Source organism: Acidimicrobiales bacterium, assembly GCA_035531755.1.
Taxonomy (GTDB): domain Bacteria; phylum Actinomycetota; class Acidimicrobiia; order Acidimicrobiales; family UBA8190; genus DATKSK01.
The window spans coordinates 1-52771 of sequence record DATKSK010000035.1; the positions used below are offsets into that span (position 1 = coordinate 1).

Here is a 52771-nt window from a genome sequence, read left to right on the forward strand (position 1 = left end):
CGAGATGCCGAGCGCCCGGGCCACGTCACTGAGGGACGACCCCTGCTCCTTGGCCAGGTCGAACATGGCCAGACGGACCTGATGACGCACCGCCTCGAACTCCTCGATGGCTTCGGTCACCTCGCTGCGCCGCACCCGCCCGTCGAGGTTGTCCAGCGCGGTCACGAGGTTGGCACCCTCGTCGACCTTCGACGCGAGCCTGACGCTGGCCGTGTCGAAGCGCTCGAGGACGGCGCGGAGGCGTTCGACGATCCCGCTGAGCTCCCGCAGGTGATGTGACAGCTGGTCGCTCTTGACCGACATCGCGCGTGGCCCCCTTCACTCGTCGACAGGGCAAGCGGGCGTGGACCGAGGCTAGTTCTCGGCGCGCACCCGGACGTGGACGCGAAAACGCCCCCGAACGGGGGCGATCTCGCGGGTACATGCGTCGCTCGAGGTCCTTGAGCGGGGGGCCGGCCAAGGACCTCGGACCCAGCTTGGCCCAAGCATCCGGTGTTGTCAAGAGGTGTTGACAGGCGGCGTCGGGGCCGCAGGGGGCGCCGGAGGCCCGTCCCCGCCCGGTGTCGCCGGGCCCGGGTCCTCTCCTCGTCCCAGCTCGCCGGCCCGGCTGCGGATGCAGTTCGTTGTGCTCGCGCTTCGGCGCCTCGCGCAGAGGCAGCTCGAGGTCCATGTTGGCGCGGGCGTGAAGGGCGGCGAGCGTCGGTGAGCGGTCTCGTCGGGCGGCACGGCCCGGGTGACGAGACCGCGCACCGCCTGCCGACACGTCCATGTGCATCAGCGCCTCGGCTGCCACGCCGTCGTTCTCGACGATCAGCCGAGGCGGATGCGTTCGGTGCCGATGTGGTCGCGGCCGAGCGCCGTCGACTCCTCCTGGGCCAGCACGAGGATACGACGAGCCCGGTCGGTGAAGCGCTCGAACACCTCCACGGGATCCCCCCGGCGTCGTCGCCTGCCCGGGTCGGCAGCGCCCGGGACCCGGTCGTAAGCTCCGACGGTCTGCGTGGCCTCTGCACGACGGTGGAGAGGGGGAGGGCTCGGAAGGTGCGTCGGCGGTGGGTCGGGTTCGTGTCCACGCCCCTGCCCGCTTCCTGGCGCTACCTGTTCCTCGCCGGCACGTGCGTGGGCTTCCTGGCGGTCATCTTCGTGCGAGGAGGCCCCAACCCGGCGGAGACCGACGCCCACGCCGTGACGTACCCGGCGACGGCGATCTCCCACGGCGATCTTCGTCTCGCCGAGCAGCAGACCTACGTCCCCAACCCGCCGGGCTACCCGCTGCTGACAGCCCCCTTCGTGGTGGCCCTGCGGCCGTGGTTCGGATCGCCCCGGTGGTGCGACGACAAGCCGATCCCGGCACCGCTGCGCGGGTCGGGCGCGGCGTTCTACCGGACGATCCTGATGCCGTGTACCGCGCAACACCCGCGCGCCCAGGGGCCCGCGCTCCCGCACTGGTACCGCTCGCAGGCCATCTTCGTCGTCCTGGCGTGGGTGGTGCTGCTCGTGGGGGCCATCATGCTCTTGCGTTCGGCGGGAGCGGGCGGCGGTGCCGGGGAGCTCGTACTGGCCGTCGCACTTCTCGCCCTGCCCGCCACGACCGACGCCGTGGCGCAGACCTTCCACCCCCAGGACCTCGTGAGCGTCGGCTGCACGTGTGCGGCCCTCTCGCTGACGTTGCGGCGGCGCTGGGTCCCCGCCGGTGTGCTCCTCGGCGCCGCCTTCATGGGCAAGCAGTTCGCCGTGCTGGCGTTGCCGGCGCTCGTGGCCGCCGCCCCCGGATGGCGGCCACGAGCCCGGATCGTCCTGGCGGCGGCCGCCGTGGTGGCACTGGGGGTGATCCCGTTCTACCTCGCCGACCGGGTCGACACCGTGCACGCGCTGACGGCCTCGTACGTTGTCGGTGTGGGCGTGCTCAAGACGGCGACGGTGGTCGGGCTCCTCGACATCCAGGAGCAGACGAAGATCGAGCTGGCGCGCACCCTGCCGATCGTCGCCGCCGTCGTGCTCGCCGCCCTGGCGTGGTGGCGCGCCCGGGGCCGGCTGCTGGCGCCGGCGCCGCTCGTCGGGCTCGTCCTCGCCAGCCTCGCCCTTCGGCTCGTCTTCGAACTGGGGTTCTTCGACTACTACTTTCTGGCGGTGGGGGCGTTCCTCCTGGTGTTCGACCTCGTCAGGATGCGACCGCCGCTGTGGGCGATCGCCTGGATCGTGGCGACCCGTTTCGGCCTGACGGCGCTCGTTCCGTCGATCCCGATCGGGCTGACGGCCGCCCTGTTCCTGGCGGCCGCGGTCCTGCCTGTCGTGCTGGGCTCGGCGCCCGCTCTGACGGCTCGTCCGTCACGATCCGTGCTCGTGGAGTGACTCCGGGGGAGTATCGATCGTCGTTAGGGACTTTCGGCCCTTACGGCGTGTCAACCCCCGTGGCACCCTCGCAGAGACGACCACCAAGTGCAGATGCCCCCCATTTACCTTGGTCGCGTGTCTCTCGGTGAGGAGTGTGCAGCCCGACTCACCGAGGGCACGGTCGTCACCTCTCTTCTCTCCGGGTAACCCCGGCGCGCGTCACCCTTCGATGCGTGGCCGCCACATCGCTCCGGGGCGGACCGGTCCTGGAGCGGCAAGGCTCTCCGGCGGCGCCCGCCGGGGTGTTGCGGGGCCCCCGATTGCCCGCGCTGGGGGCAGTCCTACCTGTCGGCGGTGGGCCCGAAGGGCTCGCGCACGTCGCCGAAGGCGATGACCTCGCCGAAGACGGCGCCGTCCGACGCCCGCCTGATCCGGTAGCCGTCACGGTGCAGGGCGGCCACCTCGAACCCGGGGCTCCAGGTCCCGAGGTAGCGGTTGCGGACGGCGACCTTCGCACCGACCCGGTGGGCGCGTCCGCCGTCCGCGAGGGCCCGATCCGTGTGGCGTGCGTCGAAGCGCCTCGGGCTCGCGTGCGTCTTGCCGCCACGCGACACGTCCAACTGTTCCGGAATGTTCACGTCGACGATGCTCACGGGACAACCTCCTCGTGCACATGGCGCCGGCGGGCATGGCCGGCGGCTGGGGGAGACCTCGTGGCGTTTCGTCGTCGCGTCGCCGTAGGAACTTGACCCCTGTCACCGTCCGTGGCGGGACACCGTCACTGATGGCAGCGGTCAGGCACGAGCCGTCCCGGGCCCGCCCTTCGATGTCATGCGACGCAGGACGGGGCGGTGCCGGCAGCCGCGGCGGTGCGGGCCGAGCCGAGCGGGCCGGCGCATCGTTGCAGCGTGATGCGCAACGAGCCGGCGCCGTGTGCCGTCATGCTGCCGGCGAACCCGAAGCCCGAGAACTCGGTCGGCGCCCCCCCGGTCGTCCATCCCTGCAACGACAGGGCCAGCAGCACGGCCGTCTCGGCGACACCCGCGGCCATTGCAGCCGGGTACGAGTAGACGAGGTCGACGTCGTCCACCCCTCCGGCCGCGCCGCGCGCCGCGTCACGCTCCTGCAGCAACGTGAACCTGGGGGGAAGCACGAGGGACGCAGGGACGGCCGCGGGGCGCGGGACGTCGCGGACAGGCGACGCACCGGCCACGGACACGAGCACCGTGACCACGCCCACGATCACCGGAATCACCACCCGTCGCCACAGGCGTCCACGAGCGCGGGCGGCACCATCGCCGGCCCGGGCAGCGGCCCGCGCGTTGTCGTGCGGGTCGGGCGACGGCGAGATGTGCGGCTCGCCCGGCGTTCGCGGTGGAGGCGCCGGGGTGCCACCGGTGGTGCGGCAGAACTGTGTCCCCGGCGGCACTTCCCGCCCGCACACGGCGCAGAAGCCGAACCGGGCTTCGATGTCGGGCACGGGTGTGAGCAATCGCGCCGCCGCCTGCTGCTTCGCCGCTACTCGCCCCATGCGCAGTGCCCCCGTTGACGCATCAGTGTCCCGGCTGATCGTCCACGGGAGGATTCGCCGACCCGCCCGGGCGGTTGCACCTCTCGCGGCCCGGATGCTACCGGCTGGGCGTTGGGAACGGACGGAACAGAATTTCGCCGGCACGGGCCCCGGCGCCTCCGACCGCCCTTCGTGACATGACGTCGCCCTCGGCGCCCGGCGTGTCGCCGCGACAGGCCGATGGAACCCCCGAGGTCGAACGTAAGCGGGACGCCACGCCGAGGCGCCCCCGGGTTGCCGGCCGTCGCACTCGAGCGCGGCCGCCTCGGCGCCGTCCCCGTGCCCGTGGCGGCTCGCGAGGTGCGCAACGGCGTCGACGTCCGCGCGCCGCGTCCCCGCTGTGGCGCGCCCAGGGCGGACGCGGCGACCGGCCGGCGCCTGCTCCTGACCATGAGCGACTCCACCGCGGAGGTGTCGAAGGTGATGCCGGACCCTTCGAGGACCTCGGGTGTGACGAGCCCCTGGCCCGGAGCCGCCGTGCTCAGCACCCGGGTGGCGAGGTTCGCGGTGTCGCCCGTGGAGCCTCACACGGGCGCCACCTCCGTCCAGGCGCCCCCGGCCCGGGCCGAATGGCGCACGGCGTCGAGGACCGCCATCTGGGCGACGCCGTCCGCGAAGGTCGCGGGCTGGGGCCCCGCCGCCGGCCGGCCCAGGATGCGGTCGCGGAAGGCGGCCGCCAACCGGGTATAGGGGCCGTACTCGACGCCGAAGGTGATCATCTGTTCGTAGGTGGTCGTGACGGCCCCGTCGGGCAGGGGCGGGGCGGGGTCGCCGCGCAGGTCGTCGGGCACCGGGAGGCGGCGCACGCCCGAGGCGTCGGCGACCCGGACGGTGTCGCCCACGCCTTCGATCCAGGCCGAGCCGGTGGAGCCCGTGACCCTGGTCTCCACGATGATGCCCCGGTCCGAGGCCGTGCTCTGGAGCACGCCCACACACCCGGTGCGCATGCGGAAGTGGATGACGAAGCCGTCGTCGGCGGTCATGGGCCGTTCGACGACGTGGATGACCGACGCGCTCACGCCCTCGAACTCCCCGAGGGTGACGCGGATCTGGTCGATGAGCTGTGAGCCGTGGGCGCCCAGCCATCCGCCGCCGGCGTCGGCGTCGGCCCACCACTCGGGGAGCTGCGCCCCCGGGTCGGCGAGCATCGGGACGTGCATGAGCCACGTGGCGATCCGGGGCGCCCCGACGAGGCCGGCGCGCACGGCGTCGGCGAGCAGCGCCTGCCCGGCGTCGTAGCGGAACTCCGTCCCCAGCAGGTGAACGATCCCCTCCTGTTGCGCCGCCGCCAGCACGGCCCGCCCCTCGGCCGTGTTGCGGGCGAAGGGCTTCTCGCACAGCACGTGCTTCCCCGCGGCGATGGCTTCCAGGGCCAGCGGGGCGTGCGTGTGCGGGGGAGTCGCGATGGTGACAGCGTCCACGTCGACCGCCCCGAGCGCCTCGGCCAGCGTCGCGCAGGCGCGTGGCACCTCGAACAGGCGGGCGCGCTCGGCCGTCTTCGCCGGGTCGCGCCCCACCAGGGCGCGTACCTCCACCCCGGCGTGGTGCAGGGCGCGCACGTGCGAGTAGCACCCGAAGCCGGTCCCGACGACGACCGCGCCGAGCGCGCCGCCACCACCACCACCACCGACCGCGCCGCCGGTGTCGGGGCGGTCCGGGGCGCTCATGAGCGTCCCGGACCGGCGGCCCTGAGCACGGACCGGGCGGCGTCGGCGGCGGGGTGTGCAGCGGGCACGGCCCCCGACGTGTGCAGCGTGGCGTGGACCAGGTCCTCCTCGGGCTTGCCGGCGCACGGGGCGGTGTGGAGTCGGCCCGCAACGTCGGCGAACGTCCCTGTCTCGAGATCGTGGTGGAGCTCGAGGACTGATCGGTCGGGCGGCCACATGGTCACGTCTTCACGACGACGGTGTTGGTGACCTTGTCGTGAAGGGTCTGGCGGCGCTGGTCCCAGAGGGGGAACAGCATGTCCACGATCCACGGGAGGAACAGGACGACGGCGAGGAGGTACTCGAACACGACGCGGCCCAGCGCCCGCCCGTACCCGATCCCTCCACCGCCGGCGGCGTCGACCGCCCGTGCCCGCACCGCCATCATGCCCGGCGTCTGGCCGCGCCATCCGATGAACACCGTGGCGTAGATGACGACGATGAGCGCCGAGATGGCGACCCCCCGACCGGAGACGTTGAACCGCGACCCGTTGACGACCACGCTCTGGCGCACGGCGTGCAGAGGGAGGAGCACGACCGCGCCGATCACGCTGGTGATCAGCCAGTCGATCAGCCACCCGCCCACGCGCGCCCCGTAGCTGGCGAAGGGTGATACGGGGACCGTGTACCCGGGGCTCCACTGCGGCGCGCCCTGGGGTGCGCCGTAGGGCCCGCCGTACGCCGCACCGTATCCGGGTGGCGGTGGGGGGGGCGGGAAGCCGCCCGGCGGGGGCTGCGCCCAACCGCCGGCGGCGGGTGGCGGGTAGCCGGGCGCCTGCGGTGCCGGCGGCGGGTGGCCGTTCGGGTAGAGGGGAGGGGGCGGGTAGCCGGGTGGTGGGGATGGCGGGTACCCCGGCGGCGGGTAGTCCGGTGGCGCCGGGGGCGGGTAGTCCGGTGGAGACGGGGGTGCAGGCGCCGGTTCGGGGGAGGTGCCGGGCCCCTCCCCGTCGGGTCGCTCGCCGGGGATCGGGGACACAGGATCGTCGGTAGGGGGGGTGTCAGGCATCGCGCGTCATTGTGCCAGTCCCCAGGTCCGTCGCCCGGATCCGTTGCTGCCTCGAGGAAGCGCCGACGCCGGGTCGCGGTGTTGTGCGAACGCCAGGTCGCGGTGTCATGCCGACGCCAGGTCGCGGCGCCAGAATGCGATGCCGCCTGCAACGGCGGCGACGGCTCCCAACGCCGTGAGCACTGCCGAGCTGGTCCAGTCGGGGCTGGTGGCCGGCGCCGGGGCCATGTGGAACAGCAACGACGTGTCGAGGAACCAGTGATCGGCCCGCACGACCGTGCCCACGAGCTCGACGAGGAACGACCACGCGATCACCCCGTAGGTGACGATGGAAGCCGCCCGCGGTCGCACGCCGAGGACGAGCACGCCCACGCCCAGGACGAAGAGTGCGGGGGGCACCGTGTTCACGCCCGCCTCGAGGAGGCTGGTGATGCCGACGTCGGCGTGCTGGCTGAGGGCCCCCGCCCAAGCGAGGAGGGCCGTGACCATCGCACTCGCCACCACGAGGCCCACGGCCACCACGACGCGCCCGGTCAGCCACGCCACGCGCCCGACCCGACGGACGAGGAGATTGTCGAGGCGCCCGCCGGCCTCGTCGTCGCGCGCTGCGCTGACCTGCCCGCAGGCGACCACCGCCACCATGGCGGTCACGAAGAGAAAGGCGAAGCCGAGATAGGCGCCGGCGCCGGTGCCGTGGCCGCCGAGACGCGCCAGCGCGTCCGACACCGCCGTGGAGCCCGAGACCGACGACGTCGCCGATTGCGCGACGAGGCCCAGGACCAGTCCGGTCGCGCCCAGCGCCACCAGCCAGGCGATGCCCACGGGCCGGGCCAACCGGAGGGCGAGCCCGGTCGGGCCCGTCAGCAGCCTGGTGTGCGGTTCCCCGCGGTCGCGATCGGGCAGGACGCTGGCGCCGAGGTCGCGGGCTCCGGCGATCCGCGCGCTGGCGACGCAGAGCACCACCACCAGGAGGGCGATGGGAACGAAGGGCCCCGCGTGCGAGCCCGTCAACGGATGGAGCTCCTCGACCCAGCCGAGCGGGCTGACCCATGCCAACCAGTGCAGCCCCGTCCCGGCGTCGGCCACCATCCTGATCAGGTACGCCACGCCGAGGACCCCGCCGGCGAGGCCGGCGGCCTGACGACGGGTGGCGGCCACGTTGCCGGCGAGCGCCCCGAGCGCCAGGAACACGGCTGCGCTCGAGACCAGCGCGACGGAAAAGAACAGTGCGGCCTGGACCGAGATGCGGGGGTGGGCCGTGGAGGCGACCCCGACGGTGATGACGGCGGTGGTGGACCACAGCGCCCCGAGCCCGGCCCCGAGCCCGGCGAGGCCCTGGACCGCGGCCCGGCGCCTGGTGGTCTGTCCGCCCAGGAGGAGCTCCCACCGCCCGGCGTCCTCCTCGCCGCGCAGGAGCCGGGTCCCCGTGAGCAGTCCCCAGACGGCACCCACGATGCTCAGGATTCCGAGGCTCCGCCACGCCGTGAAGCCCGCCACGGTCTCGAGATGGCGGCCCGGCCCGATGATCGCCTCGATGCCGATGTTGGCGCCGAACGTGCGTGCGAACGCGGTCCGGGCCGCCACCGTCGGGTATGCCGAGGCGTACCCCTTCATCGAGGCGGCGACGTAGACACCGAACACGAGTCCCCAGATCGCCGCCGAGGTGCTCGCCCGCCGGGCCACCAGCCGTGCCACCACCGTCGAGGGAGACCTGCCCTCGGGACGCGCCCTCGGGCATGCCGTGGCGGTCACCATCGGTCAGTCCCCGTCGTCGGGCGCTCGTCGCAGCGGCCCGTCGTTGCCGTAGTGGGCCAGGAAGAGCTCCTCCAGCGACGGCTCGCGGCTGAGCAGCTCGCGGACACCCGTGTCGCCGAGTGCCGCCAGGAGGGGGTCGACGGGTCCCTGGACGTGGCATCGGAGCCGGTGCCCGTGCACCTCCACCGCCGACACTCCGAGGACCCCCGTCACGTCGGGCACCGGGCCGTCGAAGACCGCCTCCACCGAGAGCGCCGACAGATGGCGCATCTCCGCCAAGGTTCCCATCTCGACGAGCACCCCCTCCCGGAGGATGCCGATGCGGTCACAGAGGGCCTCGACCTCGCTCAGGATATGGGACGACAGGAAGACCGTCTGGCCCTGTGCCCGGGCCTCCTGGATGCATCGCCGGAAGGCCTGCTCCATGATGGGGTCGAGGCCGCTCGACGGCTCGTCGAGGACTAGCAGGTCCGGCCGGGTCATGAAGGCGGCGATCAGGATCAGCTTCTGGCGGTTGCCCTTCGAGTAGGCGCGCACCTTCTTCGACGGGTCGAAGGCGAAGCGCTCGATGAGCTCGTCGCGGTACGCGTCGTCGACCGCGCCCTGGAGACGACCGAGGAGATGCAGTGTCTCCGCACCGGTGAGCGAGGGCCACAGGTTGGTCTCCCCGGGCACGTAGGCGAGCCGGCGATGCGCCTCCACGGTCTGGCGCTGGCTGTCGAGGCCGAAGATCTCCGCGCTCCCCGACGTCGGACGGACGAGCCCCAGGAGGAGACGGATGGTGGTGGTCTTCCCCGCGCCGTTGGGGCCCAGGTAGCCCATGACCTCACCCGGCGCGATCTCGAGGTCCAGGTCCGTCAGCGCCGCGATCCGGCCGAAGTGCTTGGTCAGCCCGACAGTCCGGACGGCGGGTGTCCCCGTAGTCATGCGGCCTCCCTCTCGGTCTCGGGGCAGTCCTGAGGCTAAGAGGAGGAGTCGTGCCCGTCGAACATGGGGGGTTCTGTGCCTCGACCCGCCGGTGGCTGACCGCGTCGGGTTGTCGCTCCGGCACGGGGCAACGCGCCGGCCGAGCCGTGTTGAGCCTCGGTGCCCGCTCCGATAGACCCTGTCCATGTCGTTGCCCGCCGCCCTGGCCGTCGTCGGCGCGGGCCTGCTGGCGGGAACGATCAACACCATCGTCGGTTCCGGTTCGCTCATCACGTTCCCGACCCTGCTCGCCCTCGGGTTCACGCCTGTCGTGGCCAACGTGAGCAACACCGTGGGGCTCGTTCCCGGCTCCTTCAGTGGGGCTGTCGCCTACCGGGCCGAGCTGCGCGGCCAACGGCCCCGGCTGATCGTCCTGGGGACGGCGTCGGTCATCGGCGGCGCCACAGGAGCGCTCCTGCTCCTGAACCTGCCGGGCAGTGTGTTCCGGCACGTGGTGCCGGCGCTCATCCTGGTGGCCTGCGCCCTGGTGGCGCTCCAGCCGTGGCTGTCGGCGCGCTTGGCCCACCGGCGCGAGCGCCACGCCCACGGCGGCCCTGCGCTGTTTCTCTCGGTGTTCGCCACCGGGGTGTACGGGGGGTACTTCGGGGCCGCCCAAGGAGTGATCCTGGTGTCGCTCCTGGGCATCTTCTTCGTCGACCATCTCCAGCGGCTGAACGCCGCCAAGAACGTCCTGGCGCTGTTGGTGAACGGAATGGCCGCGGCGCTGTTCATCGCCTCGACCCACGTGTCGTGGGAGGCCGCGGGGCTCATCGCGGCGGGATCCGTCGCCGGCGGCCAGATCGGCGGTGTCGTGGGTCGCCGGCTCCCGACCCCGTTGCTGCGGGTCGTCATCATCCTCGTGGGCGTGACCGCCGCGGTGGCCCTCCTCGTCTGAGTCGCGTTCCCGGATCCCGTCGACCTGCGGTCGGGTGCAACGGCGTCCCGGGGCCCGGTCGGGGCGCCGGGGCCGGAGCGGGCCGGCCGCGACGAAACCCGCCATGATGTGCGCCGGCCGCCGACGGCTCGGACGGCCCCCGGCGATCGGCGACGCGTCGAACGTGACGCAGTGAGGAGGGCAGCGGTGCGGCTGGGCATCGTGACCCCGGTGGTCAACCTGAACCCCCGGTTCGACCCTCCGCCGTGGGAAGTGGACGGGGGGATCGACGACATCGTGGCGGTGGCCCGGGCCGCCGAACGTCTCGGGTACGACTGGGTGTCGTGCCCCGAGCACATCGCCATTCCCGAGGAGGTGGCGGGCGCCCGGGGTGCGCGGTACTGGGACCCCCTGACGACGCTGAGCTTCGTGGCCGCCACGACGAGCACCATCGGCCTGCTGTCCCACGTCCTCGTCCTCGGCTACCACCACCCCCTCGACGTGGTCAAGCGCTTCGGGACGCTCGACGTCGCCAGTGGCGGCCGGGTGATCCTCGGCGTCGGCGTCGGTTCGCTCGAGGCGGAGTTCGACCTGCTCGGCGCGCCGTTCGCCGATCGCGGTGCCCGCGCCGACGACGCCCTGCGGGCCATCCGGGCGTCGTTCGCCCGGGCGCGGCCGAGCTACTCGGGCACCCACTACCGCTACGAGGGGTTCGTCGTGGAGCCCAGCGGCGCCCAGGAGGGTGTGCGCATCTGGGTGGGTGGTCGCACGCGGCGGTCGCTGCGGCGCGCCCTCGAGCTCGGGGACGGGTGGATACCCTTCGGCCTCGGGCTCGACGACCTCGGGGCCCTGCTGTCCGCCCCCGACGTCACCGCCGCCCTCGCCGCCCGCGCCGGCCGGTTCGACATGGTGCTCGCCCCCGAGCCTCCGCTCGACCCGCTGGGCGATCCCGATGCCGCCGTCGCCGCGGTGCGCGCCTATGGCGACATCGGGGCCACCGGCCTGTCCCTTCGCTTCCGGCACCGGTCGCGCGCCCACTACGTCGAACAGCTCGAGGCCATGCGGTCCGCCGCGGCCGCCGCCTCGGACGGTCGCTGAGGACCCGCCGGGTCGGTACGCTCGGCGGCCGACGCCGGGCCCGCCGTCGACCGAGAGAGCACGGGCCCACCCGAGGAGAGCCGCACGCCGATGCCCAGCCCAGTCGACCCCGTCGCCGCGATCACCGAGCACGCCGCCGCGCTCCTCGGACTCGGGGCGGCCACGGTGGGCGAGTCCGGCGGCCTGCCCATGCGTGCCCGGGTACGCGCCGCCTGGCCCGGTGCCCGCCTGGCGGCACCGGCGTTCCCGGTCCGGTGCACGCCCGGCGACAATCTCGCCGTCCACGTGGCGGTGGCGCGTGCCCCTCGCGGCTGCGTGCTGGCCGTCGACGTGGGGGACGCCGAGGAATTCGGCTACTGGGGCGAGGTGCTGACGACCGGGGCGGAGGCCCGGGGCCTGGTCGGGCTCGTGATCGACGGCGGCGTCCGTGACACCGCGGCCTTGGCGGCCCACGGCTTCCCCGTGTTCTCCACGACGGTGGCGCTGACGGGCGCCTCCAAGGTGTCGCCGGGCGTCGTGGGCACGCCCGTCGACGTCGGGGGGGTGACGGTGGCGGCCGGGGACTGGCTGGTGGGCGACGGCGACGGTGTCGCCGTCGTGCCCGCCGCCGCCCTCCACGAGGTGTTGGCGGCGGGGCGGGCCCGCGACGAGAAGGAGCGCGCCCTGTTCGTCGCCCTGCGCGCCGGCGCCACGACGCTGGAGCTGCTCGGGCTCGACCCGTCGCCTGTGTCCGGGAGCTGAACGCCGGGTCGCCCGCGTGGCGGCGATGCGAGGGGCGTTCGCCTACGGCCCGACGAGGTTGGCCGGCATCCGGCCGGCCAACACGTCGCACACTCCCTGGCCGGCCACGCGTGCCATCTGCGTCCGGGTCGCCCGGCTGGCGCTGCCGATGTGGGGGAGCAGCACGGCGCGCGGGGCGCTCAGCAGGCGCGGGTGCACGAGCGGCTCCCGCTCGAAGACGTCGATGCCCGCGGCGAGGATGGCACCGCTGTGCAGTGCTTCGGCCAGCGCCTCCTCGTCGACGACCGGACCGCGGGCGGTGTTCACCAGCACGGCATGGGAGCGCATCAGCGACAGCTCCCGGCCACCGATGAGATGCCGAGTGGCGTCGTTCAGGGGGACATGCAGGCTCACGATGTCCGCTTCGGCCAGGAGCTGGTCGAGCACCGGGACGTACCCGGGCATCCCCGTGTCGCTGCGGCTGTGGTGGAGGACCTGCATGCCGAACCCCGAGGCGCGGCGGGCGACGGCCCGGCCGATGCGCCCGTAGCCGACGAGCCCCAGGGTCGCCCCGTGCACGTCGTGGCCCAGGTACTGGTTGATGCCCCAGCCGGGCCAGTCGCCCGCTCGGAGGTCACGCTCCGCCTCCGACGCCAGCCGACACGCCGCCAGCACGAGAAGGAACGCCAGGTCCGCGGTGGTCTCGTCGAGGACCCCGGGTGTGTTGCATACGGCCACGCCCAAGGCCCGGGCCGTCTCGACGTCGATGTTGTCGTAGCCCACGGCCACGTTGGCCACGACCCGGAGGCCCCGCGCCGCCCCGGCGCGCAGGACCTCCTCGTCGATCCGATCGGTGAGCAGGCACACCAGGGCGTCGACGGTCCCCGCCACGGCCACCAGCTCCTCGTGGGAGTAGGGCGTGTCGTCACGTCGCTGGACGACGTCGTGCCCGGCGTCCACGAGGGGGTCGAGCCCACCGTCGGGCAGGTGGCGGGTGACGAGGACTCGGGCCACGACGCGGTGACGGCGCGGTCAGGCGGCCGTCGACGACGACACCGACAGCGTCGCCATCCGGCCGGCGCGAACCGGCGTGCGGCCATCCACGGTCAGTGGTTCGTGTAGTCGATCGCGCCGGCGCCCTTGACGCCGATCGCGAAGCAGAAACAGTGGATGGGGGCGTGGTCGCTCACGGGACGCAGGCTGTGCACCTTGTCGGGTGGGATGTACACCAGGTCCCCCTGCACGATGGGGCGGTCCTCGCCGTCGATGGTCATGATGCCCCGACCGGAGGTGACGTAATAGAACTCGTGGGTCGGGTGCGAGTGCGGGTCCACGTAACCGCCGCCGGCGACCTCGAACTCGTTGGCGAGCTCGAGGAAGCCCCCGTCGGTGATCTGCTTCATCTCGCCCGCCTTGACCAACCACCACACGGGGACGGTGCCGTTGTGCTCCACCTTGGGCTCGACGTCCTCGATGCTCCGAACGTCCATGACGTCCCCTCCTCGCTCCCGGTCGACGGCTCGTAGACTGACGGCGTCGTCAGCGTAGATCAGGGGGACGCCGCATGGCCGAGGGCACGAGGCGCGTCGACGCCGAGGGCGTCACCGGGGAGACGTGGGCGCCGTTCGGCTGGATACCCCTCCCCGACACCGACCCGGACGACGGGGCCCACCGCCTGGAATTCGAGTGGGGTGATCCCCACGTCAACGTGATCAGCCACGCCCCGGACGAGGTGGTGCGGGAGGGGGACGGGCTCGTCTGTGACCGGATGTACCGCCACGACACCCACACCCAGGTGTTGATGACGCTGAACGGCCCGTCGGTGATCGCCGTGGCCCCGGCCGACACCGACCTGTCCACCCCTGCCGGCCTCGCCGCGGTGCGGGCCTTCCGGCTGGAGACCCAGGATGCGGTGGTCCTGCACCGCGGCACCTGGCACTGGGGCCCCTTCCCCCTGGGAGCCGACCCGGTCCTCCTGTTCAACGTCCAAGGGCTCGGCTACGTCCGCGACAACGCGTCGGCCGACCTCGGCGGTCTCGGCGAGAAGCTCCTCGTCGTGGCGGGGGACTGAGCCGGGCGGCCGCCGGGCGCCGCCTTCGGGGCCCGGTCCCGCCACCGGCTCCGCCCAGCGGGCGAACGCCATCACCCGCCGCAGTCGGCGACAATGACCGCGTCATGGGCCATCGGACGCGTCACCGGACTTCGCCGTCCGGCGACGCGGTCTCGGTGGGACCGTGAGGATCTCCCGGCGGCGACTGCTCGCCGCCGCCCCGCTGGCGGCGGCGGCGGTCGGGCTCGCCTCGTGCGGTGGCGCCGGGGACGACGAAGACCACCCGCTCGGGCTCCTCTCCCACGGGCCCCAGCTGTGGGACATCCCCGATGCCGCCTGGCGCCGGTCCCTGGGCAGCCATCCGCCCGGGGCGACCGGGTCGTTCTCGCCCATCGGGACGTCGGCGCGGCCCGTCAGCCGGACCAAGCGGGGGATCCCCGTCGGCGGCATCGGGACGGGGGCCTTCATGGTGAACCTGTCAGGGTCGTTCGGGCCCTGGCACCTCGACATCGGCGGTGACGACTCGGTGGGCTCCCACTGGGGTTCCCCGGTGAACAGCGGGTTCGAACAACGGTTCCTGGCCGAGGCGGCCTTCCACGTCCGCCTGTCCACGGGCCCGTCGCCCACCGTCGTGGCTCTCGCCACGGAGGACCTCCTCCCGGCCTGGCAACTGCTCGAGCCGGGCGCCGGGCTCTACGCCGCGCTCTTCCCCAAGGCCTGGTTCGTCTACGACGACCTGCCCCTCCCGGTGGCCCTCAAGCAGTTGACCCCGTTCGTGGCGCGCGACGAGCGCCGGTCGTCGTTGCCGGGGGGGCTGTTCCAATTGGCGGTCGCCAATCCGACCAACGCGCCGGTCGACGTGGCCTGCATGCTCAGCTTCCCGAACGCGCCGTACCGCATGCCCACGACCGAGTACGAGTACACGCGCAAGGGACTGCGTTCCGCAGCGGTGCGGGCACCGGGCATCGCCGGCGTCCGCCTGCAGGCCCAGCACCCCGAGAACGTGGCCGAGACGCAGCGCACCGAGTGGGTGATCGCCGCCAAGGGACCGCGAGGGTCGTCGCTCACCACGACCGAGGACTGGGCGACCGACGGCGACGGGTCGGACCTGCTGGCCGCGTTCAACGCAGGCTCGCTCCCCGACCGGCCGCTCGATCCACGAGGGTTGGGCCTCGGCGGCGCGGTCTGCGTGTCGTTCTCGTTGGCACCCGGCGAGCGCCGGGCAGCCACGTTCGCGCTGACATGGGACTTCCCCGTGGTGCAATTCCGCAACCCCATCGACGGGACCAAATGGTGGAAGCGCTATACCGAGTGGTACCGGGGGCCGTACCGGGGATGGGCGATCGCACGCGACCTCCTCGACGGCGCATCGCGGCTCGAGCGTGGCATCGACGCGTGGTGGTCCCCGGTCGCGCAGGACCCGACGTATCCCCTCTGGCTCCGCAGCGCGGCGCTCAACGAGCTCTACTACGACGTGTTCGGCGGGGTCTTCTGGGAGAACGGCTGCATCTCGAAGCCCAAACGCGCCGGGGCCCGCCCGGGCCAGCACCTCTATTTCGCCCTTGAGACCGACGTCTTCCGGGACTGCGAGTCGATGGACGTGCGCCACTACGAGACCCGTCACCTGCTCCAGCTGTTCCCGACGATCGAGCGCGACGTGCTGCTCGGGTGGGCGGACCTCGTCGCCGCCGACCCCAAGGGCCGGACGCCGCACGACGCCGGCAGCCCCGTGGACGACCCGTGGTTCGTCGTCAACCAGTACTCGGCCACGCGGCCGGGGGAGTCGCCGGTCGGCATCGACTGGCTCGACCTCCCGGCGAAGTTCGTCCAGCAGGCCCACGCCTACTGGACCTACACCGACGACGACACGTTCGCGGCGGACGTCTACCCGTCGTTGCGCCGGGCCATGGCCCACCTGATGGCGCGGGACCACGACGGCGACGGGATACCCGACGCCCTCGGCCTGTGCACGACCTACGACGCCATCGACATGGTGGGGGCGGCCATCTACGTCGCCGCCCTCACCATCGGCGCCTGTGAGGCCATGGCCGACTTCGCCCTCGTGCTGGACTCGTCTGCGGTGCAGGAGCAGTGGGCCGACGCCGCCGCCAAGGCGAGGGCGTCGGCGGAGGCCTCGCTGTGGGTCGACGCGGAGGGCTATTACAAGCTCGACACGGACGGGCCCTACAGCACCGCCTTGCTGGCGGACGCGCTGTGCGGCCAGCGCTATGCGGCGGGCGACGGCCTGGCCGACGTGCTCGACACCCAGCGCATGGCGTCGCATCTGTGGAGGGTCTACCAGCGCAACGTGCTGGGCGTCTCGAACGGGCAGTTCGGCGCCGTGAACGCCGTGGACACGTCGGGCGAGCCCGTGGCCACCGCGCAGGGAGAAGCGGTGTGGCCCGGGGGGACGTACTACACGGCCTCGCTCATGCACACCATCGGGACGGCCGCCGGCCGCGACGACCTGGTGGCGGCCGCGCTCACGACCGGATACGGCGTGTACCGCACGACGTACGCCGACGACCGGACGGCGTTCTGGTTCGACACGCCCGCGCTGTGGCTCCCCGGGGAGGCGCCCGGTGACCCGATCCGGTACCGCGGCGCCCAGTACCAGCGGAGCCGGGCCGCCTGGGAGCTGCTCGTCGCCATCAAGGACCCGTTCCCACCGGGTTGGAGCCCGTCGGCCTGACCGGCCCGGTCCACCGGCCACCGGACCGGCCCGGTCCACCGGCGACCGGACCGGCCGGGGGTGCCAGACGGACGGCACCGTGGCGGGCCATGATCGGACGATGGTGCGACACCCATCGCAGTGGGGTGCCGGGCGTCCCGCCGCCGACCTCACCGGCCGACTGCTGGTGGCGTCCACGCGGCTCGGTGACTCGAACTTCGAGGGGACGGTCACGCTCCTGCTCGACCACGGGCCCGAAGGGGCACTGGGGGTCGTCCTCAATCAACCCACGCCCGTCCCCGTCGGGGAGATCCTGGCGCCGTGGCAGGAGGAGGCCGAGCGGGTCCCCCCCGGTGTCGTCTTCCGGGGAGGGCCGGTGTCGCCCGACGCCGTGATCGGCCTGGCACGCGCCGCCGCCCCCGTCGAGGATGCCCTGGGATGGCGATCGGTCATGGCGTCGGTCGGCACCGTCGACCTGGCCGTCGGGCCCGAGGCCCAGCCCGTGGTGCTCGCCGGCGCCCGGCTCTTCTCGGGGTACGCGGGCTGGGCGCCCGACCAGCTCGAGTCCGAGCTCGGCGAGCGGGCGTGGTTCGTGCTCGAGGCGCTGGAGTCCGACGTGTTCTGCACCGACGCCGACCGGCTCTGGCACGACGTGTTGCGCCGCCAGGGCGGCGAGCTGTCGTTGCTCGCCGCCTACCCGAAGCACCCGACGCTCAACTGAGCGGGAGGGGCCCCGGCGGGCCGGCGTCAGGCCCGGTTCCAGGCCCGGTTCCAGGCCCGGTGCCAGGTGCGGTGTCAGGGGCCGGTGCAGGGGTCGGTGCCAGGGGTCGGTGTCATGGGCGGTGCCATGGGCGGTGCCATGGGCGGTGCCATGGGCGGTGCAGGGCCGGCGGTACCATGCGCCCGGTGACGACCGGCCGCGGCGCGCCTCATGCTGTGCGACGAGCCGTCCCGTCCGATGTCGACGCGTTGGTGGAGGTCCTGGCGCGCGCCTTCGACGACGACCCCGTGCCGCGATGGATGTTCCGCGGCGACCGGCGCCGCCATCGTGGCCTGCGCGCCTTCTTCAGGATCCAGATCCGCCACACCTACCTCGAGCGCGGCGAGGTGTGGACGACCGACGAGTTGGCCGGCGCGGCGATGTGGGCTCCGCCCGGCAAGGCGCGCGCCGGGTGGCGCGACGTCGCCAACCTGGTGCCCGTCCTGCCGTATCTGGTGGGACTGGGGCGCGACACCCCCGACGCCGCCCGCATGCTGGCGGCGGTGGACGCCGCCCGGCCCCGCGAGCACCACTGGTACTTGGCGACTCTCGGCACCGATCCCGATCACCAGGGGAGCGGTGTCGGTTCCGCGCTCCTGCGGGCCGTGCTCGGACGCGTGGACGCCGAGGGGTTGCCCGCGTACCTGGAATCGTCCAAGGAGAGCAACGTGCCGTTCTACGCGCGGCACGGCTTCGGGGTCACCGGCGAGATCCACACGCCTCGCGGCGGGCCGACGCTGTGGTTGATGTGGCGCCATCCCCGTCCGCCGAACGCCTGACCGGTGGCAATCAGCCGTTGGGCATTCCCACGGCGCGCAGTGACCCCTCGGCGCGCGTGCGTTGCTCGGGGTGGATGGCATGCAGCCCGGGGGGGAGGCGGTCGGGCATCGCCATCAGCTGGCGCACGGTGTCGAGCACCACGCGGGCGGGCGCGGACGGCAGACCCCGACTGCGCTGGGCGATGCCGACGCGCCGGGGCAAGAGCCCGTCCACCGCCACCAACCGGAAGCGGGGGCGCAGGTGCGGCGGGACGGCGGTGGCGGGGAGCACGGCGGGGCCGTAGCCCTCGAAGGTGAGCGAGGCCAGGAGGCGCACCCCGTCGAGCTCGGCCCGGGGCCGGAGCCGCACGCCGACCGGCTTCACCGCGGCGTCGATCTCCGACCGGAAGGGGGTGCCCGGAGCGGGCAGGAGGAGCTCGAAGCGCTCCAGGTCGGCGAGGTCGATGCGCTCGGCGCCCGACAGCGGGTCGCCGTCGACCGGGACGACCAGGACGATGTCCTCGTCGAACAGCGGTTCGAAGACCAGGTCGCGCCCGGGCACGGGGAACGTCAGCACGGCGAGGTCGAAGCGCCCGGCGGCCAGTTGGGGCTCCAGCCCGAGGGTGGTGCCGTCCGCCACCGTGAGGTGGAGGCGGGGATGGTTCTCGGCGAGCTCGGCGAGCAGCATGGGCACGAGCCAGCGGGCCGTCGTGCCGATCATGCCCATGCGCACGTTCCCGGCCACGGCCTCGCGCAGGGCGCCCACGTCGGCCCGCAGGGCGTCGAGCTCGCCCAGCACCCGGTAGGCCCGGGCCACCACGACCTCTCCCTCGGCGGTCAAGCGCCCGGCCGAGCGGTCGACGAGGGTGCTGGCCAGCTCCCGCTCGAGACGGGCCACGTGGGCCGAGATGTTCGACTGGACGGTGCCCAGGTGATCGGCTGCCGATGAGAACGAACCCTGTTCGGCCACCGCCACCAGCGCCTGGAGGTGCCTGATCTCCATCGCTATTTACGATACCACCAATCTGTAATAGCTGTTTGACTGATCGAGAGCGATCCTCCACAATGGTCCCCAGAGACCCCAGGATCCGGACACCCCCCCTCCGTTCCTGTCGAGTCGGTGCGAAGGGACCGGTCCCCCTCCGGTCCCTTCGCCGCGTCCGGGCCGGGTTCGTCCGGGTCGCCGTGCCGTCGGGGTCGCCGTGCCGTCGGGCGCCGACGGTCCGGCGGCTCGACGGGCGGGTGGCGGTATCGTCTCGGCCATGGTGACGGACCGCTCGCCGCAGACCCATCACCACAACGGCTCGGCCGACCCCGAGGACCCCTCGGTGGCCCGGGCTGCGGTGTTCGTCGACCTCGACAGGACATTGCTGCGGGGTGCGAGCGGCCTCGTCCTCAGCGCGGCGATGCACGCCGAGGGCCTCTTCGAGGGCCGCCGGTCGGTCCCCGGCGAGCGCCTCGCCTACGGCCTGTACGACCTCATGGGGGAGAGCCTGGCCTTCATGGCGATGGTGCGCGCCGCGCCCCGCTTCGTGCGTGGCTGGCCCGTCGAGTCGGTGTGCCGGGCGGGGGAGCTTGCCGCCCCGGAGCTCGCCGAGCTGGTGCAGCCGTATGCGCCCGGCGTGCTGGCCGAGCACCGCGAGGCCGGGCGCCTGCTGGTGCTCACCACGACGACTCCGGTCGACCTCATCACCCCGTTCGCCACGCTGTTCGGGTTCGACCACGTGCTCGCCACCCGGTACGCCCGCGCCGAGGGCCGCTACACCGGGGGGATCGACGGCGGTTTCGTGTGGTCGACCGGGAAGCTCGCGGCCGTGCGTCGGTGGGCCGAGCGGTCCTCGGTGGACATGGCGCAGAGCCACGCCTACTCCGACAGCGTCTTCGATCTTCCGCTCCTGAGCGCCGTGGGCAGACCCCATGCCGTCAATCCCGATCGACGCCTGCACGCCGTCGCCCTGGTGCGGCGCTGGCCGGTCGAGCGTTGGGACCGTCCTCCCGGTGTTCCCAAGGTCGGGGGCCTCGAGCCCTACGACATTCTGCGACCCTGGGTCCGCCCCGCCCTCATCCCCTACGCCCGCTTCGACATCGACGGGGTCACCCGCATCCCCACCCGCGGGCCGGTCATCCTGGCCGCCAACCACCGCAGCTACTTCGACGTCGTCGCCCTGGCGATCGTGGCCGCGCGCCTCGGCCGCCCGGTGCGCTTCCTGGCCAAGCGCGAGCTGTTCGACGCCCCGGTGGTGGGGCAGATCGCCCGGGCGCTCGGTGGCATCCCCGTGGACAGGGGGAGCCGATCCGACGCGCCGCTGCGCGAGGCCCGGCGCGCCCTGGAGGCCGGGGAGGTCGTCGTCATCCTTCCCCAGGGGACCATCCCCCGCGGCAGGAAATTCTTCGACACGGTGCTGCACGGCAAGTCGGGCACAGCGCGCCTGGCGGCGATGACCGGCGCCCCCGTGATCCCGATCGGCGTGTGGGGGACCGAAGCCGTGTGGCCCCGTTCGGCGCGCGTCCCCGACGTGGGCAACCTGCTGCATCCCCCTCCGGTGCGCGTCCGGGTGGGCAAGCCCGTCCCCCTGGGACTGTGCGATGCCGCCGCCGACACCGAGGCGATCATGTCCGCCATCGCGGCGCAGCTCCCGGCCGAGGCGCAGCGACCGCACCAGCCCACGGCCGAGGAGCTGGCCCGCACCTACCCACCCGATCACGCCGAGAAGTGACGGGGCGGCCCGTCGACGGCGTGCTGCCCCTGCGGTCCCGACTCGCCGGCCGGGCGTCGGTGGCGGTGAGCGCGGCGTCACGTCGGTTGCGTCTGGGCGGCGGGTCGGTCATCGGCGGCCGCGTGGGGCTCTTGATCGCCCCCGACCTCCTGGCCGGGCTGACCGTCGGGCGCCAGGTGGCGCTGGTCACCGGGACGAACGGCAAGACGACCACGACGCGGCTGCTGGCCGCGGCCCTGGGAGGGCCGGACGCGGTGGCCACGTCGGTGGCGGGTGCGAACCTCCCGCCGGGCCTGGCGGCCGCGCTGGCGGCGGCGCCGCTCGGGGTGCCGGCGGTGCTGGAGGTGGACGAGGGGTACCTCGGCCGGGTGGCGGCGGCCGTGCACCCCGCCGTCGTGGCCCTGCTCAACCTGTCGCGCGACCAGCTCGACCGGGTGAGCGAGGTGCGCATGGTGGCGGCACGCTGGCGCGCCGGGCTCTCCTCGGCATCCGGCACGGTCGTCGTGGCCAACGCCGACGACCCGCTCGTCGTCTGGGGCGCCCAGGGTGCGTCACGCGTGGTGTGGGTGGCGGCCGGACAGCTGTGGCATCAGGACGCCGTGGGCTGCCCGTCGTGCGAGGGCCACATCGTCTTCGGCGCCGGCGGCGACTGGTGGTGCACGTGCGGGTTCCGCCGCCCGCGTCCCGACGCCGAGCTGCGCGGGGAGACGCTCGTGGCCGGCGACGGCCGGCACCTCCCGGTCCGGCTGGCGCTCCCGGGCCGGTGCAACCGCGCCAACGCCGCCGTGGCCGCCGTGGCCGCCGGCCTGCTCGGAGTGGACGAGGCCGACGCGTTGCAGGCCATGGAGTCCGTCGGCGACGTCGAGGGTCGTTTCGCCCGCCTGGTGCATCGCGGCACGACGGTGCGGCTCCTCCTGGCCAAGAACCCCGCGGGGTGGACGGAGCTGCTCGACCTCCTGGAGGGCGGCACTGACCCGGTGGTGATCGGGATCAACGCCCGCATCGCCGACGGGCACGACCCGTCGTGGTTGTGGGACGTTCCCTTCGAACGGTTGGCCGGCCGCCTGGCGGTGGCGACCGGTGAGCGCCGGCTCGACCTGGCGGTTCGCCTCCGCCACGCCGGCGTGGCCCACGTCACGGTCGCCGACGAGCTCGCCGCCGTCACGGCGACGGGTGCGCCGGAGGTGGAGTACGTCGGCAACTACACGGCGTTCCAGTCGCTGCGTCGGCGGCTCGCCCCCACCGGGCCCCGACCTGGCGGGCCGCCGAGCGCCGGAGTGGCGCCAGGTCCGGCCGTGCCGCCGGGTGGCGCACCTGCCGGTGGCGTTCCGACCGTGTGGCCGGCCGCGACGGTGGCGGCGCCCGGCATGCCGGTGCGCGTCTCGGTCGCGACCGGTGACGAGCCGGACGCGCCGGCCGCACCCGCGGCCCGGCGCGCGCGCCCCCGAGCGGGGGGAACCTCGGCGCTCCGGGTCGTGGTGGTCCATCCCGACCTGCTCGGGACGTACGGCGACGGGGGCAACGGGCGAGTCCTCGCGGGCCGCGCCGTCTGGCGCGACATACCCGTCGAGCTCGTCCACGCCCTCTCCGACGCGCCGCTTCCCGCAAGTGCCGACGTCTACCTGCTCGGCGGGGGCGAGGACGGTCCGCAGGTGCAGTCGGCCCAGCGGCTGCGCGACGGGGCGCTCGCCACAGCGGTCGGTGCCGGCGCCGTGGTCCTGGCCGTGTGTGCCGGGTACCAGGTCGTCGGCACCGCCTTCCCGGGTGCCGACGGGCGCCCGCACCCCGGTGTCGGCCTCCTCGACGTCGTCACCGTGAAGGGCACGGGTCGTCGCGCTGTCGGCGAGCTGGCCACCGAGCCCATGCCCGGCGCAGCCGACGACGCCCCCGATCCCGTGCCTCTCGAGACGTTGACCGGCTTCGAGAACCACGGGGCGGTCACCCGCCTCGGTCCGGGCGTGCGTCCGCTGGCGCGTGTCCTCGTGGGTGTGGGCAACGGGGCGGGCGACGGGGCCGACGACACGGACAGCACCGACGGGGCGCGGGCCGGCAGGGTGATCGGCACCTACCTCCACGGTCCTGCGCTGGCGCGCAACCCCGCGCTCGCCGACCTCCTGTTGGCATGGGCCGTGGGGGAGGCCCCGGCGCCGCTCGCCGACGACGAAGAGCGGGCGCTTCGGGCCCAGCGCCTGGAGGCCGTCGGCGTGCGCGGCGGCCACCGCGCCGGCAGCGCCGGTGACGGGCTGCGCAGGATACGCGGCCTTCTGCGGACGCGACGGACGTAGGGCACCCGTCACCCGTCACCCGTCACCCGTCGTGTCGGCCTGATCGTGGCTGTGCGATGCTTCGCGCCGCCAAGGGGGATCGATGGAGAAGCTCCAGTACCTGGTGTGGCTGCCCGAGGGGACGCCGCGCCGCGCCGTGAAGCCGATGATGATCGACGAGGTCGCGCCGAGACTGCTGGCCGAGGGCCTCCACGGCCTCACCATGGACCTCGACGACGACGATGCCGACGTCGCCTCGCCGGTGCCCCCGCCCGATGGTGAGCACACGCCACAGGCACTCGTCTCGGTCTGGGTCGACTGCTACGACCGCCGGTCCCGTATCGAGAACGTTCTCGGCGACGTGTCGGTCCGCCTCGACGGCTACCAGGTGCTCGAGTCGCTCTACACGGACTACGGCGCGAGCCCGTGGGCGGCTCGGCGCCACTGGCCCGATGGGGCGCGCTCGCCCGGGATCCTCACCGTGGCGACCTTCGAGCAACTGCCGGGCACCGACTTCGAGGAGTGGCTGGCCTTCTGGCACGGCCACCAGTCGCCGATGTCGGAGGCCATCCAGCCGCGCTGTCGGTACGTGCGCAATCTCGTGGTGCGGGCCCTCGAACCGGGGAAGCCGGCGTGGCGGGGCATCGTCGAGGAGGCGTGGCCGAGCGCCGAGCACGTTACCGACCCCATGCTCTTCTATTGCGCCGACGGGGACCCGGCCGTGATGTCGGCGAACATCACGACCATGCTCGACCACGTCACCAAGCTCATGGACCTGACGACCATGCGGAGCATGACCATGAGCGAGTGGATCGTGAAGACACTTGGTGCCTGACCCGCACGGCTCGGGCTCACCGGACGGAGGTGTCGAGCACGGCGTGTCGTCCCAGGGTCACGTCGGATGATTCGTAGATCGGTCTTTGTTGCCATGTCTCGACGTCGCGGTCATCACCGAGGACCCCACCCATCGATATCGTGCCATCGGCAATCTGACCGGGTTGACGGCTGCCTTCATGCTCGGTGCACTGGTCGTGATGGGAGGTCAGAACCATCAAGCGGTGGGAACCGAGGTGCTGATTGTTTCGAGCATCGCAGGAGCGGTTCTGGTCTGCGGATACATCCAGGCCCGGAGGTTTGGCGGGAGCGGGCAGAGCCTCAGCAACTCTCGCATGATCGGCGGCAGCATCTGTCACCTGCTCGAAATGGTGGGGCGGTAGTCCTCATCGTCGGCCACATCACTGGGCTCCACGTGGTTGCTGTAGGAATCGTCGTTGACTTCTACTTCATGATGTCTGGAGCATGGCCCGTGACTGTTCGCGTCGGTTCAGATCAAACGACGCCGGTAGCCCCACATCAGTAGCGTTGACGCCTGGCACCACTCGGTACTGCCGTACAGGTTGCGCACTCCCCGTCGGCTGCCCTGATGGCCGCCAACCAGGGCGACCGCTCGGAGAACACGGATTGGAGACTTCGCGGCGAGCTCGTGAGCACGCAATTAAGGGTCCATCGCGCCCATTCGGCGTTCGGGCCCTGGGCGCGTGCGGCTCGATGATGCCGCCCAATTCTGCAGATCGCGGGTCCAAGTAGACCGCTTGGCAATGCCGGGAGGAGTTCACCCTCCAGGGCGCCCAGGCGATCGGGACCCAGTGCACCCACACTCACTGGAATTGCCCTCGACCGCGGATACTGCGCGGGTCAGCCTTGGGCCGGGTGCGAACGACAGGCACTTTGCGGATGCCACTCCTGCGGAGAACCCAGGTTCTAATTCGGTCTGTTGAACGAGTAGACGAAAGGCTTACCGCAGGCGCCATTGTCCGTGCCGATGGTGATTCCCAAGTTCTCTGGCCTGTCCGTGATCACGATACCCAACGATCCGATTGAGCCGAACTTGTGTGGAACGTTGTCGATCCGGAACTCGCGATGTACTCGTCGTAGGACAACTGACCAATTGTGCTCCACGACCTGACATGACATTGCGCTGACGTATTGGCGGCTGACTTCTCTGTACGTCGCAGTCGTGAATCCAGGCCCGTCCTCGACACTCCGGCTTTCACGGACAAACGTGACCCCCTTCGGCACCGGTACTGCGGAGGCGTCCGCGGCTAACTCGGCGAACGTCCGAGATTGAGCAAAGCTGCTGCATCCAGCCATGGCGGTCGGTACGAGGCCGCAAAGGAGCATCGGAACGATCTTCCGAGTCGTTCGAGTCACAGCGCGGCTCGGCTTCCCGCTGGGCGAGGACGGGCATGACGTTCGCAAATGCAGCCCAGACAGGGCGCTCGGAGCGACGCAGCCGTTGCCACATGCATGGCATCGACACCGGGCAGGACCACCTTGAAGGCCGGGCGCAGGGGCCCGTCGATACAGTGCGGTCCGCCTTCGCTGCCAACCGCACGCGGTGCACGCGCCGCGGGATGATTTGGCTCGTGCATTGAGCTCGTCAGGGGTGCCCCCCGCCGTTACCGCCGGGGAGCGCCTCGTTCCTCGTGACGGCGAGTTCGATGACGGACCCGGCGCCGGCGCCGTGCACTGCCACTGGCGCGAGGCCCGCCCTGGCTGCGAGCGCCGTGAGCTCGCCGAGGTCCCGCTCGCGCCCACCGAAGTAGGCGAGCATGAGCAGGCCCCGGGCGGTGTCGACGGCGTCGCCGTCAGAGGGGACCCGCTCCACGACGAGCACCCTGCCGTCCGGACGAGCGGCCTCGGCGCAACGCCGGAGGATGGCGGTGGCGGCGGCGTCGTCCCAGTTGTGGAGGACCTCGCACAGCAGGTACCCGTCGGCACCCGGGGGCAGCGGGTCGAAGAAGCTCCCGGCGACGGCGCCGGCCCGGCCGGACAGACCTGCCTCCTCCAGCACGACACCGGCGGCGCGTGCTGCCCCGGGGAGGTCGAGGACCGTGCCGTGCAGCGCGGGAAAGGCCCGCAACAGGGCGACCACGAGGGTGCCGTTCCCACCTCCGACGTCGACGATGTGGCCGAGCGTCCCCCAGTCGAGGGCGGCCACGACGGCCGGGGCGTGGGCAGCGACGTCGGCGCCCATCATGGCGTCGAAGGCCTCGGTGCGGGTCGCGTCGGCGGACAGGTCCTCCCAGAAGGTGCGCCCGAACTGCGCCGGGAACCCCGCCCGCCCCGTGCGCACGGCGTGGAGCAGCTGCACGAAGGATTGGTCGGCACGACCCAGCGGACCGTCGATGTCCAGCCTGGCCCGCACGCTGTGGGGATGGTCGGAGCGAAGCGGACCGCCCACCGTCGTCAGCGCGTAGCCGCCCGCCCCGTCGGAGCCGAGCACCCCGACGGTGACCAGGTGGCGCAGCACCCGGTCGAGGGCGTCCGCGTCGGCGTGCACGGCGTCGGCCAATGCCGGTGCGGTCCGCGCCCCGCCGGCCACCTGGTCGGCGATGCGCAGCGTGGCCGCCACCCGGAGCGCCATCGGTGTCGCCAGGTCGGCCAGGGCCAGCACCCGGGCAGGGTCGTCGGTGGGGCCGTCCTCGCGCACGGCGCCCCGGTCGAATCAGTCGTCGGCGAGCGCCCAGCGCCCGGGGTCGTCGGTGTCGCCGCCCGGTGCGGGCCCGAGCGCCCAGGCCCGGCGCCAGGGCGACGCCTCGGGCCCTCGCGGCGAGGGGGTGCGTCCTGTGCCGGCGTGGCGGCGCGCCGTCCACCAGTCCGTGCGAGCCTCGTCGGCCAGCGTGGCCATGGCGGCGTCGATGCGCGCCTCGAGGCGACGGGCGTCCTCACCCTCGGCGGCGACGATGGGCGAGCCGACGGTGATGCGGGTCGGGCTCCGGCGCAGGCGTTCGCCGCCGCGGGGCAGGATCCGGTAGGTGCCGTCGATGTGCACCGGGACGACGGGGCGCCCGGTGCGGGTGGCGAGGTAGGCGGCACCGCCGCGCATGGCCTGGAACCACCCGTCGTGGGTCCGGCCCCCCTCGGGGTAGATGACGAGGTTCCAGCCGTCGCGCAGGAGGGCGGCCGCGCTCTCGGCCGAGCGGCGGTTCACGCGGTGGCGCTCGATGGGGATGGCGGCGAGGAACAAGGCCCACAGGTGGGCCTTCCAGCGGCGGTCGAAGAAGTGGTCGGCGGCGGCCGCGACCACGGTGCGGTGGCGCACGCTCGTCGGGAGCACCGACAACAGCAGGGGTGTGTCGACGTGGCTGGCGTGGTTGGCCACGTAGATGGCGGGCGCCTCCACGTGCTCGAGGATCTCGTTGCCGCGCACCGCCGGGGAGGCCATGACGTGGGCGAGCGGGCGCGTGACGTTGTCGAGGACGACGGCCCGCAGCAGGCGGGCGGGGTAGCGCCGACTCCATTCCGTGTCGTACTCCACGCCGAGGTGGCGCTCGGGACGCGGGCGGTCGACGGTGACGGGCCACGTGGGCGCCGACCACGGGAACCCCTCGGGGCGCAACCGGCGTGCGCGCCTCATCAGGCGCTCCACCGCGCTCACCTCGTCCCCCGTCCGCCCCTGGCGGATGACGACTTCGGTCCGGGACGCGGCCGCGCCGGGCGTCGTTCCGGGTCCCGAGGGGTCAGCGCACCGGGGGTCACCGCACCGGAGGTCAGCGCACCGGAGGTCAGCGCACCGGAGGTCACCGGACGTCGGCCATGAGTAGCGGGGGCGAATGCAGGTGCGTGATGGTCGGGTCCGGCCCCACCACGTCACTCGCCATCTCGAGCGCGTCGGCCATCGACGACGCCGGCTTGAACCCGAGACGGCGCACGGCGGCCCGGTCGCCGCCGACGATGATCACGGCCCCGACGTGCTCGAGGGCATGCGCGCACCAGTACCACATGTAGAAGGGGTGTACCCCGTGGTACGCGTTGCCGGTGCGGTAGAGGTGCACGTACCAGGGGTCGGTGGCGAAGGACTCCTCGTACTTGCCGATCTCGTTCGGGTCGGTGGTCTCGGCCAGGACCTGCTCGAAGAAGTCGATGTAGCTCGGGTGGTGTCCCGGGTGGAAGGCCCACGGCGTGGGGTGGCTCATGATGACCACGCCGCCCTCGCGCACGATGGGGCGGCCCCGGTACATGTTGAAGAAGTACCCGAGGCCGAGGCACGCCACCAAGATGGGGTTCATGATCGAGTTGACGTTGTACGGGCAGATGTAGGGCAGGCCCATGGTCAGCACGTCACTCTGCCCGTCGACCTCGAGCAACTGCTGTGCGTAGACGTTCTCCGTGGTGCGGGCGTGCACCGCCTCCACCTCACCGGCCTGCACCGAGGTCATGCGGTGCGGGGCCTTGATGGAGTGGAAGATCGTGCGCGCCACCCGTGGGGGGGTCGCCGCCAGGACCTTCGACGACGCCAGGAAGGCGGCCCGGTCCCGGGCCCCCCACTCCCACTCGCGCCGCTGGAGGAAGCGGAACTGCTCGGGGAAGGTGTCGGTGTTGAGCGTCGTCTCGATCTGGAACACCTTGACGCCCGACGCCGCGATGAGCCGACCCATGCGCCAGTTCGACGAGTGCAGCTCGGAGCGGTGCTGGTCCATGAACGACCGGCTGTGCGCCATGGTCCGGGCATTGTGGTGGTGGCGGAGGCTCTTGTAGCTGGCGAGCCCCGTGGCCACCGACTTGTGGCCGCCGTCCATGGCCACCAGGTTGATGTTCACGTACACGAGGAGATCGGACTCCGCGGCGCGCTTGTTGATCTCGACGTCCTCGCCCTGCTCGGTGAGCCCGAGGTGGACGAGCTGGTCGGGGTCCTCGGCGTCGTGCTGCCACAGCAGGCCGTGCGGCGCGAAGGCGTCGTAGACGCGGTCGCCCAGCGCGTGGCGGAGTTCGGCGTCTGTCATGCGCCGGTGCAGCGCCAGGGCGGCGATGAGCACGACGTCGTCCACCCCCGCCTCGGCGGCCACGTCGAGCACCTGCTCGATGACGAGCTGGCGCACATCGGGGCGGCGCATGGGCGGGAGGGGCAGCGACACGTCGTCGAAGGCGATGGTGAGCCGCATGCCGGGGCGCAGCTGCGAGGCCAGCGGTTCGGCGTCACCGAGCGGGTTCGCCAGCGCCTGGCGGATGGCGCCCACGGGGTCGGCCAGCGCGTCGAACGGCTCGGGGGCGTACAGCACGCGGCTCCCGGTCGGCAGCCGCTCCAGGCGATAGCCCTCGCCGTGCCAGAAGAGCGTCGGTGGGGTGGAGCGGTCCACCTCGAGGACGAAGCCGGGCCTCGGGCTCATGGGACGCGTCCTTTCGTGGCCGTCGGGCCTGTCGTGGCGGGGCCACGGGCCCCGTGGCGGGCGCCGGCGCGCAGGTCGAAGACCACCTTGACCGCTCCCCGGCGCCCGGCGGCGCCGGCGTGGGCGAGGGCTTCCTCGAAGTGCTCCAGCGGGTAGTGCGCCGAGACCAGCCGACCGAGGCCGGCCGCGGCCACAACGTCCATGGCGATGTCGAAGGTCCGCCGCAGGGTCCCGCCCACGTCCTCGACGCCGTAGGCGTAGGCGCCGGTGACCGCCACCTCGCGGTGCCACAGCGAGGCCAGGTCCACGCTCACGCGCCCGGGCATGCCCACCAGCACGACCCGCCCCCGGGGCCGCACCATGGTGAGCGCCTGGGCCAAGGACTCGTCGCTGCCAACGCAGTCCACCACCACGTCGGCCCCCCCGGTGAGGGTCCCCGACACCGACAACGAACGCGAGCGTCGCCGCACGGCACGCGCCAGCTGTCCGGGCTCGACCACCACGTCCGCCCCGAGCTCCTCGGCCAGGCGACGCTGGTGGGCGTAGCGGGCGCCGACGAGCAGGGTGTCGGGCGCGGCGAGGCGCCGCAGGGCCGCCACCGTGCACAGGCCCAGCGTCCCGGCCCCGAGCACCGCCACGGTGTCCCCGGCCTCGACCTCGGCGTCGACGGCGGCGTGCACGGCGCAGGCGGTGGGCTCCACCATCACGGCGTCCTCGTCCGACATGGCGTCGGGCACCCGGTGCAGCTGCGCCTCGTGGGCCACGAGCCCACCGGCTGACCAACCCCCGCCGGTGTCGCTGCAGAAGCCGATCTGCAGGCCGGGCGACAGATGGCCGAACGCCACGCGCTCGCACCCGCCGGTGCGGCCCGCGGCGCACGCCGCACAGAGCGGCTGGATGCCGCGGGCCACGCAGCCCAGCACGGGCTCGATGACGACGCGCGTCCCGACGCCACCGACCGGAGTGCCGCCGACCGCAGTGCCGCCGACCGGAGTGCCGCCGACCGGAGTGCCGCCGACCGGATTGGCGTCGCCGGGGACGCCGGTTCCGGGGACGCCGGTTCCGGGGATGCCGTCCTCGAGGATGCCGACCACCTCGTGGCCGGGGACGAAGGGGAAGCTCACCACGTCCTCGAAGTAGCGCGAGCTGCGGCCGTCGATGGTGGAGAGGTCCGACCCGCAGATCCCCGCCAGCAGCGGCTGCACCCGGTGCCATCCGGGACCGGGGAGGTCGGGGGGCGTGACGTCGGTGAGCCGCAGGGGGCCGACGGCCGCGCCACGGCCCGAGCCGCCGATGGCCGAGGCCAGCCGGGAGGCGGCGAAGCGCGGCAGGTTGCGTTCGAACAGCAGGCCCTTCATGGCGTGCCCGTCATCGCATGCCCTCGACCCGGGCCCACCAACGCGACGCGTCGAGGTCGACGGGACCGTAGGGGAGGGGTGGGCGGGCGCCGCCCCCGGCCTTGTCCCACTGCTCGACGTGCCAGCCCCGGCGCCGCGCGATCGTCGCCAGCCGGGCCTCGGGGTTGACCGCCACCGGGAACCCGACGCACTCGAGCAGGGGCAGGTCTGACGCCGAGTCGGCGTAGGCGACGGACTCGCCCAGGTCGAGGCCTTCGGCGGCGGCGTACTCGGCCAGCACCAGCGCCCGGGCCTCGCCCGTGGGCGGGAGCCGGTCGAGGCGGCCCGTCAGGCGGCCGTCGGCGTCCTCGCCCAGCCGGGCGCACACCACCTCGTCGAAGAGCGTCCGCAACGGCTCCACCACGAAGTCGAGCGCACCGGTGATGAGCACCGTGCGGTGCCCGAGCGCCCGGTGCGCCCGCACCCGGGCGATGCCGGCGGGGAACGACTTGCGTAGCAGCAGGTGGTGGAACATCTCGGCGGCGTCCCGGCGCAGCAGCTCGGCGGGGGCGCCGTCGTAGCGCCGGTAGAAGTTGCGCAGGAAGTCGCCGCGGTCGCGCCGGTCGAGGGCGAGCAGCTGCGGGGCCTCGCGCAGGATCCGGGCCGTGAGCCGGACGCGCTCGCCGACCGGCAGGTGTCGCCCCGCCAGCCAGGCGTAGGACTCCACCACGTTGGAGGCCACGAGTGTGTTCTCGAGGTCGAAGGCGGCCAGGTGGCGCTCGGGGGACAGGATGGCGGTGCGCGCCCGGTCGGAGCGGCTGGCCATGGTCGAGCGGCGCGGCGACGACCGCACCCGGGCGTGCTCCACCACCGACGGGAGGTGCACGTCGTGCACGTAGCTCGGCCACGAGATCACCGCGGGGTCGAAACAGAAGGTGTCGCGATCGGTGGGCGAGAGCCGCTCCCACAGCGCCACCAGGCGGGTCACGTCGAAGTGCGCCTCGGTCTCGGTGTAGGCGCCGTAGAGCTCGGTGTAGCCGAGCGCGCGCTCGGCCTGGGCCCGCCGCTCCTCCACACGCGCCGCGAACTCGGCCCGCTCGCCGCGCACGGGCAGCGCGCCGAGCACGCGCTCGGCCGTCGACAGTGCCTTGGTGGCCCGTTGGAGCTGGCGCTGGACGCGGCCGCGCCCGGGGAAGGACCACTCGGGCACCATGATCGGCTGCCCGTCGGCGTCGTACAGCGGGTGCTCCGAGAACCACGAGCGCACCAGGTCGACGAGCTGCCCGTAGCGCAGGGGGTTCCGGACGCTGGAGGCCACGTGGTACACCGACGGGCCCCCGGGGTCGGGCCCGGCCGCCGCCACCGTGATGATGGCGGCCACCACCATGTCGACGGGGATGACGTCCACGACGCCCTCGGGGACGCCGGGGAACTCGCGCAACAGGCCCCGTCCGTAGGAGACGATGATGGGCTCGGCCATGCGGAAGCCCCGGATCCACCCGGGGCGGGGCTCGGCCAGCGACGACTCGATGATCGACGGCCGCACGATGGTCGTGGGCACCCCGGCATGGGAGCTCACGAGGGCGCGCTCGCCCAGTGCCTTGGTGAAGGCGTAGGCGTCGGGCCACCCGAGCGCCTGGGCGCGGGCCCGGCCGGTGTCGACGAGCTGCGTGCGAACCCACTCGTCGCGCACCTTCTCGGCTCGCTCGGCGAGGAGGTGCGTGCCGGCTGCGCCCAGCTCGGCGCGCGCCCGCTTGGTGAACTGTCGGAGGCGCTCGGGCGATCGGGACGCCGCCTCCAGATCGGCGCGCAGTCGCCGGGCGGCGGCCACCTCGGCGTCGATGTCGACCTCGGTGGTGACGGTGGTGTGCGTGCGGGCCCTGGCGCCCGAGGCCATCGCCACGGTGGCGAGCGTCTCGGTGGCGTCCCCTTGGTGGGTGCCGGCGACGTACGCCGTCGAGACCGACACGAGGTGCGTGGCGCGACGGTCGGGGAAGTCCGTGGCACGATCCGCGGCCACCGACTCGATGGCGGCCGCGACCCGCGACGGGCCCAGCAGGTTCACCTCGACGGCGGTGTCGAGGGGCGCGTCGAACGCCACCGTGGCGGCCGAGTGCACGACCACGTCGCACGAGGCGAGCACCCGCCTGCCCTCGTCGTCGAGCCCCAGGCCGTCGCGGCCCACGTCCCCGGCGACGGCGGAGAGCCGACCGGCGAGGTGCGCCTCGAAGCCCGCCCCCAACTCGGTGCGCAGGCGGTCGAAGCAGTCGTTGCGGACGATCTCGCGCGCCAGGCGGGCGGCGGCGTCGGAGCGCCTGGTGGGCCGGACGAGCACCACGACCTCGCAACCGGGGACGGTGCGCACCAGTCGCTCCACGAGGGCCGTCCCGAGGAAGCCCGTTGCCCCCGTCACGAAGATGCGGGCGCCGTCGAGGGCGCTGAGGATGTCGAGGGCGTCGAGGACGGTCGCGGTGGCGTGCGCGTCGACGGTGGCGTGCGCGCCGAGGGCAGAGGCGGCGGTGGCGGGGCTGGCCCCCGACGGGGGATCGTCCGGCCCGGGTGTCCCGGACCGTGCTGAGGGGGTCGTCACCTCGGCCACCGTCTCTGTCTACCATATGGTAGGTGAGCGCATCGGACGCCGGCCGGCGAGTGGGTGCGGAGCGCCCCGAGGGAGGTACGGCCGAGCGCATCCTCGATGCCGCCCTGGTGTCGTTCGGCTCGCGTGGCTACGAAGCGACGTCCCTCGACGCCCTCGCCGAGTCGTTGGGCGTGCGCAAGCAGTCGATCCTCTACTGGTTCCCCTCGAAGGACGCGCTGCTGGAGGCGCTCATCGACCGTTCCGCCGGGGAGCTGGCGGCGGCCCTCGAGGCATCCCTGGCGAGCGCCGGCTCCGGTTGGGCGCGCGTGGAGGCGGTCGTGCGGTCGGTCTTCCGGCTGGCGGCGCGCCGCCCCGAGCTCCTTGGCCTGCTGCGCGAGGTCGGACGCCTGGGCCCGCCGTCGGCCACCCGCCTGATGCTCGTGCTGGAGCCCCTCGTGCAGCGGGCGTCGGCCTTCCTCGAGGAAGAGATGGATGCCGGGCACATGCGTCGCCACGAGCCCCGCCTGCTGCTGCTGGCCATCTACTCCACCGTGGTCGGGATGATCACCGAGGTCGAGGTGCTCCGGGCGCTCGGCGAGGAGCCGACGGCGCGGTCGCTGGTGCGGCGCCGGCAGGAGATCCTGCGGCTCCTGCGCTCGGCGCTGCTCGTCGACAGCGGGGACGGCGCCGGGGGCGGCCCGGGTCCGGGCGGAACGAGAAGCGCGGGCGGCGCGCCAGGCGTGGGCGGCGCGGCGCGGGGGTGACGGGCCCGCGGCGCGCTCAGGAAGGCGGTGCCGGAGGGCGGGGCCGGGTCGGCTTGGGCGGCGTGTAGCGCTTCGACGGCGTCGGCCCCGTCGGTTCGGGCGGTCGCCGGCCGCGCTGGCGCGCCGCCTGGGCGCGGTCGCGGCCCGCGGACGCTCCGGCGCGCGCCGCTCCCCGGGGGTTGGCCGGGACGCGTCCGCCCCGAGCGGGACGGCCGGGCGCGCCACCTCTGGCGTTCAGGGCCTTCTGGTACTTGAAGACGCGCCAGATGAGGTAGCCGCCGAGGGCCCAGAAGGGCAGGGCGAAGAGCGGGGAGCCCATCGACGTGCCCAGGAAGAGCAGCGAGAAGCCGACCAGGGACCGCCGTCGGGACATGGCCGCGGCGACGACGATCCCCGACAGGAGGATGCGCGCCCCGCCCTCGAGCAGGATGAGCGAGGACGTCTGGTGGTTCTTGGTGCCGACCGCCGGGTTCACGTGGAAGGTGACGACGGTCAGCAGGACGCCGACGGCGACACCCAAGACCGCCGAGAACAGCGCCATGAGGCGCTCACGGTCGTCGATCTTCTTGATCAGGAGGACGATCTCCTCCTTGCTCATGGCGGCGAGCGCCTCGTCGGGGCGCTGGGCCGGGCGGGCGGCTCCGGCCTGCGGCTTGAGGAACGCGTCGCGCAGCCGCGCACCCCGGGGTGCGGGGGCGCCGAGGGCTTCGTCGTCGTGCGCGTCGGTGTCGGCGTCGATGACGGCGTCCGGGACGACGACGACGTCGTCAGCGGCGGAGCTCGTGCCCTTGCGACCGGAGCCCGCCGCCTTGTCGCGACCCGCACCCGAGGCGCCCGGGGCACGCGACGTGCCCGGTCCGGACGCGCCCTTTCGGGTGGCGGGGGCGTCGGGGGCGGGCGTCTCGGGGGTCGGCGCGGGGGCGCGTTGCAGGTTCGGCAGCGCGGTGAGCAGACGCTGGCCGAGCGTCAGCTTCGGTGGGGCGCCGGTGGCGCCGGAATCGTCGTCGGTCACCGGTTCTCCCTCACAGCACCGTCCAGGCTAGCGAAGGCCGGGAACGGGTCTCCCCGTGCCACGTCGGCTCGGCTCAGGCGCCGCTGTCGGTGTGGTCGTCCGGGCTGCCGAAGAGCACGAGACGGGTCCCGAGGTTGTCCTCCGGCTCGATCACATCGCAGGGGCCGTCTGCCGGCAGTACCCCCGGCACCGGGCCGGCTGTCACGGTGCCGGTCCCGCCCGCGCCACGGTGGGCAGTGTCCGAGCCGTCATCTTGACGGGGCACGCCGTCACCCCGGCGAGGTGGCTGCTCTACGGCCGGCTCGAAGGCCGCCTCGAAGGCCAGATGGTGGAGGCGGCCCGGTAGGGTCCCGAGCCAGGCCCGGAGCGGGGTGTCGCCGGATTCGGAGGGCGGCGCGACCCGGATCGGAGCGACGAGACGCAGCACCGGTGGCGTGGGCCACTCGAGGTCTGCGAACTCCCAGGTGCCGTCGGGGGCGGTCCCTCGGGCACGGACCCGGCCGTCCAGGAGGCCCTCGAAGAGGGCCAGGCCCGACTGCAGGTCGGCGACGGCGTGGGTCGCCCGGACCAGGGACGCCGGAGGCTGACGGCGCTCCGTGGGGAACCCCTCGGGCGCCGGGGACTCCCACGCGTAGGCGGCCTGTGCCAGCTGGACGACGATGCCCGTGGCCTGCTTGGGATGGAGGAACGCCTCCATCCAGTCGGGGTTGGTCAGGTCCACGTTCACCGGGGAGAAGCCGGCGTCCTCCGCCTGACCGAGCGCGCCGGCCAGGTCGGGGACCTTGAAGGTCATGTGGTGGGGGCCGGGCCCGTGGCGATCGAGGAACCGGCGCAGGAACGGGTTGTCCTCGGCCTGCCACGGCTGGAGCACCTCGACCCGCCCGCCGTTGGCGTAGCGGAGCTGGGCCGGGCCGAATCCCACGTTGAGGCCACCCGAAGTCCACGTCCCGCCGAGGTCGACGGCGTAGCGGGGCCACGCGTCGGGCCAGCGTTCGACGGCCACGGCCACGTGGTCGAGCGTCGCGCCGGCGATGGTGGTGGGCACGGGCCCAGGTTGCCGTGTGCCGAGCCGGCCTGTCCATCTCGCGCACGAGCGCCGCCGGGCGCGTCGTGCTACGCGTGGGTCATGGACTTTCGACGCGAGACCCTCACCGGCCTGGCCGCGCAGGTGCGGTCGGGAACGCTCGCCGCACGCGAGCTCGTCGTGCACGCGCTCGAACGGATCGAGGCGCTCAACCCGCGGATCAACGCCTTCGTGGCGGTGGACGCGGACGACGCGTTGGTTGCCGCCGCCCGCATCGACGACGCGGTGGCGGCCGGCCTGGACCCCGGCCCGCTGGCCGGCATCCCGATCGGGGTGAAGGACCTGGAGGACGCCGCGGGCTTCGTCACGTCGTACGGCTCCGCCGCCTTCGCCGGCGGGGCGGCCGCCACCGCCGACTCGCCACTGGTGGCGCGCCTGTGCGCGGCCGGGTGCGTCGTGGTCGGCAAGACCAACACCCCCGAGCTCGGGTGGAAGGCCGACACCGACAACGCCACCTTCGGCGCGACCTGCAACCCGTGGGACCTGGCGCACAGCCCCGGTGGCTCCTCGGGAGGCTCCGCGGCCGCCATCGCGTCGGGGATGGTCCCGCTCGCCACCGGGTCCGACGGCGGCGGGTCGATCCGCATCCCCTCGTCGTGCTGCGGGATGAGCGGGGTCAAGCCCTCGCTCGGCCGTGTGCCGTCGGGAGGGCCGCACGGGTCGGACTGGCACGACCTGTCCACCAAGGGCCCGATGGCGCGGCGCGTCGCCGACGTGGTGGCCGCGCTCGAGGTCGCCGTGGGACCGGACCCGACCGACATCCGCTCGTTGCCGCGGCCGGAGGCGTCGTGGACCGCCGCGCTCGAGGGCGCACAGGTCCCCACCAAGGTGGCGTGGGCGCCCACCCTCGGGTACGCCCCGCTCGACGACGGCGTGCGTGCCCTGTGTGAGCGCGCCGTGGCGTCGTTGGAGCCCCTCGGCGTGGAGGTGATCGAGATCGAGACGGTCTTCGACGAGGACCCGGTGCGTGAGTGGCTCACGATGGCGGTGGCGTACAACCTGCGGACGCTGGCGCCGTACCGGGGGACCGATGTCTGGGAGCGGGTCGACCCGCTCCTCGCCGCGCAGGTCGACTGGGCGGCCGAGCACCTCAGCGCACTCGACCTCGTCAAGGCGCAGGACGCGTGCCACCGGCTGAACCTGCGGCTGGTCGAGCTCTTCCACGAGGTCCGGCTCCTCATCACCCCCACCTGCGCGGGCTCGCCGCCGCCCCGGGCGCTGCAGGGGCAAGGGCTCGTCAACGGTGAAGTCGACGCCAACTGGGTCCGATTCACCTACCCGTTCAACATGACGCGCTCGCCGGCGGCATCCGTGTGCGCCGGGCTCGACGCCGACGGCTTGCCCGTCGGCCTGCAGGTCGTCGGCCCCCAGCACGCCGACCTCGCCGTCATCCGTTCCGCCGCGGCGCTCGAGGCCGCCATCGGGTTCGACGAGGTCGCCCCCGTCTGATTCCGCACGTGTCGTGGGTGGCCGGCATCACTGTGACTCGTTCCCGCACGTGTCGTGGGTGGCCGGCATCACTGTGACTCGTGGGTCGGTGATGACCGGCGACCGACCGGCGCATGTGCGGACTCGGCCTGATGTTCACCTGATAATCGCCTGGCACCAACCGTGCGTTCGCCTGCCCCCGGCCGTGTCGGTCGCCTGGCACCGGCCGTGTCGGTCGCCTGGCACCGGCCGTGCGTTCGCCTGGCACCGGCCGTGTCGGTCGTGCGGCACGGCCCACGGCTGCGATGGCGCCTGCGGCGGTGGAGGGGTAACGTGCGGACGCTTCGGTCGTGAGCCGGAGTGGTGCAGTCCAGCGAAGACCGGTGAGATCCCGGCGCTGTCCCGCAACGGTGATGCCCCCGACGAGGGGATGAGCCCGGGCGCCTGTCCTGTGCCGCGAAACCTGTCCTCGGAGGAAGGGCGGTTCGTTGGGCACCACCATCGGGTGCCGCAGCGGGCGCACTTCGTCCTCCGCAACCGATGGAGGATGACCAATGTCCCAATACCCGCAGCACGCCGGACGACGACCGGGATTGCTCGTCATCGCCGCGGTCGGGCTGCTCGCAGCCGCCTGCAGCAGTACGACGTCCGCCGCCGCCAAGGCCTCTGCCGCCGGCTCGTTTCCCACGTCGATCGCCGCCGCCAACGGCACCGTGCACATCACGGCGCGACCCCGGGCGATCATCTCGCTGTCGCCCACGGCGACGGAGATGCTCTTCGCCATCGGGGCCGGGGGCCAGGTGAAGGCGGTCGACAAGGACTCCGACTATCCCCGCTCGGCCCCGCACACCTCGCTCGACGGGTTCCAGCCGAACGTCGAGGCCATCGCCGCCTACCGGCCCGACCTCGTCGTCATGGCCGGCGACACGAGCGGGCTGATTGGCCGGCTCCGGACCCTGGGCATCCCGGTCCTGTCCCTACCGGCGGCCACGACCCTCGCCGACAGCTACAACCAGTTCGACGAGCTCGGAGCGGCCACCGGCCACGTCCACCAGGCGGCCGCCGAGGTGTCCACGATGAAGGCGCAGATCAGCCGGATCGTGCACGGGGCGGCGGTGTCGCACGCCATCCGGACCTACTACTACGAGCTCGACCCCACGTACTACTCGGTCACGTCGTCGACGTTCGTCGGAAGGGTGCTCTCGCTCCTCGGCCTGCGCAACATCGCCGACGCCGCGCCGGGCGCGGCGTCGAGCGGCGGGTACCCGCAGCTCTCCTCCGAGTTCATCGTGCAGGCGAGCCCCGACTTCATCTTCCTCGCCGACTCGATCTGTTGCGGGCAGAGCGCGCACTCGGTGGCGTCGCGGCCCGGCTGGTCCACGGTGACGGCGGTCCAGAAGGGCCAGATCGTGACCATCAACGACGACATCGCGTCGCGTTGGGGCCCGCGAATCGTCGACCTGCTGCGCATCGTGGCGTCGGCCCTCCAGAAGCACCCTTCCAGCCGGTGAGCACGACGCTCCCGAGGCAGGTGGCGGTGGCGACGCCTCGGCGGACGGCCGACGGGACCACGGTGGCGCTCCACCCGCCGCCGGTGCGCGGCGCCGTGCTCGTGGCGCTGGCGGCGCTGGCCGGGGCGATGCTCCTGGGTGTGTCGACGGGGCCGGCCGACGTGTCGTTCTCGGCGGCAGCCCGCGTCCTTCTGTCCCACGTCCCGCTGCTGCACTTCCATTCCGGGGTGAGCCGGACCGACGCCGACATCCTGTGGCAGATCCGGCTCCCCCGGGTCGTGCTCGGGGGCATCGTGGGTGCCATGCTGGCGGGGGGTGGGGCGGCCTTCCAGGGGGTCTTCCGGAACCCCCTCGCCGACCCGTACCTCCTCGGCGTGGCCGCCGGCGCCGGACTGGGTGCCACCGCCGTGATCGTCGGCGGGCCGCATCTCTCCGAGCTCCTGCCGCTGGCGGCCTTCGCCGGCGCGGTGGGGGCCGTCACGCTGACCTACGTCATCGGTGCCACCGTGGGCCGCCAGGGTGCCACGGCGTCGATCGTCCTCGCGGGCGTGGCTGTGGCCGCCCTGCTCACCGCGATCCAGACCTACCTGCAGCAGCAGCACTCGCAGGACCTGCAGGACGTCTACGGATGGATCCTCGGCCGGCTGACGGTCGCCACGTGGTCCGATGTCGTGCTCATCCTGCCGTACGTGGCCGTCAGCGCCATCGTCCTGTTCGCGCACCGCAGGCTCCTCGACGTCCTGCGGGTCGGGGAGGACGAAGCCGACAGCCTGGGGGTGCGCTCCGCCCGTGTCCGGATCGTGGTGGTGGCGGCGGCCACACTGGGCACGGCGGCCGTGGTGTCGGTGAGCGGGCTCATCGGGTTCGTGGGCATCATCGTCCCCCACACCGTGCGGCTCACCACCAATGCGAGCTACCGGGTGGTGATGCCGGTCTCGATGATCGGCGGCGCCGCCTTCCTGATCCTGGCCGACATCGCGGCCCGCACGGTCCTGTCGCCCAGCGAGGTCCCGATCGGTGTGGTGACGGCGTTCGTGGGCGCACCGTTCTTCCTCTTCGTCCTCCGTTCCCGGCGCGCCGGGCGCAGCGTGTCGTGACCGGCCGACGATGACAGCGCGTCCGGGCTCCGCCTCGGCCCCGGCCGGCGGCGAGCGGCCATGATCGGCCTCGAGGACGTCACCGTCCGCTACGGCCCGACGGAGGTGTTGCGCGGGCTCACCGAGCAGATCGACGCCGGGGAGTGGGTGGGCCTCATCGGGCCGAACGGTGCCGGGAAGACCACGGCGCTGCGCGCCATCGCCCGCCTCGTCCCCCACGACGGCACGGTGACGATCGGTGGAGAGCTCTCCACGGCCCTGACGCCCAAGCGCCTGGCCCGGCTCGTCGCCTTCGTACCGCAACAGCCCGAGCTGCCCGCCGACATGACGGTGGCCGACTACGTGCTGCTCGGCCGCACCCCGCACATCAGCTACTTCGCCGTCGAGACCGCTGCCGACCGCCGGGCCTGCGCTGAGCTCCTCGACTCCCTCGGGCTCGCCACCATGGCGCGGCGTCCGCTCGGCACGTTGTCGGGTGGCGAGTTACAGCGCCTCGTCCTCGCCCGGGCCCTCGCCCAGGAGGCGCCCGTCCTCCTCCTCGACGAGCCCACCAGCGCGCTCGACCTGGGGCGGCGCGTCGACGCCCTCGAGCTGGTGGACGCCTTGCGCCGCGAGCGGGGCCTCACGGTGTTGAGCGCCATGCACGACCTGACCCTGGCCGGCCAGTTCGCCGACCGGTTGGTCCTCCTCGGCGACGGACGGGTCGTCGGGGCGGGAAAGCCCGACGAGGTTCTCACCGAGGAGTCGCTGTCGGGTCACTTCGGCACCAACGTGCGGGTCATCCGGTCCGACGACGGGGATCTCGTCGTCGTGCCCAGGCGGTCCCGATGACGACAGACGGTCCCGATGACGACAGGCTGTCCCGATGACGACGGGCTGTCCCGATGACGACAGGCGGTCCCGATGACGACAGGGAGCACGGCATGACCAAGGACGACGGCGTCAGGGACAGCGAGGCGGTAACGGCGTCGCCGGCCAGGGTCGCCTCACTCGTGCTGGTCAACACGGGGGACGGCAAGGGCAAGTCGTCGGCCGCCTTCGGCGTCATGGGCCGGGGCTGGGCGCGGGGCTGGAAGGTGGGCGTCGTGCAGTTCATGAAGAGCGGCAAATGGAAGGTGGGCGAGCGGAAGCTGGCCGAGCACCTCGGGATCGATTGGCAGACACTGGGCGATGGCTTCACCTGGGAGTCGACGGACCTCGACGAGTCGGCGGCCAAGGGTCGCCATGCCTGGCAGGTGGCCCGGGCCAAGCTGGCCTCGGGCGACTACGACCTTTTGATCCTCGACGAGTTGACCTACGCCGTCACCTTCGGGTGGGTCGACGTCGCCGACGTGGTGGCGGGGATCACCGGACGGGCCCCGCGCACCAACGTCGTCATCACCGGTCGGGACGCCGCACCCGAGATCGTGGAGATCGCCGACACCGTCACCGAGATGCGCAACGTCAAGCACGCGTATGAGCGGGGCATCACAGCGCGCAAGGGAATCGAGTACTGACGATGGCCGGATCGACACCCCGGCAGCTGATCACCGATGTGCGCCCCGAGGCGCACGAGCACGTCGAGGACGGCGAGGTGCTGACCATGCTGGTGTGGCGCTTCGCCCAACCCGTGCTCACGGTGTCGTCGGCCCCCCTCGGCGGCGGGTTGGGCCTGCGCCGGTGGGTGGTCAACGCGCAGGTGCCGTATTCGTTCGCGCGCCTCGACCCCGAGGCTCATCTGGAGGAACTGGCGTCGCACGCCGGCTTGGTGGGTGACGGTGTCGGGATGCTCACCGCCGTGGACCTTCGTCGCGCCATCGGGGCATCGGACGACGGCGCCCGTGCGGAGGTCTCGGTTGGCCTCGCCTTCCCCACGTGGGCGGCCGCTCCCGACGAGGGCAGCTACATACTGCTCGCCGAGGCGGACCGCGTCGGCCCCGGCGCACACGGCGGGGCCGTGCCGGGAAGCATCCCCGGGACCGTCAACATCGTCGGGGTCGTACCCGAGCGGCTTTCACCCGCGGCACTCGTGAACGCCGTGCTCACCGTGACGGAGGCGAAAGCGCAGGCACTGTGGGAGGCGGGGGTGGCGGCGACCGGGACGGCGTCCGACGCCGTGTGCGTCGCCTGTCCCGCCGAGGGCCCCGAACAACCGTTCGGCGGCCCCCGCTCGCTGTGGGGTGCTCGCTTGGCGCGTGCCGTCCACCGCGCCGTGCTGGACGCCTGCCGGCCGGGGACGGCCCCGTGATCACGCTCGTGCTCGGCGGCGCCCGCTCGGGCAAATCAGTGGTGGCCGAACGACTCGTGTCCGGCTTGGCGCCGCCGGTCACCTACGTCGCCACGGTGGACGTCGGTGACGACGCCGACCTCGCCGCTCGGGTCGAGCGCCATCGGGCGCGGCGCCCGGCTGGGTGGCGCACGGTGGAGGCCGGGCCAGGGCTCGCCGGCGTGCTGCGGGACCTGTCCGGGACCGTCCTCGTGGACTCGCTCGGGCCCTGGGTGGCCGCCGGCTGCGCACGCGGGTCCGAGGTTGTTCGAGGATCCGTCGACGCAGCCGCCTTGTGCGCGGCGCTCGTCGAGCGCGCCGGGGACGCCGTGGTCGTCTCCGAGGAGGTCGGGCTGTCGGTCCATCCATCGACCGAGGTGGGGCGTCGCTTTCAGGACGCGCTCGGCGCCGTGAACCAGGCGGTGGCGGCCTGCGCCGACGACGTCCTCCTCGTGGTGGCCGGCCGGACCCTGCGGCTGGAAGCGCCGGGGGCGCCGTAATGCGTCGGGCGATCGCCTTCCTGACCCCCTTCGGTCCCGCGTCGGTGCCCGATCCCGGCGCGCTCGACTGGTTCCCGGTCGTCGGCGCCGCCATCGGGCTCGCCGTCGGAGGTGCGTGGTGGCTGGCGACGAAGGCATGGCCGCCGATCGCCGCCGCCGCCGTCGTCGTGGTCGTCGACGTCGCCCTCACGGGCTACCTGCACCTCGACGGGTTGGCCGACGCCGCCGACGGCCTGCTCCCGCCGATGCCGAGAGAGCGCCGGCTCGAGGTGATGGCCGACCCCGCGGTGGGAGCGTTCGGCGCGGTGACGCTCCTCGGCGTGGTCGTGCTCCGATTCGCCGCCCTGGCGTCATCGGTCGCTCTCCCACTCGTCGTCGGCGCCCTGTGGTGCGGGTCGCGCACGGCGATGGCGATCGTTGCCCGCACGGTGCACTACGCGCGGCCTGGTGGCCTGGCGTCCGCCTTCGTGGACCCTCCGACACCGGAGCCGTCGGGCGGGCCGGGGTCGGGCGGTCTGTCGGAGTCGTCGGAGTCGTCGGAGAGGCTCGACGTCCGGGGGGGTGCGGCTCGGGGGGGTGCGGCTCGGGGGGGTGCGGCTCGGGGGGGTGCGGTCCGGGTCGCAGCCGTGCCCGCCGTCATCGGGGGCGTGCTCACCATCGGGATGGCGTTCGCCGGTCGTGGTGTGCACGGCCTGGCTGCGGTGGGGGCCGAGGTGATCGGTGTCAGCGCCGTGGTCGTCCTCGCCCGCCGGCGGATCGGTGGCTTCACCGGCGACGTGCTCGGTGCCGCCGGCGTCGTCGGCGAGACACTCGGGCTCCTGGTGCTGGCGGCAAAATGGTGACGAGCGCCTCGACGGTCCCGGAGCGTGCCAGGTCGTCGGTTCCCCGGCCGTTGTCCGCCGCCCTCGGGGTCCTGGCCGACGGCATCGTGGGTGAGCCGCCGGCGCGTCTGCACCCGGTGGCGTGGTTCGGCCGCGCCCTCCAGGAGGTCGAGCGCGCCGTGTACGCCGACAGCCGGGCTGCCGGCGTCGTGCACGCCGTGACGGGGGTCGGCCTCGGTCTCGTCGCTGGGCGACTCGTGGGCTCGACCGAGGCCGCGACCTGTCTGGCGGTGGCGGGCCGCGCCCTCAGGGAGACGGCGACGTCCATCGGCGACGCCCTCGAGGTCCCCGACCTCGAGGGCGCCCGCGGCCTCCTTCCCGGCCTCGTCGGCCGCGACGTGTCGGGGCTCGACGCCAAGGGTGTGGCACGGGCCGTGGTGGAGTCGGTGGCCGAGAACACCGTTGATGCCGTGGTGGCGCCGGCCCTCTGGGCGGCTGTCGGGGGTGCTCCCGGCGTCCTCGCCTACCGGGCGGTGAACACCCTCGACGCCATGGTCGGGTACCGCGACGAGCGCTACCTCCGGTACGGCTGGGCCAGCGCCCGCCTCGACGACGCCGCCGCGTTCGTGCCGGCACGGGTGACCGCGGGGCTGGTGGCCCTCGTGCGGCCGACCGCCGCCGGCGCGGTGTGGGGCGCCGTGCGGACGCAGGCGCCATCACACCCCTCGCCCAACGCCGGGGTGGCCGAGGCCGCGTTCGCCGCCGCCCTCGGCCTGCGCCTCGGTGGCACCAACCGGTACGGGGCGATGGTCGAGGTCCGACCGACGCTGGGTTCGGGCCGCAGTGCCGAGCCCGCCGACATCGCCCGCGCCGTGACGCTCTCGCGCGACGTGGGCGCGGCGCTGGCGGGGACGTTGGCGATCGCCGGCATGTGCGCAGCCGTTCGGGGTCGGGCGCGGCGGCTGACGAGGACCACGCCCGCTCGGGCGCTCGTAGGCGGGCCGAGCCGATGACGGGGGTCCCGCCACCGGGCATGCACGGCGGGGATGCGCTTGCCGTCGCAGCCGCGCTCGGCCTCGACCCCGACGGCGTCCTCGACCTGTCGCAGTCGCTGAACCCCGTGGCGCCGGACCCGGTCCCGGTCGTGCGGCGACACCTCGGGGCACTGCGCCGCTATCCCGATGCCTCGGCCGCGACCGCCGCCGTTGCCGACGTCATCGGCGTGGACCCATCGCGGATCCTCCTCACCAACGGGGGCGCCGAGGCGATCCGTCTGGTGGCCGACGAGCTCGGCGGGCACGTGGCCGAGCCCGAGTTCTCTCTCCACCCCAGGGAGGGCAAGGCCCTGTGGCGGTCCAACCCCCACAACCCGAGCGGCATCCTGGCGGGCCCCGACGAACACGCCGACGTCTGGGACGAAGCCTTCTACCCGCTCGCCACCGGTCGCTGGACACGCGGGGACGTCTCGTCCGTGGTGGTCGGCTCGCTGACGAAGCTGTTGGCGTGCCCGGGCCTGCGCATCGGCTACGTCCTGGCCCCCGCCGGGGGAGCCGCACTCGCCGCCCGCTGTCGGGCGCGGCAGCCGGCATGGGCGGTCAACGGGTTGGCCGCCGCCGCGCTCCCCGAGCTGCTCGCTCGCGTGGACCTCGGCGCGTGGTCCCATGCGGTGGCGCGCCTACGGGAGGACCTCGCCGGCGTGCTGGGGCGGCACGGGCTGGACCCGCGCCCATCGGACGCCAACTGGGTGCTGGTGGACGCGCCGGGTCTTCGGGCGCGGCTCGCGCCGCACGGCGTGGTGGTGCGCGACTGCACCTCGTTCGGGATGCCGGATGTGGTGCGCATCGCCGTCCCCCCGTCGTCCGGGCTCGAACGGCTCGACGCCGCCCTGTCGAGGATCGATCGATCGCCGGACCACGGCGCACCGGTGCCGGTGGGCACAGCCCCATCGGCGCCGGTGCGGCCCGGCCGGCGCTGAGGAAAGGCCCGTCATGACCGACCAGCGCTTCGCCACTGCCTGCGCCCGAGTCCGGCCCGTGGACGCCACGGCGGCCTCGGCGGCGTCCGATCTCCACGACACCCTCACCAAGCCGCGCGGATCGCTCGGTCGCCTCGAGGAGATCGGTGTCCGCCTGTGTGCCATCGCCGGCGAGTGCCCGCCACCTGTGCCCTCGCCGGCCACGGTGGCGGTGTTCGCCGCGGATCACGGCGTGGTCACCGAGGGCGTCACGCCGTGGCCCCAGGAGGTGACGGCGCAGATGGTCGCCAACTTCTGCGCCGGCGGTGCCGCCATCAACGTCCTCGCCGGCCATGCCGGGGCCGCGGTCGTCGTCGTGGACGTCGGCGTGGCCACCCCGATCCCGGTCGACGCCGGCAACCTCCTGCGCAGGGCGGTGCGCCCGGGGACCCGCAACCTCGCCGTCGAGGCGGCCATGACCGAGGACGAGGCGACCGCCGCGCTCGGGGTGGGCGTCGACGTGGCCGCCCTGGCGGTCGACGGTGGAGCCCGGCTCCTCGTGACGGGGGACATGGGCATCGGGAACACGACAGCGTCGGCGGCTCTGATCGCGGCGTTCACCGGTCGTCACGCTGCTGACGTGACCGGGCGCGGGACCGGTGTCGACGACGCCACACTGGCGCGCAAGACGGCGGTCGTCGAGCGCGCCCTGGCCCGGATCCCGGAGGGGGCCGACCCCCTGGTCGTCCTGGCCGAGCTCGGTGGCCTCGAGATCGCCGCCCTCTGCGGGTTCGTCGTCGGCGCCGCGTCGATGCGGGTGCCGGTGGTGGTGGACGGGGTCATCGCCGCTGCCGCCGCACTGGTGGCGGCCGCGTTCACCCCCGACGTCGTCGGCTACCTCATCGCCGGGCACCGCTCGAGCGAGCCGGGCTCGTCGGCCGCGCTCGAGTACCTGGGACTATCGCCGGTCCTCGACCTCGGCATGCGGCTGGGGGAGGGCAGTGGCGCCGCGCTCGCCATCCCGACGGTCCAGGCGGCGGCCAAGATCCTCCGAGACATGGCCACCTTCGACGCTGCCGGTGTCACCGACAAGGGCGGCTCCCAAGGTTGAGGCCGGCCCCGATCGGTGCGGATCGGCCCAGGTGCGGGCCCCGCCCGGTCGATTGGGACCCGCTCGGAGGCGGCCGGTGGCCGACGGCCCGGGTGTGGTGACGCGGTACGATCGGCTCCTTGCGGGCGCATAGCTCAGTTGGTTAGAGCGCAGCCTTCACACGGCTGAGGTCGGGTGTTCGAGTCACCCTGCGCCCACTCCCGTTTATCAAGGTCAGCGGGGTTTTCTTGCCTGGAGCATCCCTTCGCTCGCCCGCGGCGGGCGCGCCTTGGGCGCGATCCGATGCCGACGCAGCAAGCGCGTCCAGGGCGTCGTTGACTCGTTCCTCTGAGCCCGGGAAGAGATGACCGTAGCGGTCGAGGATGAATGCCACCGAGGTCACACCGGCTCGCGTCTTTACCTCTAACGGATTCGCGCCTGCCGCGATCCAAAGCGCCACCGCGGTGTGACGAAGGTCGTGTGGCCGTAGAGGAGAGAGGCCAGCAGATGTCACGGCGGGTCGCCAAAAGCGCGTCCGCCACTGATTCAGGGATACAAGTCCACCATGAGGTGCCGGGAATACCAAGTCATTTGGCCCCGCCGCCCGTTGCTCAAGATGATCCCGCAGCGCATCGGCGGCAACTCTGGGGAGCGGAATTGTGCGGTGACCGGAGCGAGTCTTTGGGGGACCAACGACAAGATGTCCTCCGACATCGGTCACGATCTCAACGATTCTCACACTGGACTTTTCAAGGTCCACATAGTTCGTACGCAATCCCCAGACTTCGCCCATCCTTAGGCCCCCATAGGCGGCCAAGAGGACGGCGGCCCGATATCTGTGGTCCATTGTGTCACTGAGATTGCGCACTTCCGCTGGGTTGAGAAACCGCATCTCCTCACGTTCGATTCGCGGCCGGGGCGTTCCCTCGCATGGCGAAGACGGAATCTTTCTTGCCAGGACAGCACTCTTCATGATCTTGCCCATGATCTGAGAAGCCTTGACGACCGTTGCCGGAGCGAGAGGTTTGCCCGCATTGGCCTCCCCATTCGAAAGACCAGCAATCCAGTTGCAAATGGTCATGTAGCCAATATCACCGAGGCACAGGTGGCGGAAGTGGGGGAGGATATAGCGGTCGACATAACCCAGATCGCGGACCCTTGTCGAGAGCCGCAGATCAACGGTGGTGGTCTTCCATTCGTTGACCCATTCGCCAAACTTGAGCTTTTGCCCCGTGGGGTTCATCCAAGTTCCCTTGGCCAATTCGACCTGCTGTGTCGCAAGTGCTGCATCTGCGTCGGCTCTTGTCGGGAACGTCCCTAGCGGCACGCGTCCTCCACCAGGTGCCGTATAGCTGGCCTGCCAGCGTCCGGACTTTCGCTTTCGGATACTCCCGAATTGGCGCCGTCCCTTCCTACTCATCGAGTGCTCCAGAAGGGCCGTAGAGCGAATCGAGGCAGTGAGCTACCAGACGGGGATTTCGACGCCTCTAAAGGCACTACAGAGGCTGTGAGACCCTCTGGGCAGTCCGATTCAGGTGCAGAAAGTCCTGGGTTCTGGAACGATTGTTCCCACCACAGGGTGGTCCGCGACAGGAGCGAGCGTTTCGCGGAATGCGCGTCCGTTTTACGCATTTGCGTTGGCTGCCTGGCGACCGAGGACGGCTCGCACCGTGCTCGCGTGCCACTGCGATCCTCCATGCGCGGTCGGCACGCCATCGGCGTTGAGAGCACGGGCGATGGCGGAAAGCGATTCTCCAGCTTCCTTGGCCACGGCGATTCGCTGGGCGACGGCTGCTGGCAGCAGAACGGGGCGCCCGAGACGGACACCGGCGGCCTTCTTGGCGGCCAGGGCGTCACGGGTTCTGACGCCAATCGCGCGGCGCTCCCACTGTGCAACCGAGGCCATGAGGTTGGCGACCAACTCGCCGGTGGGCGTGCTGGGGTCGAGTCCGAGGTCGAGGGCGACCAAAGTCCACCCTTCTCGCTGACCCTGTGCCAGTAGATTGCCAGCGTCCATGACCGACCGGGTCGCCCGGTCGAGCTTGGCCACGACGAGCGCCCCCGCTTGACCAGAGCGGAGCAAGTCGAGCACGTGCCCCATCCCAGGCCGATCGAGGCTCTTGGCGCTGAATCCTGCGTCCTCGACCATCTCCACGAGTGTCCAGCCCTTACGGGCGCACTCAGCCAAGATGGACGCCCGCTGGGCATCGAGACCCAGGCCGCTGTCAGACTGCTCTTGGGTCGAGCAGCGGCAGTAGCCGACCACCCGGGTCGGATCTGCTGCCTGTTTCGGACGCCTCGCCATGCGGTCATCTTACACTAAACGTCCGTATCATGTAAAGAGAGATCCTCGGAAAGGTCCTCAACGGTGGGCGCGTGGCCATCCGCAAGGCTCCGGAGAGCGATGTATGCGCCCTCAAGGCGAGCAGTGGCGCCCGCGGGAGCCGAGACCTCGCCCGCATGGATCGCGCGCAAAAGGTTGGCGAGCACCCGAGCTGCATCGCCCGGGTCGGGGGGCACAGATGTGGTCACCGAGCCCCCTCCCGTGCGAGGGGTGATGCCGACACGCGTATGAACGCACTACTCGGCACAGGCTTGGTTAGGGACACGATCCCTCCATGGTGTTTAGCCACGGTACTGAGCTTCCATGCTGTCGACTCGGCCCGACCTACCACACCGGCGCGGCGACTAGCCCTAGCTCTCCGGATCATGCCGACTCCTGCGATCGAAGGCTTTGACTCTAGAGGCCTCCTGTCGGCCGCGAGAGTCCTTCTGGCCATCATGGCCACGGAGTGGTGCCAGCGGGGCTAGGAGGGCCGTTTGCGACCCCGTGACCGATGTCACAGAAACCAACTCGTCGGGCCGGAACCAGACGAGTCCAACTCGGTCGCCCAAGTGCACGCCAACCTCACCGACCCAGACACGTAGCCCCGACTCGGTAATTGTCGCCACGACGTCCTGAACCGTGCCCTCTTGCCCCTGGAAGCGGCTCCATGTCCCCTTGGGTGGGCACTTGCGGGCGCAGCGCACGCGCTGGCCGCGTTCGATCGGAGGTCCGTCTGGCCAACAGAGTTCATTCCAAGAGTCGGGGATGTCCTCCTCGACGAGGTCCGGTATCGCGAGAGCGGTCACTGGCGCTGGCCTTCCGTCAGCGACAGCACCTTTGCAGTGCCATCGATCAGGTCGAGATAACGAACGCTCTCCGAAGATTCGGCAATGTCGGGGAGGATCGGCAGATGAAGGCCCAACTTGGCGAGCCTTTTGGCGTACCTGCTCTTGGTCCCCGGAGCCATGCGACCGAGTTGGTCATGGTGTGCGAGCAGGACGTACGCCTTCAAGTCGCGCTGCCCCCTGTCGTCATAACCAGATCGGTTCACCAATTCGAGCACTTGGGGAACGCCCGCCACAAAGGATCCAAATCCAGACCAGCACCAACGGTTCCAAGCCAGAGTGGCGAGCCTCTCTTCCGTGAGATCCCTGACACAACGAATGCCCCCCTGTGATTGCGCCCAGGCCCTGCACTGAGCCTCGAAGCGAAGTGTCCCCTCGGGTGCCCTACCGTTGGATTCGATGGACTTGTCGTACAAAAGAACTCTTCCACCCGACCTTGAACCACTGGAGATTCCCTCGATGACACCCCCCGTTCCAAGTGAGAGGGTTGTAACCGTCGCGTTGGGCCGAAGAGCACCGAGAAATCCCTTGATGAACGAGCTGCTCGGTCCGACGTCGGTAATGTCACGGGTGACGTCAACACGTTTGACTCTTGCGGAAGAGACATCTTCGGCAAGTTCGATCACGTCTCCGGCGATTCTCATGGCATCCGCAATGCATCCGGGCAAGCTTGAGATAGGAGCTAGCCCGACGCCATCGGGGTCAAAGAAGCGCGATGGGTTGAAATCCACCGTTCCCCAGAGCACATCGTGATCAGGGAAGACACGGACGTGCACAGGAGAGCTTCCCGTCTTCGCCGGTAGGGGTACCTCCAAGCGGCCATGGCGCCTGATTGTCCACCAGGATCGAGGGTCCTCGTCATACGATCGGAGGCGCGCGCTGAATGAGAGCTTGTCGATCCCGATCACACGTCCGAGTCGGCTGATGACTTCATTCTCTGATGAGGATTGGACCTTAGAGAAAGCATCCGTCGGCGCGAGGGCAATGACGTCCACAGCGCCAAGGGATTGGGATGAAGATTCGCTATAGGTCACGGGCGCCTCTTCCTCGGAACCGAAGAGGACCGAGCAGGAACTTCTACGGGGACACTCTCCAAGTCTTCGCGTGCTAGATATACCTTCCGGCCCACGCGCCACGACCGAATGTCTCGGTCTAATACAAGCTGCCTTAGCTTCCTCAGAGAAAGATACGAGTATTCCGCTGGCGCGTCGGGCAGCCAAATCAGTCGGATTGGTGACATGGTTTTGGGCTTTCTGTTCATGCGCGAGGACTGCGACCGGTGCTCGCAATCCCTGAGGACCGCCCTCAGGACTGACGTAATTACTACCATGTAGTTTGAGGCAGGCAACCCCCGCGGCGCCGCGTCAGCCCTGGTCAAAGGAGGGAGGCAAAAGAATTTCGTCACCAGCACCCCCGCCACCGCGGTCCGAGGATGAATATGACGATGAATATGACCGTGCGGGAGGCGGCGACGCATCATTCCGAGGCGGTGTGCTCTACGTTGCCCGAACAGCCATCGGTCGAATTGCCGAAAGCCGGTATCAGTGGAACCCCACTTCTCCGCCGCAGACGAGATTGCCAAACTCGCCGATCTTCGCGACCGCGGGTTACTAACCGACGAGGATTTCAACCGGCAGAAATCTGCTCTCCTTGCTCGCGCAGCGGGCCTGCCTATCGCGAGGAGTGGCGCACATCATTCGGTATGGAAGCCGCACATCGGGAGCGATGGAATACCAGTATTCAGAGCTGCGATGGGTGCAGTCCTCTTGCTTGGACTGGCGGCGGGTCTGTCCTACGTGGCCCTTAGCGGAAGATCGACTGGCAAGTCGGCACCTCACCGCTTGGTTCCTACGACCACGGGCAATGCGAGTCCGAGTACGATGGCGAGTGCTTCAACGACGACAAGCAGCCCGACATTACGAACGATCTTGGCACCGGCGACCGCTCCCCCCGTTAGCGATGAATGCACGCTTCAACTCACATATGATGCCGACGGAAACGTAACTCCGCTTCTCTGTCCCAGCGGGGGCGTGAATGTCCTCGCGTGGCAACACTATGCCGGGGGATCGATTGGCAGCGAATCCCCAAGGCCCACCACGGTGATGGAGTTGGGACCATACGCGAGCCCGCCGCAGGTCTATCAAGCGATGTGTTCGGACTACGTCAATATCTTCGGAACAAATCCATTGACGATCTCGGCCGAGGAGCTTTCGGCTTCATACTACGGGTGGAAGTTTGCAGGTGACGATCCGGTCGCAGACTTTGAACAGGCTGTCACTGACGCCAACAGTAGCTGCGAGTAGTTATCTCGCGATGGGTGCTCTGGGATCAAGCGGAGAAGTCGATTGCGAAGGTTACGTGATCGTGATGGAGGGCGCACGTGATCGCAGTGCTCCGCATTGCGGGATGATGCCTTGTCTCAAGCTTCATGACCACGATCTTTCACAATGACGGCGCACAACCTGCCACGCATGTTCGTGAGAGTCGCTACTTCAATGCCTGCTCCCACTGCCGGACCACGCGCGTCAAATCAGCGCCGACCTCCTGGCAGAACTGACGGAGTTCGACGAGATCGAGGCGCCGCTCGGCGCGCTCCACCTTCGAGACGAAGGACTGTGGGCGGCCCAGGCGTTCCGACAGTTCGACCTGAGTAAGACCGGCTGAGAGCCGCAGATCCCGAAGGAGTCTGACAAGGGTGCGGTACTCCTGAGTATGGATAGTGGTCCTCCCCACCCACACGATTCAGCAACCCAGAAGCGA

General features: G+C 72.0%; 44 protein-coding genes and 1 tRNA gene. 25 read left to right on the top strand and 20 right to left on the bottom strand.

Features of this window, described 5'->3' with window-relative positions; genetic code table 11:
* Positions 1-303 (bottom strand): hypothetical protein (locus tag VMV22_07355; protein ID HUY22143.1); only part of this gene is annotated, 303 nt, incomplete at its 3' end.
* Between the two features lie 738 nt (positions 304-1041).
* On the opposite strand from VMV22_07355, the gene VMV22_07360 reads away from it, so the two are divergent.
* The gene (locus tag VMV22_07360) at positions 1042-2352 is read left to right on the top strand and encodes a hypothetical protein (protein HUY22144.1); all 1311 of its coding nucleotides are present in this window, start codon (positions 1042-1044) and stop codon (positions 2350-2352) included.
* Positions 2353-2675: 323 nt separating this feature from the next.
* Here the strand turns inward: VMV22_07360 and VMV22_07365 are convergent, their stop codons facing one another.
* From VMV22_07365 to VMV22_07390, 6 genes are all read right to left on the bottom strand, one after another.
* Positions 2676-2987 carry a hypothetical protein gene (locus VMV22_07365; protein HUY22145.1) on the bottom strand — a complete coding sequence of 104 codons (312 nt, stop codon included), beginning with the start codon at positions 2985-2987 and terminating at the stop codon, positions 2676-2678.
* A 176-nt stretch (positions 2988-3163) separates the two neighbouring features.
* Complete coding sequence (locus tag VMV22_07370; GenBank protein HUY22146.1) at positions 3164-3589, bottom strand: hypothetical protein; 426 nt, start codon at positions 3587-3589, stop codon at positions 3164-3166.
* Between the two features lie 839 nt (positions 3590-4428).
* Positions 4429-5571: a Gfo/Idh/MocA family oxidoreductase gene (locus VMV22_07375; protein ID HUY22147.1), complete on the bottom strand. Its 1143-nt coding sequence runs from the start codon at positions 5569-5571 to the stop codon at positions 4429-4431.
* Between the two features lie 220 nt (positions 5572-5791).
* Entirely contained in the window at positions 5792-6616 is an 825-nt protein-coding gene (locus tag VMV22_07380; protein ID HUY22148.1) for an RDD family protein, read from the bottom strand.
* 105 nt (positions 6617-6721) lie between these two features.
* The gene (locus tag VMV22_07385) at positions 6722-8314 is read right to left on the bottom strand and encodes a hypothetical protein (GenBank protein HUY22149.1); all 1593 of its coding nucleotides are present in this window, start codon (positions 8312-8314) and stop codon (positions 6722-6724) included.
* 60 nt (positions 8315-8374) lie between these two features.
* Entirely contained in the window at positions 8375-9298 is a 924-nt protein-coding gene (locus VMV22_07390) for an ABC transporter ATP-binding protein (GenBank protein ID HUY22150.1), read from the bottom strand.
* Between the two features lie 184 nt (positions 9299-9482).
* On the opposite strand from VMV22_07390, the gene VMV22_07395 reads away from it, so the two are divergent.
* The 3 genes from VMV22_07395 (at position 9483) to VMV22_07405 (ending at position 12050) form a co-directional block, all read left to right on the top strand.
* On the top strand, positions 9483-10232 hold the full coding sequence (locus VMV22_07395) for a sulfite exporter TauE/SafE family protein (GenBank protein ID HUY22151.1): 750 nt from the start codon (positions 9483-9485) through the stop codon (positions 10230-10232).
* A 186-nt stretch (positions 10233-10418) separates the two neighbouring features.
* The gene (locus VMV22_07400) at positions 10419-11309 is read left to right on the top strand and encodes a TIGR03619 family F420-dependent LLM class oxidoreductase (protein ID HUY22152.1); all 891 of its coding nucleotides are present in this window, start codon (positions 10419-10421) and stop codon (positions 11307-11309) included.
* 90 nt (positions 11310-11399) lie between these two features.
* Entirely contained in the window at positions 11400-12050 is a 651-nt protein-coding gene (locus VMV22_07405; GenBank protein ID HUY22153.1) for an RraA family protein, read from the top strand.
* Between the two features lie 42 nt (positions 12051-12092).
* On the opposite strand, the gene VMV22_07410 is transcribed toward VMV22_07405, so the two are convergent.
* Positions 12093-13043, bottom strand: a complete 951-nt coding sequence (locus VMV22_07410; GenBank protein HUY22154.1) for a D-glycerate dehydrogenase — start codon at positions 13041-13043, stop codon at positions 12093-12095.
* A 92-nt stretch (positions 13044-13135) separates the two neighbouring features.
* Complete coding sequence (locus VMV22_07415) at positions 13136-13519, bottom strand: cupin domain-containing protein (protein ID HUY22155.1); 384 nt, start codon at positions 13517-13519, stop codon at positions 13136-13138.
* Between the two features lie 74 nt (positions 13520-13593).
* Between VMV22_07415 and VMV22_07420 the strand changes: the two genes are divergently transcribed.
* The 4 genes from VMV22_07420 to VMV22_07435 all read left to right on the top strand — a co-directional run bounded on the left by VMV22_07420 (position 13594) and on the right by VMV22_07435 (position 18289).
* Positions 13594-14100 carry an ureidoglycolate lyase gene (locus VMV22_07420; GenBank protein ID HUY22156.1) on the top strand — a complete coding sequence of 169 codons (507 nt, stop codon included), beginning with the start codon at positions 13594-13596 and terminating at the stop codon, positions 14098-14100.
* A gap of 163 nt (positions 14101-14263) precedes the next feature.
* Complete coding sequence (locus VMV22_07425) at positions 14264-16771, top strand: GH116 family glycosyl hydrolase (protein ID HUY22157.1); 2508 nt, start codon at positions 14264-14266, stop codon at positions 16769-16771.
* 100 nt (positions 16772-16871) lie between these two features.
* Positions 16872-17471: a YqgE/AlgH family protein gene (locus VMV22_07430; GenBank protein ID HUY22158.1), complete on the top strand. Its 600-nt coding sequence runs from the start codon at positions 16872-16874 to the stop codon at positions 17469-17471.
* A gap of 185 nt (positions 17472-17656) precedes the next feature.
* Complete coding sequence (locus VMV22_07435) at positions 17657-18289, top strand: GNAT family N-acetyltransferase (protein HUY22159.1); 633 nt, start codon at positions 17657-17659, stop codon at positions 18287-18289.
* A 10-nt stretch (positions 18290-18299) separates the two neighbouring features.
* Here VMV22_07435 and VMV22_07440 read toward each other — a convergent pair whose 3' ends face one another.
* Positions 18300-19271, bottom strand: a complete 972-nt coding sequence (locus VMV22_07440) for a LysR family transcriptional regulator (GenBank protein HUY22160.1) — start codon at positions 19269-19271, stop codon at positions 18300-18302.
* A gap of 259 nt (positions 19272-19530) precedes the next feature.
* Here VMV22_07440 and VMV22_07445 point away from each other — a divergent pair, with 259 nt between their 5' ends.
* The 4 genes from VMV22_07445 (at position 19531) to VMV22_07460 (ending at position 24466) form a co-directional block, all read left to right on the top strand.
* Positions 19531-20985, top strand: coding sequence for an HAD-IB family hydrolase (locus VMV22_07445; GenBank protein ID HUY22161.1), 1455 nt, complete (start codon positions 19531-19533; stop codon positions 20983-20985).
* Positions 20982-23270 (top strand): MurT ligase domain-containing protein, encoded by a 2289-nt coding sequence (locus tag VMV22_07450; GenBank protein HUY22162.1) that lies wholly within the window; start codon positions 20982-20984, stop codon positions 23268-23270. The genes VMV22_07445 and VMV22_07450 overlap by 4 nt, the downstream gene beginning before the upstream one ends.
* Before the next feature lie 82 nt (positions 23271-23352).
* Positions 23353-24084: a hypothetical protein gene (locus VMV22_07455; GenBank protein ID HUY22163.1), complete on the top strand. Its 732-nt coding sequence runs from the start codon at positions 23353-23355 to the stop codon at positions 24082-24084.
* Positions 24085-24172: 88 nt separating this feature from the next.
* Positions 24173-24466 carry a hypothetical protein gene (locus tag VMV22_07460; GenBank protein HUY22164.1) on the top strand — a complete coding sequence of 98 codons (294 nt, stop codon included), beginning with the start codon at positions 24173-24175 and terminating at the stop codon, positions 24464-24466.
* Between the two features lie 1223 nt (positions 24467-25689).
* On the opposite strand, the gene VMV22_07465 is transcribed toward VMV22_07460, so the two are convergent.
* The 5 genes from VMV22_07465 to VMV22_07485 all read right to left on the bottom strand — a co-directional run bounded on the left by VMV22_07465 (position 25690) and on the right by VMV22_07485 (position 33346).
* Positions 25690-26742, bottom strand: a complete 1053-nt coding sequence (locus VMV22_07465) for a methyltransferase (protein ID HUY22165.1) — start codon at positions 26740-26742, stop codon at positions 25690-25692.
* Positions 26743-26757: 15 nt separating this feature from the next.
* Complete coding sequence (locus tag VMV22_07470) at positions 26758-27669, bottom strand: lysophospholipid acyltransferase family protein (GenBank protein HUY22166.1); 912 nt, start codon at positions 27667-27669, stop codon at positions 26758-26760.
* A gap of 163 nt (positions 27670-27832) precedes the next feature.
* Positions 27833-29419 carry a lactate racemase domain-containing protein gene (locus VMV22_07475; protein HUY22167.1) on the bottom strand — a complete coding sequence of 529 codons (1587 nt, stop codon included), beginning with the start codon at positions 29417-29419 and terminating at the stop codon, positions 27833-27835.
* Positions 29416-30777, bottom strand: coding sequence for a zinc-binding dehydrogenase (locus VMV22_07480; GenBank protein ID HUY22168.1), 1362 nt, complete (start codon positions 30775-30777; stop codon positions 29416-29418). The genes VMV22_07475 and VMV22_07480 overlap by 4 nt, the downstream gene beginning before the upstream one ends.
* 10 nt (positions 30778-30787) lie before the next feature.
* Positions 30788-33346, bottom strand: coding sequence for an HAD-IB family hydrolase (locus VMV22_07485; GenBank protein HUY22169.1), 2559 nt, complete (start codon positions 33344-33346; stop codon positions 30788-30790).
* Between the two features lie 32 nt (positions 33347-33378).
* Between VMV22_07485 and VMV22_07490 the strand changes: the two genes are divergently transcribed.
* A complete protein-coding gene (locus tag VMV22_07490; GenBank protein ID HUY22170.1) occupies positions 33379-34098 on the top strand; it encodes a helix-turn-helix domain-containing protein in 720 nt (239 codons plus the stop codon).
* Between the two features lie 16 nt (positions 34099-34114).
* On the opposite strand, the gene VMV22_07495 is transcribed toward VMV22_07490, so the two are convergent.
* Together VMV22_07495 and VMV22_07500 are read right to left on the bottom strand one after the other, a co-directional pair.
* Entirely contained in the window at positions 34115-35110 is a 996-nt protein-coding gene (locus tag VMV22_07495; protein ID HUY22171.1) for a hypothetical protein, read from the bottom strand.
* A gap of 73 nt (positions 35111-35183) precedes the next feature.
* On the bottom strand, positions 35184-36155 hold the full coding sequence (locus VMV22_07500) for a VOC family protein (GenBank protein ID HUY22172.1): 972 nt from the start codon (positions 36153-36155) through the stop codon (positions 35184-35186).
* A gap of 81 nt (positions 36156-36236) precedes the next feature.
* Here VMV22_07500 and VMV22_07505 point away from each other — a divergent pair, with 81 nt between their 5' ends.
* From VMV22_07505 to VMV22_07560, 12 genes are all read left to right on the top strand, one after another.
* On the top strand, positions 36237-37643 hold the full coding sequence (locus VMV22_07505; GenBank protein HUY22173.1) for an amidase family protein: 1407 nt from the start codon (positions 36237-36239) through the stop codon (positions 37641-37643).
* A gap of 533 nt (positions 37644-38176) precedes the next feature.
* Positions 38177-39133, top strand: a complete 957-nt coding sequence (locus VMV22_07510; GenBank protein ID HUY22174.1) for an ABC transporter substrate-binding protein — start codon at positions 38177-38179, stop codon at positions 39131-39133.
* A complete protein-coding gene (locus tag VMV22_07515) occupies positions 39130-40230 on the top strand; it encodes an iron ABC transporter permease (protein ID HUY22175.1) in 1101 nt (366 codons plus the stop codon). The genes VMV22_07510 and VMV22_07515 overlap by 4 nt, the downstream gene beginning before the upstream one ends.
* A 60-nt stretch (positions 40231-40290) precedes the next feature.
* On the top strand, positions 40291-41061 hold the full coding sequence (locus VMV22_07520) for an ABC transporter ATP-binding protein (GenBank protein HUY22176.1): 771 nt from the start codon (positions 40291-40293) through the stop codon (positions 41059-41061).
* 92 nt (positions 41062-41153) lie between these two features.
* Positions 41154-41726 carry a cob(I)yrinic acid a,c-diamide adenosyltransferase gene (gene cobO / locus VMV22_07525; GenBank protein ID HUY22177.1) on the top strand — a complete coding sequence of 191 codons (573 nt, stop codon included), beginning with the start codon at positions 41154-41156 and terminating at the stop codon, positions 41724-41726.
* A gap of 2 nt (positions 41727-41728) precedes the next feature.
* On the top strand, positions 41729-42457 hold the full coding sequence (locus tag VMV22_07530) for an adenosylcobinamide amidohydrolase (protein ID HUY22178.1): 729 nt from the start codon (positions 41729-41731) through the stop codon (positions 42455-42457).
* Positions 42454-42975, top strand: a complete 522-nt coding sequence (locus VMV22_07535; protein HUY22179.1) for a bifunctional adenosylcobinamide kinase/adenosylcobinamide-phosphate guanylyltransferase — start codon at positions 42454-42456, stop codon at positions 42973-42975. The genes VMV22_07530 and VMV22_07535 overlap by 4 nt, the downstream gene beginning before the upstream one ends.
* Positions 42975-43817 (top strand): adenosylcobinamide-GDP ribazoletransferase, encoded by an 843-nt coding sequence (locus tag VMV22_07540; GenBank protein ID HUY22180.1) that lies wholly within the window; start codon positions 42975-42977, stop codon positions 43815-43817. The genes VMV22_07535 and VMV22_07540 overlap by 1 nt, the downstream gene beginning before the upstream one ends.
* Positions 43818-43867: 50 nt before the next feature.
* The gene (gene cbiB, locus VMV22_07545; protein HUY22181.1) at positions 43868-44809 is read left to right on the top strand and encodes an adenosylcobinamide-phosphate synthase CbiB; all 942 of its coding nucleotides are present in this window, start codon (positions 43868-43870) and stop codon (positions 44807-44809) included.
* The gene (locus VMV22_07550; protein HUY22182.1) at positions 44806-45771 is read left to right on the top strand and encodes an aminotransferase class I/II-fold pyridoxal phosphate-dependent enzyme; all 966 of its coding nucleotides are present in this window, start codon (positions 44806-44808) and stop codon (positions 45769-45771) included. The genes cbiB and VMV22_07550 overlap by 4 nt, the downstream gene beginning before the upstream one ends.
* A gap of 13 nt (positions 45772-45784) precedes the next feature.
* Positions 45785-46861: a nicotinate-nucleotide--dimethylbenzimidazole phosphoribosyltransferase gene (gene cobT, locus VMV22_07555; protein HUY22183.1), complete on the top strand. Its 1077-nt coding sequence runs from the start codon at positions 45785-45787 to the stop codon at positions 46859-46861.
* 123 nt (positions 46862-46984) lie between these two features.
* A tRNA-Val gene (locus VMV22_07560) sits at positions 46985-47058 on the top strand.
* A gap of 1406 nt (positions 47059-48464) precedes the next feature.
* Here the strand turns inward: VMV22_07560 and VMV22_07565 are convergent.
* From VMV22_07565 to VMV22_07575, 3 genes are all read right to left on the bottom strand, one after another.
* On the bottom strand, positions 48465-49145 hold the full coding sequence (locus tag VMV22_07565) for a recombinase family protein (GenBank protein ID HUY22184.1): 681 nt from the start codon (positions 49143-49145) through the stop codon (positions 48465-48467).
* Positions 49146-49968: 823 nt separating this feature from the next.
* Complete coding sequence (locus VMV22_07570; GenBank protein HUY22185.1) at positions 49969-51045, bottom strand: hypothetical protein; 1077 nt, start codon at positions 51043-51045, stop codon at positions 49969-49971.
* A gap of 1453 nt (positions 51046-52498) precedes the next feature.
* Positions 52499-52750 carry a helix-turn-helix transcriptional regulator gene (locus VMV22_07575; GenBank protein ID HUY22186.1) on the bottom strand — a complete coding sequence of 84 codons (252 nt, stop codon included), beginning with the start codon at positions 52748-52750 and terminating at the stop codon, positions 52499-52501.
* Between the last annotated feature and the right edge of the window lie 21 nt (positions 52751-52771).

What these genes read in the sequence shown, in the direction of transcription:
- VMV22_07375 (HUY22147.1), bottom strand. Translation starts at nt 5,571, where the DNA reads ATGAGCGCCCCGGACCGCCCCGACACCGGCGGCGCGGTCGGTGGTGGT.
- VMV22_07380 (HUY22148.1), bottom strand. Translation starts at nt 6,616, where the DNA reads ATGCCTGACACCCCCCCTACCGACGATCCTGTGTCCCCGATCCCCGGC.
- VMV22_07390 (HUY22150.1), bottom strand. Translation starts at nt 9,298, where the DNA reads ATGACTACGGGGACACCCGCCGTCCGGACTGTCGGGCTGACCAAGCAC.
- VMV22_07395 (HUY22151.1), top strand. Translation starts at nt 9,483, where the DNA reads ATGTCGTTGCCCGCCGCCCTGGCCGTCGTCGGCGCGGGCCTGCTGGCG.
- VMV22_07405 (HUY22153.1), top strand. Translation starts at nt 11,400, where the DNA reads ATGCCCAGCCCAGTCGACCCCGTCGCCGCGATCACCGAGCACGCCGCC.
- VMV22_07415 (HUY22155.1), bottom strand. Translation starts at nt 13,519, where the DNA reads ATGGACGTTCGGAGCATCGAGGACGTCGAGCCCAAGGTGGAGCACAAC.
- VMV22_07420 (HUY22156.1), top strand. Translation starts at nt 13,594, where the DNA reads ATGGCCGAGGGCACGAGGCGCGTCGACGCCGAGGGCGTCACCGGGGAG.
- VMV22_07430 (HUY22158.1), top strand. Translation starts at nt 16,872, where the DNA reads ATGGTGCGACACCCATCGCAGTGGGGTGCCGGGCGTCCCGCCGCCGAC.
- VMV22_07440 (HUY22160.1), bottom strand. Translation starts at nt 19,271, where the DNA reads ATGGAGATCAGGCACCTCCAGGCGCTGGTGGCGGTGGCCGAACAGGGT.
- VMV22_07445 (HUY22161.1), top strand. Translation starts at nt 19,531, where the DNA reads ATGGTGACGGACCGCTCGCCGCAGACCCATCACCACAACGGCTCGGCC.
- VMV22_07455 (HUY22163.1), top strand. Translation starts at nt 23,353, where the DNA reads ATGGAGAAGCTCCAGTACCTGGTGTGGCTGCCCGAGGGGACGCCGCGC.
- VMV22_07470 (HUY22166.1), bottom strand. Translation starts at nt 27,669, where the DNA reads ATGAGGCGCGCACGCCGGTTGCGCCCCGAGGGGTTCCCGTGGTCGGCG.
- VMV22_07475 (HUY22167.1), bottom strand. Translation starts at nt 29,419, where the DNA reads ATGAGCCCGAGGCCCGGCTTCGTCCTCGAGGTGGACCGCTCCACCCCA.
- VMV22_07480 (HUY22168.1), bottom strand. Translation starts at nt 30,777, where the DNA reads ATGAAGGGCCTGCTGTTCGAACGCAACCTGCCGCGCTTCGCCGCCTCC.
- VMV22_07505 (HUY22173.1), top strand. Translation starts at nt 36,237, where the DNA reads ATGGACTTTCGACGCGAGACCCTCACCGGCCTGGCCGCGCAGGTGCGG.
- VMV22_07510 (HUY22174.1), top strand. Translation starts at nt 38,177, where the DNA reads ATGTCCCAATACCCGCAGCACGCCGGACGACGACCGGGATTGCTCGTC.
- VMV22_07520 (HUY22176.1), top strand. Translation starts at nt 40,291, where the DNA reads ATGATCGGCCTCGAGGACGTCACCGTCCGCTACGGCCCGACGGAGGTG.
- cobO (HUY22177.1), top strand. Translation starts at nt 41,154, where the DNA reads ATGACCAAGGACGACGGCGTCAGGGACAGCGAGGCGGTAACGGCGTCG.
- VMV22_07530 (HUY22178.1), top strand. Translation starts at nt 41,729, where the DNA reads ATGGCCGGATCGACACCCCGGCAGCTGATCACCGATGTGCGCCCCGAG.
- VMV22_07540 (HUY22180.1), top strand. Translation starts at nt 42,975, where the DNA reads ATGCGTCGGGCGATCGCCTTCCTGACCCCCTTCGGTCCCGCGTCGGTG.
- VMV22_07550 (HUY22182.1), top strand. Translation starts at nt 44,806, where the DNA reads ATGACGGGGGTCCCGCCACCGGGCATGCACGGCGGGGATGCGCTTGCC.
- cobT (HUY22183.1), top strand. Translation starts at nt 45,785, where the DNA reads ATGACCGACCAGCGCTTCGCCACTGCCTGCGCCCGAGTCCGGCCCGTG.
- VMV22_07565 (HUY22184.1), bottom strand. Translation starts at nt 49,145, where the DNA reads ATGGCGAGGCGTCCGAAACAGGCAGCAGATCCGACCCGGGTGGTCGGC.